Source organism: Tistlia consotensis USBA 355 (genome assembly GCF_900177295.1).
GTDB classification, from domain to species: Bacteria; Pseudomonadota; Alphaproteobacteria; order Kiloniellales; family DSM-21159; genus Tistlia; species Tistlia consotensis.
In genome coordinates this window covers 1-55,779 of sequence record NZ_FWZX01000030.1, presented here as the reverse complement: position 1 = coordinate 55,779, position 55,779 = coordinate 1, and the positions used below count along the sequence as shown (strand labels likewise).

48 protein-coding genes, 1 tRNA gene, 1 other RNA gene and 1 pseudogene (1 of these 51 only partly in view) are annotated in these 55,779 nt (G+C 72.0%); 8 read left to right on the top strand and 43 right to left on the bottom strand.

The window, feature by feature from the left end; translation table 11 throughout:
- The 10 genes from B9O00_RS25925 to B9O00_RS25880 all read right to left on the bottom strand — a co-directional run.
- Positions 1–281, bottom strand: partial view of a hypothetical protein gene (locus tag B9O00_RS25925; protein ID WP_089229806.1) — the 5' portion only. 169 nt of this gene lie to the left of the window's left edge; only the first 281 of its 450 coding nucleotides appear in the window; its start codon is at positions 279–281; the stop codon falls past the left edge of the window.
- Between the two features lie 25 nt (positions 282–306).
- Positions 307–1,296 (bottom strand): hypothetical protein, encoded by a 990-nt coding sequence (locus B9O00_RS25920; protein WP_085125624.1) that lies wholly within the window; start codon positions 1,294–1,296, stop codon positions 307–309.
- Positions 1,293–3,074: a glycosyltransferase family protein gene (locus B9O00_RS25915; protein WP_085125623.1), complete on the bottom strand. Its 1,782-nt coding sequence runs from the start codon at positions 3,072–3,074 to the stop codon at positions 1,293–1,295. Before B9O00_RS25915 ends, B9O00_RS25920 begins: the two co-directional genes overlap by 4 nt.
- The gene (locus B9O00_RS25910; RefSeq protein WP_085125622.1) at positions 3,071–4,075 is read right to left on the bottom strand and encodes a GHMP family kinase ATP-binding protein; all 1,005 of its coding nucleotides are present in this window, start codon (positions 4,073–4,075) and stop codon (positions 3,071–3,073) included. Before B9O00_RS25910 ends, B9O00_RS25915 begins: the two co-directional genes overlap by 4 nt.
- Positions 4,076–4,100: 25 nt before the next feature.
- Positions 4,101–5,621, bottom strand: a complete 1,521-nt coding sequence (locus B9O00_RS25905) for a B12-binding domain-containing radical SAM protein (protein ID WP_085125621.1) — start codon at positions 5,619–5,621, stop codon at positions 4,101–4,103.
- Positions 5,614–6,558 (bottom strand): GDP-L-fucose synthase family protein, encoded by a 945-nt coding sequence (locus B9O00_RS25900; RefSeq protein ID WP_085125620.1) that lies wholly within the window; start codon positions 6,556–6,558, stop codon positions 5,614–5,616. The genes B9O00_RS25905 and B9O00_RS25900 overlap by 8 nt, the downstream gene beginning before the upstream one ends.
- A gap of 4 nt (positions 6,559–6,562) precedes the next feature.
- The gene (locus B9O00_RS25895) at positions 6,563–7,501 is read right to left on the bottom strand and encodes an NAD-dependent epimerase/dehydratase family protein (protein ID WP_085125619.1); all 939 of its coding nucleotides are present in this window, start codon (positions 7,499–7,501) and stop codon (positions 6,563–6,565) included.
- Between the two features lie 9 nt (positions 7,502–7,510).
- Complete coding sequence (locus B9O00_RS25890) at positions 7,511–8,683, bottom strand: DegT/DnrJ/EryC1/StrS family aminotransferase (RefSeq protein ID WP_085125618.1); 1,173 nt, start codon at positions 8,681–8,683, stop codon at positions 7,511–7,513.
- Positions 8,684–8,862: 179 nt separating this feature from the next.
- On the bottom strand, positions 8,863–9,918 hold the full coding sequence (locus B9O00_RS25885; protein WP_085125617.1) for an alpha-ketoacid dehydrogenase subunit beta: 1,056 nt from the start codon (positions 9,916–9,918) through the stop codon (positions 8,863–8,865).
- Positions 9,905–10,852, bottom strand: a complete 948-nt coding sequence (locus tag B9O00_RS25880) for a thiamine pyrophosphate-dependent dehydrogenase E1 component subunit alpha (protein WP_085125616.1) — start codon at positions 10,850–10,852, stop codon at positions 9,905–9,907. Before B9O00_RS25880 ends, B9O00_RS25885 begins: the two co-directional genes overlap by 14 nt.
- Before the next feature lie 328 nt (positions 10,853–11,180).
- Between B9O00_RS25880 and B9O00_RS25875 the strand changes: the two genes are divergently transcribed.
- Positions 11,181–11,843 carry an acyltransferase gene (locus B9O00_RS25875; protein WP_200808665.1) on the top strand — a complete coding sequence of 221 codons (663 nt, stop codon included), beginning with the start codon at positions 11,181–11,183 and terminating at the stop codon, positions 11,841–11,843.
- Between the two features lie 4 nt (positions 11,844–11,847).
- The gene (locus B9O00_RS25870; protein ID WP_159460334.1) at positions 11,848–13,368 is read left to right on the top strand and encodes a B12-binding domain-containing radical SAM protein; all 1,521 of its coding nucleotides are present in this window, start codon (positions 11,848–11,850) and stop codon (positions 13,366–13,368) included.
- On the opposite strand, the gene B9O00_RS25865 is transcribed toward B9O00_RS25870, so the two are convergent.
- The 4 genes from B9O00_RS25865 to B9O00_RS25850 are packed head-to-tail and all read right to left on the bottom strand — an operon-like array spanning position 13,322 to position 17,681.
- Positions 13,322–14,401 carry an SGNH/GDSL hydrolase family protein gene (locus B9O00_RS25865; RefSeq protein ID WP_085125613.1) on the bottom strand — a complete coding sequence of 360 codons (1,080 nt, stop codon included), beginning with the start codon at positions 14,399–14,401 and terminating at the stop codon, positions 13,322–13,324. The genes B9O00_RS25870 and B9O00_RS25865 overlap by 47 nt on opposite strands.
- Positions 14,398–15,522: an SGNH/GDSL hydrolase family protein gene (locus B9O00_RS25860; RefSeq protein WP_085125612.1), complete on the bottom strand. Its 1,125-nt coding sequence runs from the start codon at positions 15,520–15,522 to the stop codon at positions 14,398–14,400. Before B9O00_RS25860 ends, B9O00_RS25865 begins: the two co-directional genes overlap by 4 nt.
- Positions 15,523–15,529: 7 nt before the next feature.
- A complete protein-coding gene (gene rffA, locus B9O00_RS25855) occupies positions 15,530–16,717 on the bottom strand; it encodes a dTDP-4-amino-4,6-dideoxygalactose transaminase (RefSeq protein WP_085125611.1) in 1,188 nt (395 codons plus the stop codon).
- Positions 16,718–16,721: 4 nt separating this feature from the next.
- The gene (locus tag B9O00_RS25850; protein ID WP_159460333.1) at positions 16,722–17,681 is read right to left on the bottom strand and encodes a glycosyltransferase family 2 protein; all 960 of its coding nucleotides are present in this window, start codon (positions 17,679–17,681) and stop codon (positions 16,722–16,724) included.
- Positions 17,682–17,961: 280 nt separating this feature from the next.
- Between B9O00_RS25850 and B9O00_RS25845 the strand changes: the two genes are divergently transcribed.
- Positions 17,962–20,343 (top strand): putative glycosyltransferase family protein, encoded by a 2,382-nt coding sequence (locus tag B9O00_RS25845; RefSeq protein ID WP_085125609.1) that lies wholly within the window; start codon positions 17,962–17,964, stop codon positions 20,341–20,343.
- Between the two features lie 231 nt (positions 20,344–20,574).
- Here the strand turns inward: B9O00_RS25845 and B9O00_RS25840 are convergent.
- A tRNA-Leu gene (locus B9O00_RS25840) sits at positions 20,575–20,659 on the bottom strand.
- Positions 20,660–20,790: 131 nt separating this feature from the next.
- On the opposite strand from B9O00_RS25840, the gene B9O00_RS25835 reads away from it, so the two are divergent.
- Positions 20,791–21,234 (top strand): VOC family protein, encoded by a 444-nt coding sequence (locus B9O00_RS25835; protein ID WP_085125608.1) that lies wholly within the window; start codon positions 20,791–20,793, stop codon positions 21,232–21,234.
- A gap of 7 nt (positions 21,235–21,241) precedes the next feature.
- On the opposite strand, the gene B9O00_RS25830 is transcribed toward B9O00_RS25835, so the two are convergent.
- Genes B9O00_RS25830 through B9O00_RS25810 form a run of 5 tightly spaced genes read right to left on the bottom strand, consistent with a single transcriptional unit; the run spans position 21,242 to position 26,684 of the window.
- Entirely contained in the window at positions 21,242–21,655 is a 414-nt protein-coding gene (locus B9O00_RS25830) for a nuclear transport factor 2 family protein (RefSeq protein ID WP_085125607.1), read from the bottom strand.
- A gap of 34 nt (positions 21,656–21,689) precedes the next feature.
- Positions 21,690–22,028 (bottom strand): hypothetical protein, encoded by a 339-nt coding sequence (locus B9O00_RS25825; RefSeq protein ID WP_085125606.1) that lies wholly within the window; start codon positions 22,026–22,028, stop codon positions 21,690–21,692.
- Positions 22,025–24,172: an NAD-dependent DNA ligase LigA gene (ligA, locus tag B9O00_RS25820; protein ID WP_085125605.1), complete on the bottom strand. Its 2,148-nt coding sequence runs from the start codon at positions 24,170–24,172 to the stop codon at positions 22,025–22,027. Before ligA ends, B9O00_RS25825 begins: the two co-directional genes overlap by 4 nt.
- Positions 24,169–25,845, bottom strand: coding sequence for a DNA repair protein RecN (gene recN, locus B9O00_RS25815; RefSeq protein ID WP_085125604.1), 1,677 nt, complete (start codon positions 25,843–25,845; stop codon positions 24,169–24,171). The genes ligA and recN overlap by 4 nt, the downstream gene beginning before the upstream one ends.
- 14 nt (positions 25,846–25,859) lie before the next feature.
- Entirely contained in the window at positions 25,860–26,684 is an 825-nt protein-coding gene (locus B9O00_RS25810) for an outer membrane protein assembly factor BamD (RefSeq protein ID WP_085125603.1), read from the bottom strand.
- Positions 26,685–26,994: 310 nt separating this feature from the next.
- Here B9O00_RS25810 and B9O00_RS25805 point away from each other — a divergent pair, with 310 nt between their 5' ends.
- The 4 genes from B9O00_RS25805 to B9O00_RS25790 are packed head-to-tail and all read left to right on the top strand — an operon-like array spanning position 26,995 to position 29,974.
- On the top strand, positions 26,995–27,768 hold the full coding sequence (locus tag B9O00_RS25805) for a transporter substrate-binding domain-containing protein (protein ID WP_200808664.1): 774 nt from the start codon (positions 26,995–26,997) through the stop codon (positions 27,766–27,768).
- A 34-nt stretch (positions 27,769–27,802) separates the two neighbouring features.
- Positions 27,803–28,498 (top strand): ABC transporter permease, encoded by a 696-nt coding sequence (locus tag B9O00_RS25800; RefSeq protein ID WP_085125601.1) that lies wholly within the window; start codon positions 27,803–27,805, stop codon positions 28,496–28,498.
- Positions 28,498–29,214: an ABC transporter permease gene (locus B9O00_RS25795; RefSeq protein WP_085125600.1), complete on the top strand. Its 717-nt coding sequence runs from the start codon at positions 28,498–28,500 to the stop codon at positions 29,212–29,214. The genes B9O00_RS25800 and B9O00_RS25795 overlap by 1 nt, the downstream gene beginning before the upstream one ends.
- 1 nt (position 29,215) lies before the next feature.
- Entirely contained in the window at positions 29,216–29,974 is a 759-nt protein-coding gene (locus tag B9O00_RS25790; protein ID WP_085125599.1) for a GntR family transcriptional regulator, read from the top strand.
- A 154-nt stretch (positions 29,975–30,128) separates the two neighbouring features.
- Here B9O00_RS25790 and lpxC read toward each other — a convergent pair whose 3' ends face one another.
- From lpxC to B9O00_RS25675, 23 genes and pseudogenes are all read right to left on the bottom strand, one after another.
- Entirely contained in the window at positions 30,129–31,106 is a 978-nt protein-coding gene (gene lpxC / locus B9O00_RS25785; RefSeq protein WP_085125652.1) for a UDP-3-O-acyl-N-acetylglucosamine deacetylase, read from the bottom strand.
- 330 nt (positions 31,107–31,436) lie between these two features.
- The gene (gene ftsZ / locus B9O00_RS25780; protein ID WP_085125598.1) at positions 31,437–33,146 is read right to left on the bottom strand and encodes a cell division protein FtsZ; all 1,710 of its coding nucleotides are present in this window, start codon (positions 33,144–33,146) and stop codon (positions 31,437–31,439) included.
- Between the two features lie 127 nt (positions 33,147–33,273).
- Positions 33,274–34,557, bottom strand: a complete 1,284-nt coding sequence (gene ftsA / locus B9O00_RS25775; RefSeq protein WP_085125597.1) for a cell division protein FtsA — start codon at positions 34,555–34,557, stop codon at positions 33,274–33,276.
- An 8-nt stretch (positions 34,558–34,565) separates the two neighbouring features.
- Positions 34,566–35,459 carry a cell division protein FtsQ/DivIB gene (locus B9O00_RS25770; RefSeq protein WP_085125596.1) on the bottom strand — a complete coding sequence of 298 codons (894 nt, stop codon included), beginning with the start codon at positions 35,457–35,459 and terminating at the stop codon, positions 34,566–34,568.
- Entirely contained in the window at positions 35,450–36,385 is a 936-nt protein-coding gene (locus tag B9O00_RS25765) for a D-alanine--D-alanine ligase (RefSeq protein WP_085125595.1), read from the bottom strand. Before B9O00_RS25765 ends, B9O00_RS25770 begins: the two co-directional genes overlap by 10 nt.
- Complete coding sequence (gene murB / locus B9O00_RS25760) at positions 36,382–37,344, bottom strand: UDP-N-acetylmuramate dehydrogenase (protein ID WP_085125594.1); 963 nt, start codon at positions 37,342–37,344, stop codon at positions 36,382–36,384. Before murB ends, B9O00_RS25765 begins: the two co-directional genes overlap by 4 nt.
- Positions 37,341–38,765 (bottom strand): UDP-N-acetylmuramate--L-alanine ligase, encoded by a 1,425-nt coding sequence (murC, locus tag B9O00_RS25755; RefSeq protein ID WP_085125593.1) that lies wholly within the window; start codon positions 38,763–38,765, stop codon positions 37,341–37,343. The genes murB and murC overlap by 4 nt, the downstream gene beginning before the upstream one ends.
- A complete protein-coding gene (gene murG, locus B9O00_RS25750; protein WP_085125592.1) occupies positions 38,762–39,922 on the bottom strand; it encodes an undecaprenyldiphospho-muramoylpentapeptide beta-N-acetylglucosaminyltransferase in 1,161 nt (386 codons plus the stop codon). The genes murC and murG overlap by 4 nt, the downstream gene beginning before the upstream one ends.
- Complete coding sequence (locus B9O00_RS25745) at positions 39,919–41,046, bottom strand: FtsW/RodA/SpoVE family cell cycle protein (protein WP_085125591.1); 1,128 nt, start codon at positions 41,044–41,046, stop codon at positions 39,919–39,921. The genes murG and B9O00_RS25745 overlap by 4 nt, the downstream gene beginning before the upstream one ends.
- Positions 41,043–42,470: a UDP-N-acetylmuramoyl-L-alanine--D-glutamate ligase gene (gene murD / locus B9O00_RS25740; RefSeq protein WP_085125590.1), complete on the bottom strand. Its 1,428-nt coding sequence runs from the start codon at positions 42,468–42,470 to the stop codon at positions 41,043–41,045. Before murD ends, B9O00_RS25745 begins: the two co-directional genes overlap by 4 nt.
- Before the next feature lie 4 nt (positions 42,471–42,474).
- Complete coding sequence (gene mraY, locus B9O00_RS25735) at positions 42,475–43,560, bottom strand: phospho-N-acetylmuramoyl-pentapeptide-transferase (protein ID WP_085125589.1); 1,086 nt, start codon at positions 43,558–43,560, stop codon at positions 42,475–42,477.
- Between the two features lie 10 nt (positions 43,561–43,570).
- Entirely contained in the window at positions 43,571–45,025 is a 1,455-nt protein-coding gene (locus B9O00_RS25730) for a UDP-N-acetylmuramoylalanyl-D-glutamyl-2,6-diaminopimelate--D-alanyl-D-alanine ligase (RefSeq protein WP_085125588.1), read from the bottom strand.
- Complete coding sequence (locus B9O00_RS25725) at positions 45,022–46,473, bottom strand: UDP-N-acetylmuramoyl-L-alanyl-D-glutamate--2,6-diaminopimelate ligase (RefSeq protein ID WP_218822952.1); 1,452 nt, start codon at positions 46,471–46,473, stop codon at positions 45,022–45,024. Before B9O00_RS25725 ends, B9O00_RS25730 begins: the two co-directional genes overlap by 4 nt.
- A 28-nt stretch (positions 46,474–46,501) precedes the next feature.
- Positions 46,502–48,268 carry a peptidoglycan D,D-transpeptidase FtsI family protein gene (locus B9O00_RS25720; RefSeq protein WP_085125586.1) on the bottom strand — a complete coding sequence of 589 codons (1,767 nt, stop codon included), beginning with the start codon at positions 48,266–48,268 and terminating at the stop codon, positions 46,502–46,504.
- Positions 48,265–48,705, bottom strand: a complete 441-nt coding sequence (gene ftsL, locus B9O00_RS25715; RefSeq protein WP_085125585.1) for a cell division protein FtsL — start codon at positions 48,703–48,705, stop codon at positions 48,265–48,267. The genes B9O00_RS25720 and ftsL overlap by 4 nt, the downstream gene beginning before the upstream one ends.
- A gap of 5 nt (positions 48,706–48,710) precedes the next feature.
- Positions 48,711–49,727 carry a 16S rRNA (cytosine(1402)-N(4))-methyltransferase RsmH gene (rsmH, locus tag B9O00_RS25710; protein WP_085125584.1) on the bottom strand — a complete coding sequence of 339 codons (1,017 nt, stop codon included), beginning with the start codon at positions 49,725–49,727 and terminating at the stop codon, positions 48,711–48,713.
- A complete protein-coding gene (locus B9O00_RS25705; RefSeq protein WP_218822953.1) occupies positions 49,724–50,197 on the bottom strand; it encodes a division/cell wall cluster transcriptional repressor MraZ in 474 nt (157 codons plus the stop codon). Before B9O00_RS25705 ends, rsmH begins: the two co-directional genes overlap by 4 nt.
- 341 nt (positions 50,198–50,538) lie before the next feature.
- An RNA gene (gene rnpB / locus B9O00_RS25700) (RNase P RNA component class A) lies at positions 50,539–50,953 on the bottom strand.
- A 39-nt stretch (positions 50,954–50,992) separates the two neighbouring features.
- On the bottom strand, positions 50,993–51,667 hold the full coding sequence (locus B9O00_RS25695) for an N-acetylmuramoyl-L-alanine amidase (protein WP_085125583.1): 675 nt from the start codon (positions 51,665–51,667) through the stop codon (positions 50,993–50,995).
- Positions 51,668–51,683: 16 nt separating this feature from the next.
- Positions 51,684–52,574 (bottom strand): DMT family transporter, encoded by an 891-nt coding sequence (locus B9O00_RS25690; RefSeq protein WP_218822954.1) that lies wholly within the window; start codon positions 52,572–52,574, stop codon positions 51,684–51,686.
- Positions 52,571–54,427: an ABC-F family ATP-binding cassette domain-containing protein gene (locus B9O00_RS25685; protein ID WP_085125582.1), complete on the bottom strand. Its 1,857-nt coding sequence runs from the start codon at positions 54,425–54,427 to the stop codon at positions 52,571–52,573. The genes B9O00_RS25690 and B9O00_RS25685 overlap by 4 nt, the downstream gene beginning before the upstream one ends.
- Positions 54,428–54,431: 4 nt before the next feature.
- Positions 54,432–55,226, bottom strand: a complete 795-nt coding sequence (locus tag B9O00_RS25680) for a TerB family tellurite resistance protein (RefSeq protein WP_085125581.1) — start codon at positions 55,224–55,226, stop codon at positions 54,432–54,434.
- Positions 55,227–55,389: 163 nt separating this feature from the next.
- Positions 55,390–55,779, bottom strand: a pseudogene (locus B9O00_RS25675) (methyl-accepting chemotaxis protein); the annotation flags it as partial.

Sequence of the window (55,779 nt, the reverse complement as noted above, 5' to 3'; positions counted from 1 at the left end):
ACGGAAAGCGCCGCGCGCAGGTTTCGACCGGCCAGCTGCGCCGAGCGGTTGAGGGGCGCCAGCAGCGCCGGCGCCGCCAGCGCCGCCGCGGCGAGGATCCCCGCCAGGACGGCGGCCGGCCACCAGGGCGTCGCACCGGACAGCAGCGGCCGCCCGATGCCGAGCACCAGCGCCATTGCCGCCAGGAGCAGCCCGAAGCGGCGGTCCGAGAGCGCCTGCTGAGGAGTCGGCCTTCCGGGCGGCTCGTGGGGGCTCGCGGGCAGGACGGGGCGGTCCGGCACGGACGTGCTCTCCCCTCGTCGCGGGTCAGCGCGGCGCGGCGGCCGGCGAGGCTGCCCCGGTCCGATGGCCGGCGGGATCGAGCCCCTCGACTTGCGCCCAGAGCCGGAACGCCTGCTCCGGGAAGCGCCTCTCGCCCTCCCGCGCCAGCCGCAGGTAGCCTTCCTTCTGCCGGGCGTAGAGGCCGGCAGGATCGGCGAGCGCGGCCTCGGCCTCCAGGTCCATCGGGATCGCACGGTCGAACTCGCCGCGCTGCAGGGAGCCGCCGACGTTGATCGTCGGCCGGCCCATGCGCAGCCCGAACATCACGCGCATCGGCGAGATCCAGGACCAGGAGGGGTCCTGCGGAATGTTGAGGGCGACGTCCGCCTGGCCGTAGAGCTCGGCGCGCTTCGGTTCCGCGACCTGGGACGAGACCAGCACGCGGAAGCGGCGGTTCAGCCCGGCCAGCAGGTCCGCGCGATAGGGGGTCATGGCTCCGGTGAAGACGAAGTCGTACGCCGAGCGGCGGCGCAGCGGACGGGCGGGGGGCTCCTCGCGCCGGGGCGGCGGCAGGTCCAGTGCCGGGAAGGGCAGCCGATAGAGGTCGTGCTGGAGGAAGATGTCGCCGAAGGTCTCCAGCTCGGGCAGCGGGCCGAGGGTGAAGAAGCCGAAGGCGTGCTGCGACTGGCTCAGAAGGCCGAAGAAGCGGCTGAGCTTGTTGCCGATGTAGCCGGGATCCTCGAGCGGCGTGCCGTCGAACAGGATCTCACGGCCCCTGCGCTCGATGTGCTCGGTCATGACCACGCCGACCCGCTTGTCGAAGCGGCGGCAGAAGGCGCCGACCGCCTCGTGGAAGTTGCAGCCCTCGGCGGCCGGCCGGTAGTTCTCGATGACCAGGTTGAGCGCATCGGCGCGCAGGCGGTCGGAGAGCGAGACCGCGAAGCCGCGGTTGCGCAGCGCCGCCTCGAGGAAGAAGACCTGGTCGGTCACCCCGGCCAAGGGATTGTTGAACAGGCAGAGGTGGACCGCGGTCATTGCATGATCCCCAGCCGACGCAGCGTCCGGTAGGCCGTGCGGGTCACGCGCAGCGCGGTCGGGCGCGTCTTGAGGCCGTGGTAGACCAGCTCCTTGATCGAGCCGGGCAGCGCGGGCGGCGGCGCCGCCGGGACGCCGGCCGGCGCTTGGCGCAGCGCCACCTGCCGCAGCGCCTCGATGCGGGCGGCCTCGACGACCACCTCGAAGTCGGCGGAGATCGCCTTCCGGATGGCCTGCTCCGTCTCGAAGCGCTCGGTCGCGAAATGCAGCTCAGACCAGTGGCGCAGGGCCGTCTCCGGCATGCGCGCGTCCGGGACGAAGACATGGCGGTCGCGCAGGCGGAAGATCCTGCCGCTCCCGGTGTCGAGCAGCGGCACCGGGTGCGGGGGGCCGTCGAAGTGGCCCGGCGACAGGTCGCTCGTCCACTCCTCGCCCCAGGAGACGTCGTAGATGTCCGGAGGCGGGTGACCGACCGGCGAGCCGCCGCCCGGCAGGCGGGCACGCACCAGCTCGACCAGCCCCTCCGCGAAGGCCCGGCCGTCGAAGACCGTCTCTGCACGGCGTCGCGCCGCCTCCGACAGCGCGGCGATCCGCTCGGGCTGCCCGATCAGGGCCCGGATCCGCTCGGACAGCGTCCGGCTCAGCGGCGCGCGCAGGGCGTGATAGGCGGCGTGGTCGTCGGCGACGAGGCGCTGCGCGTCGAGCTGGCGCCAGGCGGCGTCCCGCACGCCCGTCAGGACGACGCCGTCCACCTCGTCGGTCACATAGGCCTCGGTGCCGTAGGTGTCGGTCACCACCGGCACGGTGCCGTTCAGCATGGCCGAAAGGATCGAAACCGAATGGAGGTTGGCGCTCGGCAGCAGCAGGAAATGGCTCTGCGCCATCAGCCGGCCGAGGCTCCGTTCGCTCAGATAGCTCTCGATCCAGACGATGCCCTCGTTCTCCTGGTGTCGGACGAACAGCGGGTCGATGCCCCACGCCGTGAGGTCCGCGTCGCTCGGCCGCCTCGTGCGGAAATGGAAGCGGACCGGCAGGCCCTCGCGGATCAGGTCGAGCGCCAGCGCCAGACAGGCCGGGCCGCCGCGCAGCGCGAAGGAGGCCGGGTTCTGGTGTGCCGAGTTGATGAACAGGAAGTCGAAGCGATCCGGCGCGCGTTCCACGGCGTCGGCCCGGAAGGAGGCGTCTATGCCGTTGCGCAGATGGACCAGCTTGGCGTCGATCTTCGTGCTGCGGAAGAAGTCCGAGAACTGGTCGAGGCTCGACTGAATGTGCGAGGTCACCGCCAGGCAGTTCTCGGTCTCGAAGAGCGCCCCGAAGAAGCGCCGGATCGCGTCGACCCGCTGCGGATCCGGTCCGCCGCCCTGCTGGAAGTGCGGGAAGAACACCGGCAGGAAGGACTCGAACTGCAGCACGAAGGGCCGGGTGCCGCTGGTGACCGGCGCGGTGTGGTGCAGTTCGACGTCGGCGCTGATCCGTCCGGCGTAGAGCAGGTCCGACGGCACGTGCCCAAGGGCGTAGTCGCGGAAGTCGAAATGGCGGTCTCCGCTCCGCGCCCACTCCGGCGTCGGCGGGACGGCGTTGGGCGCATAGAGCCCGGCCACGATCGCCTGTCGGTACTGCTCGCCCGACAGGGGACCGGGCACCAGCAGGCGCGCGTCGCGCGGCTCGATGCTGGCGAGGCTGCGGTAGAGCGGGTGGAACCCGTTGAGTGGAATGTAGGAGGCGAGCGTCCAGGGCAGCAGGATGTTCAGGGCGCCCGCCCGCGACTGGTCGGTCATTGCGCGCCCAGCCCGTCGGGGGAGTAGAGCACGATCCGGCTGCCGACCCGGTCGAGCCCGAGCTGGACTTCGACGAGACTCTCCAGCGCCTCGAGCAGGACCGCCTTCCTCTCGGGCTCGACCATGAAAAGCATGAAGCCTCCGCCACCGGCGCCCAGCAGCTTGCCGCCGACCGCACCGGCCCTCATGCCGGCGTCGTAGATCGAGTCGATCCCCGCGTTGGTGACCGAATCGGCGAGCGCGCGCTTGCGCAGCCAACTTTCGTGCAGCATCGGCCCGAGGTCCAGGAGGGAGCGGTTGGGGTTGCCCAGGATCTCCTGGGCCTCGTCGACCATCGCCATCAGGGCGCGAATGTGGCCGCCGTTCTGGTCGAGCTTGGCGATCTTGGCCGAGGCGATGCGCGAGGCGATGCGCGAGACGCCGGTGAAGACCAGCACCAGATGGTCGAGCAGGGCCTCGGCCCGGCCCGGCGGCAGGGTCAGCGGATTGACGACGATGGCGCCGTCGCGGTGGAAGTCGACGCGGTTGAGGCCGCCGTGGGCCGCCAGCACCTGGTCCTGGGAGCCGACGCTCTCGCCGATCACCTCCTGCTCGATGCGGATCGCCTCGGCGGCCAGCCACTCCGCCGAGACCATGCGCCCCTGGAGCGCGCAGGCGGCGTTCAGCAGGCCGACGGCGAAGGAAGACGAGGAGCCGAGCCCGGAGCGCGCCGGCAGGTCGCCGTCGTGGTGCAGCTCGATACCGCTCCGGACTCCCATCTCGGAGAGCACCGCGCGAACGCAGGGGTGGGCGATCTCGCCGAGCTCGGAAACCGTCTCGACCTGCGAGTAGACGATCCGGTGCTTGTGCTCGAAGAAGGGCGGCAGGTGGCGCAGCGTGATGTAGCAGTACTTGTCGATCGCGAAGCCGATGACCGCGCCGCCGTGGTTGCGGTACCACTGCGGATAGTCGGACCCGCCGCCGAACAGCGAGACCCGGAACGGCGTGCGGCTGATGATCAAGGCCGGGACTCCTGTCCGCCCATGGTCAGGCCGTGGCCTCCAGGACAGGCTCGATGCACGGCTCGAGCAGCCACCGACGCAGCTTGTGCGCTGCCATCGCCTCGACGTGGGCGCGCGCCTCCGCGCCGAAGCGCTGCGCGAGCATGTCCAGGTAGCGTGGGTTGGCGAAGTACTCGTGGAACGCCCCGTCCCGGAACCGCAGGACTTCGGCGGCCGTCATGGTCCCGGTCGGCAGCGGCCGGCAGTCGTAGGAATGCTGGGAGTAGCCGGACCAGCCCTCCGGCAGCGGCCAGCCGTTCCGCTCGGCGAGGGCGTGAAGCCGCGAGCCCGGATAGGCCATGGCCGAGTAGAAGTTGGCGAACTCGCAGTTGAGCTCCTTCGCCAGATCCAGGGTCGCCCGCATCGTCTGCGGCGTGTCGTCGGGCAGGCCGAAGATGTAGTTGCCGATGACCGCGATGCCGGCGTCCTGAATCCGGCGGACGACGGCGACGATGTCGTCCTGCCTCAGGCGCTTGTCCGCGCCGTCGCGGACATGGGCCGAGCCCGATTCGATGCCGAGCGCGAGCCAGCGGAAGCCGGCTCGACGCAGCAGCCCGAGCAGCGCCGGCCTGACGGTGTCGACCCGCGCGTAGGCCCAGAGGTTGAGCCGTTCCGCATAGCCGAGGCCGATCAGCCCTTCGCAGATCGCGCGGACGTGGCGCTCGTTGAGCACGAACATCTCGTCGACGATCTTGAAGGTCGCGACGCCGTAGCGGCGATGGAGGTGGTCGACCTCCGCGACGACCCGCTCCGGCGCCCGCATGCGGTAGCGGTTGCTTTCGAAGGGGGCATTGATGCAGCAGAAGCTGCAGCTATAGGGGCAGCCGAGCGAGGTGTAGATCGAGGCGTAGGGCTGCCGCGCGGCCAGGTCGCCGAAGCACTGCCAGTTGTGGGCCCGGTAGCGCGCCATCGGCAGCAGGTCCCAGACCTCGCCGTGGAGGTCGGCGTCGAGGTCGGCGATCAGCGGCGCGGCGCGGTTGATCACCGCCGGGCCGCCGGGCGCGCGGCGCCAGACGAGCCCCTCGATCGCGGCGAGGTCGGGGCCCGGACCTTTGAGGGCCTGCACCAGCTGCACGACCGTCACCGGCCCCTCGCCCTTGCAGACGAAGTCCACCGCCTCCTCCGCCAGGGTCCGCTCCGGCAGGGCCGAGGGATGGCCGCCGGCGATCAGCAGCGGCTGACCGGGACAGGCCGCCTTGATCGCCCGGCAAGCCTCGCCGGCCGCGACCATGGTCTGGGTCGAGGCCGAGGGCTGGTGGCCGAAGGCGACCATCACCGCCAGCACCGGCCGGCGCTCGGCGACCGCGCGGCCGACCTGGGCGGGACCCAGCGCGAGGGCCTCGGAATCGAGGATCTCGACGGTGAGGCCGCGGTCGCGGGCATAGCCCGCGATCAGGCGGCACCAGAGCGGCGGCTCGATCGCGGTCAGCTCGCGCCCGAGTTGCTGGTAGACGCGCTCGCGCCCGCCCGGATTGATCAGCAGCAGGTCCAGGCCGCCCTCAGCCATGGCCGGCCTCGCGGTACCAGCGCCAGGTCGCGGCCAGGCCGTCGCGCAGCGTCGTCCGCGGCCGCCAGCCGAGGGCCTGCAGGCGCGCGGAGTCCAGCCGCTTGCGCGGCATGCCGTCGGGCATCGAGTCGTCGAAGGCGAGAGGTGCGTCGTAGCCGACCGCCTCGCAGACCAGGGCGGTCAGCTCGGCGATGCTGACCTCCTCCCCGCCGCCGACGTTGATGATGGCTTCCTCGCTATAGCGCTCCATCAGGAAGACCAGGGCGTCGGCGGCGTCCTCGACGTAGAGGAACTCGCGCAGCGGCCGGCCGCTGCCCCACACGACGACCGCCGATCCCGCCGCCTTGGCGGCCGCGACCTTGCGGATCGTCGCCGGCACGACATGGCCGGCCTCCGGGTCGAAGTTGTCGCCCGGCCCGTAGAGGTTCGCCGGCACGGCCGAGACGAAGTCGCGGCCGTACTGCCGGCGGTAGGCGGCGCACATCGAGATTCCGGCCAGCTTGGCCATGGCGTAGGCCCCGCTGGTCGGCTCCAGGGGCCCGGTCAGCAGCGCGGACTCGGCCATCGGCTGCGCACAGAGCCGCGGATAGATGCAGGACGAGCCGAGGAACATCAGGCGCTCGACGCCGGCCAGGTGGGCCGCATGGACGACGTTGGTGGCGATCGCGGCGTTGTCCCGGAAGAACTCGCCCGGCCGCTCCGCGTTGGCGCGGATGCCGCCGACCCGGCCGGCCGCCAGGAACACGGCCTGGGGGCGCCGCTCCGCCATCCAGTCCTCGACCGCCACGGCGTCCCTCAGGTCCAGCGCCTGCCGGTCCACGGTCAGCAGCTCGCAGCCCGTCGCCGCCAGGCGGCGGACGAGCGCCGAGCCGACCAGGCCCCGGTGCCCGGCGACCCAGACGCGCTTGCCCGCCAGAGGGTAGTGGAGCGTCGCCATCGGCCTAGACGTTGCCATAGACCGAGTTGCGGATCATCCGGTAGCCCTTGAGCAGCTCGACGATGCCGCGGTCCAGGTCGTGGCGCGGACGCCAGCCGGTGCGCTCGAGCTTCTCGTTGGACACGATGTAGTCCCGCTTGTCGGGGTCTTCGCCGATCGGCGCCTCGAAGACGACGAGCTCGGGAACGTGTCTGGCAATGACCGTGCAGAGTTCGCGCTTGGACAGGTTCGCGTCGGACAGGCCGACGTTATAGGGCTGGTCCTTCATCCTGTCGAAGTTTTCGAGGCCGAAAAGGAAAGTCATCGCGACGTCGCGGATGTGGATGTAGTTGCGCTTGAAACCGCTCTCGAACAGCACGATGGAGCGGTCGGTGCAGGCGCGGTAGACGAAGTCGTTGACCAGCAGGTCGAGGCGCATGCGCGGTGACATGCCGAACACGGTGGCGAGGCGGAAGCTGATCGCGTTGCCGCGATCGAGCAGCGCCTTCTCGACCTCGACCTTGTGGATGCCGTAGAGCGAGACCGGCCGCAGCGGCGTCTCCTCGGTGCAGAACCTGTCCTTCTCGCCGATGCCGTAGCCCGAGTTGGTGATCGGCATCAGCACGCGCTGGTCCGGCGAGAGCCGGCGCAGCAGCATGAGCTGCGCGTCGAGGTTGGTGCTCGTCGCGCCGACCGGGTCGAGCTTGCAGAGCGGTGCGCCGACCAGGGCGGCCAGCGGGATGACGACGTCGGCGTCCTCGAGCAGCCTGCCGATCAGGCTCTCGTCGCGGCAGTCGCCGCGCACCAGCTCGAAGTTCGGGTCGGCGCAGCAGTGGGCGAGGCTGTTCTGCCTGAACAGGAAGTTGTCCAGCACCGTCACCCGGTGGCCGGCCGCGAGCAGCTCGGGCACCAGGATCGAGCCGAGGTAGCCCGCGCCGCCGGTGACCAGGATGGAGTGGTTCATGGGTGCTCTCTAACCGCAGGCCCGGTCCAGGACCTCGCGCAGGCGCCGGATCTGCGGCTCGAGGTCCCGGGGATGGTTGCCGACGAAGAAGCCGAAATCGTGGGCGAGGTCGGCGTTCGGCGTGGCGCCGCCGACGACCTCGTGGTCGTAGAGGCGGATGACGTCGTGGCGCAGGAAGTTGCCGCCGGTGATGATCCGGAAGCCGATGTCCGCCTGCTTGAGGGCCGCGAAGACCCTGCTTCTGTCCGGGCCGCGCGCCGGGTTCAGGATGATGGTGAAGGAGAAGGCCGAGCTGCGGCCGTGCTCGCGCTGGATGATGAAGCGCTCGTCGCCGGCGAAGAGCTGCTGGAACAGCGCCAGGTTGCGCCGGCGCAGCTCGGTCATCGCCGGCAGCTTCCGGAGCTGGACCCGGCCGACCGCCGCCTCGATCTCGAGCGGCCGGACGTTGTAGCCGGGCAGGATGAAGCGGTAGGCCTCGAAGTGGTCGTCGCTGCCGCGGCGGTAGACCGGCGAGTCGGGCGGCAGGTCCCGGGTCCAGCCGTGGGCGCGCAGCGAGCGGCAGAGGTGGGCGAGCTCCAGATCGTCGGTCAGGATCATCCCGCCCTCCATCGTCGAGATGTGGTGCGAGAAGAAGAAGCTGAAGGTGTTGAGGTCGCCGAAGGTGCCGCACTTGCGGCCGTTCAGCTCGGCGTCCATCGACTCGCAGTTGTCCTCGAGCAGGGCCAGGCCGTGTGCGTCGGCGAAGGCGCGGATCCGGTCGAGCCCGGCCGGGTTGCCGAGGATCGAGACCGCGACGATGGCCCGGGTGCGCGGCGTCAGCGCCTCCTCGAGCCGTTCGACGTCGAGATTGAGCGTGTCCAGGGCGACGTCGAGGAAGCGCAGGCGGAGGCCGTGCTGCTGCAGCGGATGGTAGGTCGTGGCCCAGGAGATCGCCGGGACGATGACCTCGTCGCCGCGCTGCAGCGGCCGCTCGCGGCGGTGGCAGAGCGCGCCGACCGAGACCAGGTTGGCCGAGGAGCCGGAGTTGACCATGATCGCATGCTCGACCCCGAAGTAGGCGGCGAATTCGGCCTCGAAGGCCTTGACCTCCGCCCCCATCGTGTAGGCGCCCGACTCGATGACGCGCTTGGCGACCGCGATCTCTTCCGCGCCCCAGGTCTGGGCCGCGAGCTCGTAGTACATCCCCCCAGTCCTTCGTCTGCTCGACAAAGGTCGCGATTCGACGCCACCCTCCGGCCGGCTTGCCGTCGAGACCTTGCTCTCGCCTGAGCTAACCGATCCCGATCGCTTCCGCCAAGTCGATTGCGCCGACGGTTGCGACGACGCCCTGCCGCGCTCACCGCCGCCCCTGCTGCTGTGCATCAGAACGGCCCCCTGAACTGGATCGAGGCTGACCGCGTCGCCTCGGGCAGCCGCGGTGGCCGTTCCGGGTGCACGAGGGTCGCCGCCGCCTCCGCGATGCGCCGGGGCGTCGGGTAGAAGTCGGCTTCCAGCCAGGGGCTGGTCGGGCAGGTCGTGTCGGCGAAGCCGAGCCGGCGGATCCGGATACCCGCCGTCTCGGAGGTGCGCTCGACGACGGCGGCGACGATCTCGGCCGAGGCGCCGCACGTCGTCCAGCCGTTGTCGACGACCAGCAGCCGCCCGGTCCGGCTCGCCGATTCGACGATCGTGTCAACATCCAGCGGGCGCAGCCAGACCGGGTCGACGACCTCGGCCGCGATTCCGGCCTCGGCGAGCAGCGCCGCCGCCCGAACCGCCTCCTGCACCATGTTCGACACGCCGACGATCGTGACGTCGTCGCCGCGCGTGCAGAGCCGGGCCCGCCCGGGCGGGACGGCATAGGCCCCCTCCGGCACAGGCGTCTCCGTCGGATAGAGCAGCCGGTGCTCCATGAAGATCACCGGGTTGTCGTCGGCGATCGCGGCGAGCAGGCAGCCCTTGGCGTCGTGGGCGTTCGCCGGCGCGACGACCTTGAGTCCCGGCACGTGCATGAACAGCGCGTGCAGGCCCTGGCTGTGCTGGGCGCCCTGTCCCCAGGACTTGCCGATCATCGAGCGCACGACCAGCGGCACCGAGACCTGGCCGCCCCACATGTAGCGGGCCTTGGCCGCGATGTTGACCAGCTGGTTCATGCAGAGCAGCAGGAAATCCATGCGGATGTGCACGTGGATCGGCCGCAGGCCCGCCATGGCGGCGCCGATCGCGAGGCCGGTCATGGCGTCCTCGGAGAGCGGCGTGGTGAACACCCTGTCCGGCCCGTACTTCTGCTGCAGGCCCTTGGTCGAGCCCTGGATGCCGAGGTGATCGTCGACGTCGAGGCCGAACAGGAAGACCGACGGATCCGCGGCCATCGCCAGGTCGGTGGCCTCCCGCAGGGCCTCGACGTAGCGCAGCACGCGCGGCTCAGGCGTAGACATCGGCGAACAACCCCTCCGGTGCCGGTGGCGGGCTGTCCTCGGCGAAGCGGACCGCCGCCGCGATCTCGGCCTCGATCTCGGCGTCGATCCGCCGCCGCGGCTCCGCCGCCAGCCGTGCCGCGAGACGCGGCAGCGGATCGGACTCGATCCAGGGCTCGGCCTCGGCGCGTGAGCGGTAGCCCTGGTCGTAGTCCTCGTCCGGCCCGACGTGCTGGCGCCGGCGGTGGACCAGGGCCTCGATCAGCTGCGGCCCGGTCCCGGCGCGCAAGGCCGAGACGGCGGCCTCGGCGGCGTCGCGGATCGCGTGGAGCCCGCCGTCCGCGATCCGCGTCGACGGCACGCCCAATGCCTCGGCGACCCGGCAGATGCCGTCGGGGACGGCGCGTCGCTTGGCCAGCGGCTCGTGGATCGCGAGGCCGTTGTTCTCGACCACGAACAGCAGCGGCAGCCGGCGCAGGGCGGCGAAGTTGAGCGTCTCGTAGAAGCAGCCTTCCTCGGTCGCGCCGTCGCCGAGGAACACCGCCACCACGCGTCCGCGCCCCGCCTGCCTGGCCGCCAGCGCATAGCCCGCTGCCACGGGGATCTGCGAGGCCACGACGGCGCTCGAGCCGATCACCCCGGCCGCCGTGGAGATGACATGCATCGAGCCGCCCTTGCCGCCGCAGCAGCCGGTCGCCTTGCCGTACATCTCCGCCATGATCTCCGCCATCGAGCCGCCCTTGGCGAGGTACATGGCATGGCTGCGATAGGACCCGCCGACCCAGTCGCCTTCCTCGAGCAGGTCGCAGACGGCGACCGCCGCCTGCTCCTGGCCGATGGCCAGGTGGATCGGGCTCTTGATCCTGTCGGAGGGGTAGATCTCCGCCGTCACTTCCTCGAAGCGGCGGATCCGCTTCATCGAGCGATAGAGTCTTTCCTCCAGGGTGGAGGCCATGCCGTGCCGTCCTTGCCGATGGGATGCGGTGTCGCGGATCGCGTCGCCTTCTTAGCGCCCTATGCTGCGGCTTGATAGGAGGGAGTGCGGCGGACCTGCCGGCAGAGGCCATGGACCGGGGGAACAGCTCGTCGCGCCGGGGATGGTGCGGCGGAGCGACCGCTGGCTTCCGCACACCGGGCAAGCAGCCTCTACCGGTCTCGTTGGAATGCCGGCGAATCGCGCGGTGCGGCCGACTGTCGCCGATTCGCCGTCCGGCGTGAGCAGGAGCGTCGGAAGACGGGCGGTCGTTGTTATTTTCCGATTCCGCGTGTCAGAATGTTCGGCCTTGGAAAGTGGGGCGACCGTTTGGATCGACATCGGGACAATGGCCTATCTGGAACCGGAGGCGCTGGCCGCCCTGGGGCTCGCGAAGCTCGGACACAACGTCCGGATCAGCAGCCGCGCCGTGCTCTACGATCCGCACCTCATCGAGATCGGCGACAACACGCGGATCGACGACTTCTGCGTCGTCTCGGGGCGGGTGACCCTCGGCCGCAACGTCCTGCTGACCGTGTACTGCAACGTCGCCGGCGGCCGGACCGGCGTCGTCATCGACGATTTCTCGACGCTCGCCTACGGCTGCCAGGTCTTCGCGCAGTCGGAGGACTACAGCGGCCGGTTCCTGAGCAATTCGACCGTGCCGCTGGCGTTCCGGCGGGAAACCTGCAAGCCGGTGCACCTCGCCCGACACTGCATCGTCGGCGCGAACAGCGTCGTGGTTCCCGGCGTGACGCTCTCCGAAGGCACGGCGGTCTACGCGATGTCTCTGGTCACCAAGACGACCCTGCCCTGGTCGATCTACTTCGGCGTGCCGGCACGGCGGCTGAAGGCCAGGCACCGGGACCTGCTCGACCTGGAGCAGTCCTATCTGGCCGGGCACGGCGGGGACTGCCGGGATATGGATGTGCTGGAAGATGCGCGGGCACGATCGCGCAATGACGGAGGATGACCCCTTGAAGATCTGCTTGATTCGTCCCGGTCTCGTCACGACCGCCGGTGCCATCGGCATCGAGATCATCCTGCCGCTCGGCATCGCCTATCTGGCGGCGCATCTGCGCCAGGAGGGCTTCGAGGTCTCCTTCGTCGACGCGGTCGGCGAGGACATCGACGCCTTCAGCCCGCTGCCCGACCTGCCCGATGGCGTGCAGCGCGGCATCCCGGACGAGGAGACCGTGGCGCGGATTCCCGCCGACGTGGACGTCATCGGCGTCTCCTGCATGTTCTCGGTCGGCTGGGTCATCTCCCGGCGCCTGATCCAGGCGGTGCGCCGGCGCTTCCCCGATGCGGTCCTGATCATCGGCGGAGAGCATGCGACCGCGATGCCCGAATACTGCCTGCGCGACACGCCGGAACTCGACTTCGTGGTGCTCGGCGAGGGCGAGCACACGACGGCGGAGCTGCTGCACACGCTGGAGCGGGGCGGCGATCCGGAGACCGTCACCGGCGTCGCCTTCCTGCGCGACGGCGAGTACCGGGTCGCCCCGCCCCGGGCGCGCGAGCGCGAGCTCGTGAGCCTGCCCTGGCCGGCCTGGGACATGCTGCCGGTCGAGAACTACCTGAACAACGTCACCGCCGGCCTCGAATACGGCCGGACCATGCCGATCATCGCCAGCCGGGGCTGTCCCTACGAGTGCACCTTCTGCTCGAACCCGGTGATGTGGGGCAAGCTCTGGCGGGCCCGGCCGGCCGAGGACGTGGTCGCCGAGATCGAGCACAACGCCCGCACCTACAACATCACCAATGTCGACTTCTTCGACCTGACGACGATCGTCAAGCGCTCCTGGATCATCGAGTTCTGCAACATGATGATCGAGCGCAGGCTCGGGGTCACCTGGCAGCTCATCACGACCCGCTCCGAGATGATCGACGAGGAGGTCACGCGCCTGATGAAGCAGGCCGGATGCACCTACGTCACCTACGCGGCCGAGAGCGGCTCGACCCAGGTCCTGACCGACATCAAGAAGAAGGTCGACCGCGAGGCGATGCTGCGCTCGATCGGCTTCTCCGTCGACTCCGGGCTCGGCGTGAAGATGAACTTCGTGTGCGGCTTCCCGGACGACAGCCTGAGCGACATCCTGGCCAGCTACAAGATGGCGGCGCGTGCCGCCTGGCGGGGCGCCCACGACGTCGGCTTCTTCCCCTTCACGCCCTATCCCGGCTCCGCGCTGTTCCAGCGTCTGCTCGACGAGGGGAAGATCACCATCAACGACCAGTTCTTCTTCGGGCTCGCCTCCTACAACTTCAGCCAGATCAGGTCGGTCGCGCGGAACTTCAGCGACCGGCAGCTGCAGTTCCTGTGCCTGACCGGCATCGCGCTGTTCTACCTGGTCAGCTTCGGACGCCGTCCGGTGCGCGCCTGGGACCTGCTGCTGGAGATCCTCCGCTCGGAGGGCAAGACCAAGCTGTCCGCTGCCCTGGTGCGCATGATCAAGAAGCGCCGCGGTCTGAAGCAGGCGGCGACCGCCGGAGCCTGACCGGAGCCTGTCGCGGGCAGGCCACGACCCGATCCGGCCGGCCGGTCACGAAGGCGACGATCTGTTGTGCGACCAGCGCGTGCAGGGCCGCCGAGGGGTGCGGGTCGACGGCGTTGGCGGTCCAGCGGCTCATCTCGGCGGCATCCGGCTGGGCGCCGATCAGCGCCGCCACGTCGAGCAGCCCGTCGCCCGGCCGGCAGGTCGCGAGAAAGTGGTCGGCCAGCGGCGCGATGTAGGCCTGCCTCGACAGCTCGAACAGCGGGACCCCTTCCAGGACGTGGCTGTTGAGGAAGGGAAAGACCACGAAGAGCACGGCCGAGCCGGCGCCGCGCGCGGTGGTCCAGAGCTGGTCGAGGTCTCGCAGATGGGTCGCGAGCCGCCGGTCGTCGCGATAAGCGCGGAACAGGCCTTTCACGTAGGCGGGGCCGAACGACCTGAGGAAGATCGGCTGATAGAGATAGTCGGCGAGGTAGGAGACCTCGGACAGCGCGAGCAGCTGCCGGCCGAGCCATCCCGGACGCGGGACCTGGGGCCCGCTGCTCAGGTAGGCGATGTCGTTGCCGAAATACTGATGGACGACCAGCGCCGTCGGCGAACGGGAGCGCAGGAGGACCGATGCCAGGAGGGCGCGCTCGTCCCGGGTATCCGCCCCCGACCTGGCGGAGGTCTCGACCGCGTAGCCATCGCCCAGGGCGGCGGCCACGCGCGCCGGGAAGGTCTGCGCCGGATCGACGCCCTGGCCTTCGGTGAAGCTGTCGCCGAGGAAGAGGATGCGCGGCCGGTCGCCCGGGCCCCCCGCCGAGACCGGCTCTGCGCCGCGAACGGGATGCCGCGCATGGAAGCGCGCGTCGAGGATGCCGAGGCCGATGCCCGAACTGCGCGGCGCTATCGCCAGGCGGGCGATGCCTTCGCAGGCCAGGCAGGTGATGGCGATCGACAGGACCACCAGGAGCAGATTGACGATCCAGCCGCGCAGCCGGGCCCGACGGGACCGTCGCCCGCCGTCGGCGCGATCGCGCCCCGCCGCGTTCATCGCGGGGTACCGCCGTCAGGCGGGGGCGGCGGCTCCGCTTCGCTGAACCAGGTCCGCCGGATCGCGTCGGCGATCAGGCGATGGCCGGCCGGCGAGGGATGCCAGTTGCCCGGTATGAACAGCGGCGGGCGCCCCGCGACCTGCTGGTAGCGCTCGATCTCCGGCGTCAGGTCGAGGAACGAGAGCGGCTTGCCGGCGAGGGCAGCCCGCAGGGCGTCGCTCGGCGGCGTCAGGACCCCGCGCCGGTTGGTCTCGGGAATGTAGACGACCAGCAGCCGGGCGCCGGACCCCGACACCTCGGCCGCCAGGGCGCCGAGCAGGAAGTCGGCGGCCGCCTGGCGCCGCGCCGGCGTGTCCTCGTAGCGGAAGGTGCCGAGCGTGGCGATGCGCTGCAGGTCCATGCGCGCCTTCCACAGGACGTCCGCCGGGCCGACGTGGTCGGTGAACACGACTTCCCTGAGGAAGCGCCCGCGCAGCCCGGCGGGTATGCTGCCCCGCAGCGACGGCGGTGCGATCGACGGCTTGCCGGTCGCCGCGTCGAAGGTGACCGACGCGACCGGCAGGCAGTAGGCGGAGATGCTCGGGGCGCAGGGCGAGAGATTGCGCCGCAGGTGGTCCGCGATGATCGCGTAGATCACCGTCCGGGGATGCAGGTCCCGGTCGCGCCGCCAGACCTGCAGGGCCTGCACCGTGCCGTAGCTCGGGTAGGCGAGGTTGGCGACCGGGCCGAGCGCGGCCTCGCGCGCCAGGATCGAGGTGAAGGTCTGCTCGTTCTCGACGCCGTAGCCGAAGGCGAAGGAGCCGCCGATCGTCATGACCTCGACCTCGGGGGCGGTCCGCTGGCCCGGGCGGTCGACCCGGGCCCGGCGGCCGTCGAGGTAGAGATGGAAGTCCAGCCCGGAGCGGGGGTCGAGCCAGTGGGTCCGGCCGTTGGCGCGACCTGTGAAGCCGAGCTCCGGGTCCTGGGACAGGGGAAAGTCGCCGGCGACCCGGATCGGCAGGTGCGGGAAGGGATCGTCGAAGGCCCGCCAGGTGTAGTAGGCGAGCGCAATCGCCAGGGTTGCCGCCAGCACGCCCAGGACCAGGATGCCGTGGAACAGCAGGCGCCTGCCGGGGGTCATGGCCGGGCTAGTCGGCACCGCAGCGGCCGCTTCCTGCCGGGCGGGGGACGTAGTCCGTGACGGCGTCGATCACCTCGTCCTGCTCGGCGTCGGAGAGGGTGGTGAAGAACGGCAGGCGCAGCAGGCGGGCGCCGGCGCGCTCGGCCTGCGGGCAGTCGCCGGGCCGGCCACCGTAGCGCCGCCCCATCTCCGAGAGGTGCAGCGGCACGTAGTGGAAGACGGCGAGGATACCGCGGCGGCCCAGGTGCTCGATCAGGCCGTCGCGGTCGGCGGCGCTCGGCATCACCAGGAAGTAGAGGTGGTCCGGCGGGCCGCTGTGCGCCGGCACGGCCGGCCGGGCGACGCCGTGCGCCTCGGCCCAGGCCGCCAGGCCGGCGTCGTAGCGCCGCCAGAGGCGGGCGCGCCGGTCGCGCACGGTCTCGCGCTGCTCGAGCTGGCCGAGCAGGAAGGCCGCCTGCAGGTCGCTGAGGCCGTAGCTGCCGCCGAGGTCGCGCCAGCTGTACTTGTCGACGGCGCCGGCCAGGAAGCGCGTCCGGTCGGTGCCCTTCTCGTGGACGATCTCGGCGCGCCGGGCCAGCGCCGGGTCGTTGACCAGCAGCGCACCGCCCTCGCCGCAGCTGAAGTTCTTGGTCTCGTGGAAGGAGAGGCAGGCGAGCGCGCCGAAGCTGCCGAGCGGCCGGCCCCGGTAGCTGGCGAAGGGGCCGTGCGCCAGGTCCTCGACCACGGCGAGGCCGTGGCGTGCCGCGAGCCCCAGGACGGCGTCCATCTCGCAGGCGACGCCGCCGTAGTGCAGCGCGACGACGGCCCTGGTGCGCGGACCGATGCGCTCGGCGAGCCGCTCCTCGTCGAGGCAGAGGGTGTCGGGACGGACGTCGGCGAAGACGATGCGCGCGCCCCGCAGGGCGAAGGCGCCGGCGACCGTGACGAAGGCGAAGGAGGGCACGACGACCTCGTCGCCAGGGCCGATGCCGAGCAGGACCGACGCCATCTCCAGGGCGTCGCTGCAGGAGGTCGTCGGCAGTGCCAGCGGCACGCCGAGCGCGCGTTCGAGAGTGGCACGCACGCGCGCCGAATAGGGGCCGCCGCCGCCGATCCTGCCGCTCGCGACGGCGTCGGCCAGATAGTCGCGCTCGCGGCCCAGGCAGGCGACCCGGTTGAAGGGAATGCGATGGGCTTGGGTCTGCGTGCCGTCCATGCCGTCAGTCCTGCCCGGCCAGCGCCTCGTCGGTCGTCCTGGCGACCACGTAGGGCGGCCGGCCGATCGCCACGGCGTAGAGCCGGCCGAGATAGTGGCCGAACCAGGCGAGCAGGCAGAGCTGCAACCCGGCGAAGAGGGCGGCGACGGCCGACAGCTCGAGCAGCCCGACCCCGCGACCGCCCGCGACGAGGATCCCCGCCCAGGCAGCGCCGAGGCCGGCGGCGCCCGCCGCCGCGCAGGCCAGGCCGAGGCCGGCCATGAGCCAGGGCGATGGCGAGCCGAAGCCGAGCAGCGTGTCCAGTGCCAGGTCGACCAGCTTGCGCAGGTTGTAGCTCGAGCGGCCGGCGGCGCGCGGACGATGCTCGATCGCGACGGTGGCGATGCGCGACGTGCTCCAGCTCAGCAGGACGTCGATCGACACGAAGGGGGTGCGATGGCCCGAGAAGGCCTCGCGCAGCCGCGTCCGGAACGCCCGGAAGGCCGAGAAGCGCGTCGGGCCGCTGGGTCTGTCGACCCGCGCCAGCCGGCCGAGCAGCCAGGAGGCCGCGATCCGCCAGAAGGGGTGCCGGTGCCGGGCCGGCTGGCCGTAGACCAGGTCGATGTCGTCGCCCAGCGCGGCCAGCAGGGTCGGGATCTCCTCGGGCGGATGCTGCAGGTCGTCGTCGATCGTCACGATCACCGGATGGCGCGCCTGCCGGATGCCGCAGAGCAGCGCGTTGTGCTGGCCGACGTTGCGTGCCAGGTCCACGCCGCGCACCCAGTCGAATCGTCGCGCCAGGTCGCCGACCGCCTGCCAGCTTGCGTCCTCGCTGCCGTCGTTGACCAGGACGAGCTCGAGCGGAAAGCGGCGCGGCGCGAACGTGCGGTCGAGTCGCTCTGCGAGGTCCCGCAGCGTCGACGCGCTGTTGTAGACGGGAACGACGACCGAAAGGCCGCCAATACGGGACGAAGCGTCTTCCACCTTGCCGCCTGTCGCGAGAGCGGTCCCCGACCGGGCGGGGTTCCCGCAAGGACTGCCCGTTTTTCCGCGGGCGGTAAAGCGCGACCCGCGACAGGTCCGGTTGAAGCGCCGTGCGGCGGCGGCTAAGCATGTCGCGCGATGGGCGCTGCGCCGGGCGACCGGTGCCACCGCCACCGACCGAACCGAACGAGTTCCTCATGCGCTCCGCCGACAGGCATCCGAACCCTGCCGCAGTCGTCGTCGACCCCGCTGTCGAGCGCCGCGGCGTGCGGGCGCGCCGGTGAACGGGGGCGCGGCGCCGGAGCCGCTGTCGCCCAGGCGGCGCGACATCGTCCTGGTCGCCGCCGTGGCGCTGCTCCTCGACCTGCCGATCCTGCTGCCCCACTACTACGCCAGCCACGACCTGCTCGAGGCGCTGAGCTACTTCGACTACCTCTATTCCGGGCTGCTCCACGACCATGCGGTGCCGCAGTGGGACCCGCTGGTCTTCTACGGCATCCGCACCGGCATCCTGCAGTTCCCGCTGCCGTCCTTCGCCTATGCCCTCGGCCTGCTCGGCTGGGCCACGGGCTGGCACGACTCGCCGCACCTGCTCTATCTCTCGCTCGCCGCAGAGCGGGTCTTCTTCGCGGTCTCGCTCTACTACCTCGCCCTGACGCTCTACCGGACGCGGATCGCCGCGGTGCTGGTACCCTGCCTGTCGGCGGCGGCGGTATTCTGGTTCTTCGTGCCGACCTTCAACCTCTACGCGATCGCGTTCCTGCCGCTCGCCCTGCTGTGTCTGCTCCGCTTCTGGCGGAGCGCCTCCTGGTCCTGGCTCTGGCTGAGCGGCGCGGCACTCTCCGTCAGCGTGACCATTCCCTACCTCGGCGCGGCGACGGCGCTCTGCTTCGGCGCGATCACCGTCGCGCTGTTGCTCCAGCATCCCTCGCCCGGGGTCTTCCTGAGCCGTCCCTCGCTTGGCGCAACCGCCGCCTTCCTGCTCTGCGTCCTGCTGCTGGCGGCCGTCGGCCTGCTGCTGGCCCACGCCCTGGAAGGGTTCGACCTCGTCGCCCCCTCGCGCGGCGACGCCGCCTCCGTCGCCCTGCGCGCCTTCCTCCACTACAGCGTGTCGCCGACGCTCGACGCCGTCGCGCAGGCCTTCGTGCTGGGCTGGACGCCGACCGCCCAGTGGCCGTCCTACTTCGGGCTGCTGCCGCTCGTCGGCGCGCTGGCCGCCGTGTTCTTGCTCGACGGGAAGATCCTGCGGGCGCTCGCCCTCGGTGCCTTCGTCGTGCTGCTGCTGACCAATGCCAGCGAGGCGGCGGTGGCAATGTTCCACGTCCCGGCGATGCAGTACTTCCGGCACCTTCAGCATCTCTTTCCGATCCTCAAGGTGTTCCTGGCGCTGCTCGCCGGCTTCGCCTTCGACCGCATGGTCGCCGGCCTCGCGGCGCCGCGAGGCCCGCGATGGCTCCGGCCCTGGCCGTTGCTCCTGGCCTGGCTCGGGCTGGCGGCCCTGGTCGATGCCGTCGCGGGGCCGGTGCTGCGTGCCGCGGATCCGTCGATCCTTTCGGACTTCGGTCTCGGGGCGCCGCCGCTGCAGGGCGGAGCGGTGCTGGCCGCCTACCTGTCCTACCTGCGGGTCGCCGCCTACGGCCTGGCCGGTCTCGCCGCCTGCCTGCTGATCCGGCGCGGGCCCGCCCGCCCGCGCGTTCTCGCGGCGCTGCTGGTCGCCGCCGTCGTCTTCGACCTTGCCTCCTACCAGTGGCAGGCCTTCCAGCAGTGGCAATGGGACCGCACCGACGATCCCGCGATCCTCGCGGCCTTCCGGCCGCGGCCTCCGTCGCTGCCGCTTGAGCGGGAACGGGCGCCGAGCGACGCGACGGCGGCGCGGGTCATCGCCGGCTTCGCCGAGCATGCCCGCGCGCTCAGGAGCACCAACTATGCGCTCTACGAGACGCTGCTCGGCTTCGACCGCTGCTTCCCCGTCGCACGCGTGCACTACCTGGCCGGCGGCCCGGCGCGTCTGATCACGCTGCGCGGCGGCCATATCGTGCCCGGAGCCGTCGGGTCCGAGGTGCCATGGCACGACGAGGCGCTGATGACGGTGCTCGGCTGCGGCAGCCCGAAGTTCCGGCTCGTTCCCAATGCCGTCGTCGCCGGTTCCGTCGAGCAGCGCGAGCAGCTGATCCGCGGGACGCCGGCGCTGGACCGCACGGTGATCCTGGGCCCGCTCGAGGGCAGGCCGGCGCCGCCGGTCGTACAGGGACTGCCGCCGACCGCCGGCAGCGTGCGACTGACGGGCTATTCGGCCGACCGCATCGAGCTCGCGGTCGACAATCCCTCGCCCGATCCGGTCTGGCTGGTCTATGCCGACGCCTACGATCCGGGCTGGAGCGCGACGGTCGAGGGCGCGGCCGCACCGACCTACCGGGCCTATGGCGCCTTCAAGGCCGTGTCGGTGCCGCCGGGCAAGAGCCGCGTCGAATGGCGCTTCGACGCCGGCTGGTGGGCCCCGCCGCTGCTTGCCCTGCGCCTGCTGCCCGGGCTGGCGGGGCTGGCGGCGCTGCTGACCGCGATCTGCTGGCCCGGCGCGGTCTGGCGGCTCGTCGGTGGCCGCCGGTCCGCAACGTCGGAGCCCTGCGCAGCCGGTGCCTTGCCGCTCGATGGCGGCACTTGAGCCGAGCGCGGTTCCGTCGAGGAAATGGAGACGGCGCCTGCGGTCGGCCGGGTCATTGAGATCGGTCTCGAAACCGGACTTCCCGGGATCCGGATCGGCACCGGCAGGCGGCGGGCCGCTCCCCCACACGCTGTCCGGTTGCATCTTGTCGGCGCGAGCGGGCCCATTGCCGAGAGGGTGGGGCGCAACTCTACAGGAAAACTGTTATAAATCAATATCTTGAAGATCGACTGGTGCCCCTGGAGGGACTCGAACCCCCACTCCTTTCGGAACGCGATTTTGAGTCGCGCGCGTCTACCGGTTCCGCCACAGGGGCGCCTGTCGCGTCGGCCGGCAGCATAGCGGAGGCGAGGGCCCGTGCAAGCGGGGAGGGCGGCAGCTCCTCGCTTCCGTCGGGCCCGGCGCTCGGCTAGGGTCGAGGCGAAAGCGAGCGGAGGAGAACGCGCCATGACCGGACCGGGCTTCGAGATCCTGGGCCTCGACCACGTCGTGCTGCGGGTCGCCGACCGCGAGGCGGTGCTGGCCTTCTATTGCGGCGTGCTGGGCCTGGCGGTCGAGAAGGAGCAGACGGAGCTCGGCCTGACCCAGATCCGCGCCGGCCGCTCGCTGATCGATCTCGTGACGGTCGAGGGCAAGCTCGGCCGGGCCGGCGGAGCGGCGCCCGGTGCCGAGGGCCGCAACCTCGACCACCTCTGCCTGCGCATCGAGCCCTTCGACGAGCCGGCCCTGCGCGCCCACCTGGCCGCCGCCGGCATCGAGGTCGTCGAGGCCGGCGAGCGCTACGGCGCCGAGGGCGACGGGCCGTCGGTCTACGTCCGCGACCCGGCCGGCAACACGGTCGAGCTCAAGGGGCCGGCGCACAGGCCGCCGGCCCGGGGACCGCGGGCCTGAGGCCCGCCTACTGCAGCGGGGCCTCGGCCTCCGGGTCCTCGACCTGGTCGGGGCGCAGCGGGGTCGGGCCGGCCTGGTGGTGGATCAGCCGCCATGCCCCGTCCTCGCGCAGGAACAGGTTGGTCGCGACCAGCAGGCTGTCCGAGCCCTCGATCTCCTCGTAGCAGAGCACGATGCCGACCTCGCCGGTCAGGGTCGCACGGGCGCCGCGCAGCCGGACCACCGGGGCGTGCTGGCCGCCGAGGATCGCCCGCCAGCTTTCCAGCACGGCCTCGCGGCCGACCACGGCCTGCCAGCCCGGATGGATGCAGGCGACCGTCGCGCCCTCGGCCCAGAGCGCCTCCATGGCCTCGGAATCGCGGTTGCGGAAGGCCAGGTAGAAGGCCTCGTTGGCGAAGAGGACGGCGGCGTGCTGGCTCATCGGGGATTCCTCGAAGTTGTCGGCGCCGGAACCGTCAGGGATAGTCCAGGAGCACGTAGCTTTCCTGGCCGCGGCCTCGAACCGCTTCGCGCAGGTCCTGGCAGAGCGTCACCAGGCCTTCCTCCAGGTCGAAGGAGCGCGCGACGGCCTCGGTCGCGAGCGCCCGGATCTCGCGTTCCTCGAGGGTCAGCCGCGGCGGCTCGTCCTCGTCCCAGCGGCCGTAGCCGAGCAGCTCCGGCAGGTCCTCCAGGGAATAGTCGAGCGCCTCGTCGCTGTAGGCATGGACCAGGGCGAGGCCGCCCTCGGGCTCCAGCAGGTAGACGCCCGGGCGGCTCGGCCGGCGCGGCGTGCCACCCGCTCGCCGGCCGCTCACCGGGCCTGCTCCAGCAGCGTCGCCCAGTCCGCCTCGCTGAGGGTCTGGACCCCCAGCTCGGCGGCCTTCCTGGCCTTGGAGCCGGCGTCGGCGCCGATCACCACGAAGTCGGTGCTCTTGGAGACCGAGCCGGTGACCTTGGCGCCCAGCGCCTCGGCGCGTGCCTTGGCCTCGCCGCGGCTCATGGTCTCCAGCGAGCCGGTGAAGACGATGGTCTTGCCGGCCAGCGGCGAGTCGCCGCCGCTCGGCGCCTCGACCGCCTCGACGGTCAGCCGCTCTTCCAGGGCCTTCAGGACCTCGAGGTTGTGGGCCTCGGAGAAGAAGCCGACGATGTCGTCGGCCATCGACAGGCCGATGCCGGAGAGGTTGCAGAGCTCGGCATAGGCCTCGCCGACCAGCTCGGGCTTCTTCTCCTCCGGCTTCTCGCGGCGCTCCTCGGCGGCCGCCTGCATGCGCGCGTGCCACTGCTCCAGCGTGCCGTAGCTGCGCGCCAGCAGCCTGGCGGTCGCCTGGCCGATCTGGCGGATGCCCAGGGCGTAGACGAAGCGGTCGAGCGGGATCGTGCGGCGCGCCTCGATGGCGCGGAACAGGTTGCCGGCCGACCTCTCGCCCCAGCCCTCCCATTCGGCGAGCGGCAGCTCCTTCGTGCTGTCCTGCGCCTCCAGGTCGAAGATGTCCGGCGGCGTCCTGACCAGGCCCTTCTCGAAGAAGGCCTGGACCTGCTTCTCGCCCAGGCCGTCGACGTCGAAGGCGTCGCGGCTGACGAAGTGGATCAGGCGCCGGAGCTGCTGGTGCGGGCAGGCCAGCTCGCCGCTGCAGCGGCTGGCCGCCTCGCCCTCGGGCCGCACGACCTCGGTCGCGAGCGGGCAGGGGCAGCGGGCCGGGAAGGCGTACTCCGGCCGCTCGGCGTGGTGGCCGTCGTCGACGACCTCGACGATCTGCGGGATCACGTCGCCGGCGCGCTGCACGACGACCCGGTCGCCCTCGCGCACGTCCTTGCGCCGGATCTCGTCCTGATTGTGCAGCGTCGCGCGCTGCACGACGACGCCGCCGACCGTGACCGGCGTCAGGTGCGCGACGGGGGTGAGCACGCCGGTGCGGCCGACCTGGATGCCGATCCTCTCCAGCACCGTCTCGGCGCGCTCGGCGGCGAACTTGTGGGCGATCGCCCAGCGCGGCGCGCGGCTGACGAAGCCGAGCCGCTCCTGCAGGTCGTAGCGGTCGACCTTGTAGACGACGCCGTCGATGTCGTAGTCGAGCTCGGCGCGCTGCCGGCCGATCGCCCGGTAGACCTCGAGGATCGCCTCGGCGCCGTCGCAGCGCTCGGCCAGCGGGTTGGTGCTGAAGCCCTTGTCGCGCAGGTAGGCGAGATACTCCCAATGCGTCTTCGCGACCGGCTCGGAGAGCTCGCCGGCGGCGTAGAGGAAGCAGCGCAGCGGCCGCGAGCGGGTGATCTCCGGATCGAGCTGGCGCAGCGAGCCGGCGGCGGCGTTGCGCGGGTTGGCGAAGACCTTCCTGCCGGCCTGCTCCTGGCGCTCGTTCATCGCCAGGAAGTCCGACTTGGTCATGTAGACCTCGCCGCGCACCTCGAAGACTTCGGGGACCTCGCCGTCCAGACGATCCGGGATCTCGCCGATGGTCCGCAGGTTCTCGGTGACGTCCTCGCCCTCGCTGCCGTCGCCGCGCGTCGCGCCCTGGACGAAGAGGCCCTTCTCGTAGCGCAGCGAGATCGACAGGCCGTCGATCTTCGGCTCGGCGACGAAGGCCAGGGGCGCCTCCTCGCCGAGGCTGAGGAAGCGGCGCACGCGGGCCACGAAGTCGCGCACGTCCGCCTCGTCGAAGGCGTTGCCGAGCGACAGCATCGGCACGCGGTGCCGGACCTTGCGGAAGCCGGCGGCGGCCTCGGCGCCGACCCGCTCGCTCGGGCTGTCGGCTCGCTTGAGGTCGGGAAAGCGCGCCTCCAGCGCCTCGTTGCGCCGGCGCAGCGCGTCGTAGTCGGCGTCGGAGATCTCCGGCGCGTCGTTCTGGTAGTAGAGCCGGTCGTGGCGGGCGATCTCCTCGGCCAGCCACTTCAGCTCCTTCCTGGCCGCCGCGCGCGACAGCATCTCGACCGGATTGTCGAAGCTTTCCGGCTTCCAGCTCATGCCGCACCCGTCATCAGTTTCTCGGCCGCCCGTCGGGCCTCCTCGGTGATCTGGGCGCCCGACAGCATGCGCGCCACCTCCTCGGTGCGGCCGGCGGCGTCGAGCGGCGCGACCCGCGTGCGCGCGCCGGCCCGGTCTGCGTCCTTCTGCACGACCCAGTGGCTGAGGCCGCGCGCGGCGACCTGCGGGCTGTGGGTCACGACCAGGATCTGGCGCTCGGCGGCGAGCCGCGCCAGGCGCTCGCCGACCGCCGCCGCCGTGGCGCCGCCGATGCCGCTGTCGACCTCGTCGAAGACCAGGGTCGCGACCGGCGAGACGCCGGCCAGCACGACCTTGAGCGCCAGCAGGAAGCGCGACAGCTCGCCGCCCGAGGCGATCTTGGCCAGCGGCCCCGGCGGCGCGCCGGGATTGGTCGAGACGGTGAAGGCGACGCGCTCGGCGCCGGCCGGGCCCCAGTCCTCGCGCGCCAGCGGCTCCAGGCCGGTCGAGAAGCGCGCCTTGTCGAGCTTGAGCGGCGGCAGCTCGCGGTTGATCGCGGCGTCGAGCCGGCCGGCCGCGCCACGCCGCCTGGCGCTTAGCGCCTCGGCTTCGGCCCGGTAGGCGCGCTCGGCCTCGGCGGTCGCCCGGGCCAGGCTCTCCAGGTGCTCCGTGCCGGTGTCGATCGCCGTCAGGCGCTCGCGCAGGGCCAGCTGCAGGGCCGGCAGCTCGGCGACCGAGCAGCCGTGCTTGCGGGCCAGGTCCTTGAGCGCGAAGAAGCGCTCGTCGATCGCCTCCAGGCGGCCCGGCTCGAACTCCAGGTCGGCGGCGGCGGCGGCCAGCAGGCTCTCAGCCTCGGCCAGCTCGGCGGCGGCGCGGTCGAGCGCGCCGAGCGCGGCCTCCAGGCGCCTGCCCGCCTTGTCGGCGAGGCGCTCCAGGGTGCGCTGGGCGGCGGCGACGGCAGAGGCCGCTCCCGCGCTGCCGTTGCCGGCCAGCTGGTCGGTCGCGCCCTGCAGCGCCTCGGCCAGCTTCTCGGCGTTCATCAGGAAGGCGCGCTCCTCGGCCAGCCGCTCCTCCTCGCCCGGCTCGGCGGCCAGGGCGTCGAGCTCCTCCAGGGCATGGCGCAGGTAGGCCTCGTCGCGGCGCGCGGCCTCCAGCTCGTCGCGCGCCTCGGTCTCGGCGGCGGCGGCGGCCCGCCAGGCCTCGTGGCGCCGGCGCAGCGCCTCGACCGTCGCCTCCAGCCCGGCGAAGGCGTCGAGCAGGCCGCGGTGGCTGGCGGCGTCGAGCAGGCCGCGCTGCTCGAACTGGCCCTGCACCTCGACCAGCAGGTCGCCGAGGCTGCGCAGCAGGCCGACCGAGGCCGGCTGGTCGTTGACGAAGGCGCGGCTGCGGCCATCGGGGCCGAGCACCCGGCGCAGCACCAGGGCGCCTTCCTCGGGCTCCAGGTCCTGCTCGCGCAGCAGCCTCTGGCTCGGGTGGTCGGCGGGCAGGGAGAAGGCGGCGGTGACGCTGGCCTGCTCGGCGCCGTGGCGCAGCAGGCCGGATTCGGCGCGCGCGCCGAGCGCCAGCCCCAGGGCATCGAGCAGGATCGACTTGCCGGCGCCGGTCTCGCCGGTCAGCACGGTCAGGCCACGGCCGAACTCGAGATCGAGCCGCTCGATCAGGACGACGTTGCGGATCGACAGGCTGACCAGCATGGCCGCGCCCGCCGTCAGAAGACCGTGTGCCAGACCTGCGAGATCCAGGAGCCCTCGTGATCGGCCGGCCTCAGGTCCTTGCCGGTCAGCAGCGCGTAGGAATCCTGGTACCACTCGCTGCCGGGGAAGTTGTAGCCGAGCACGGCGGCGGTCGCCTCGGCTTCCTTGTAGACGCCGAGCGCCAGGTAGCACTCGACCAGGCGGTGCAGCGCCTCCGGCACGTGGGTCGTGGTCTGGTAGTCCTTGATGACCGTCTGGAAGCGGTTGATCGCCGCCAGGTACTCGCCGTGGCTCTCGTAGTAGCGGCCGATCTCCATGTCCTTGCCGGCCAGGTGGTCGCGCGCCAGGTCGATCTTCAGCTGGGCGTCGCGGGCGTAGCGCGACTCCGGGAAGCGGCGCACCACCTCCTTGAGCGAGTCCAGCGCGTCGATCGTGTTCTTCTGGTCGCGGCCGACGTCGGAGATCTGCTCATAGTAGCAGATCGCCTTCAGGTAATAGGCATAGGCGATGTCGCGGCTGCCGGGGTTCAGCTGGATGAAGCGGTCGAGGGCGTTGATCGCGTCGTCGTACTTGTCGCCCTGGTAGAAGGCGTAGGCCGACATGAGCTGGGCCCGCGAGGCCCAGACCGAATAGGGGTGCTGGCGCTCGACCTCGTCGAAGCTCTTGGCCGACTTCTCGTAGTCGCCGGCCAGCAGCTCGCTGAGCGCCTTGTTGTACAGCTGTTCCGGCGGCTCCTCGACATAGGTCGGCTTCTCCTTGCCCGAGCAGCCGGCGAGCGCGGCGGCGAGCAGGACGGCGAGCAGCGGAAGACGGAGGGCGGTAAGGAATCGGCGCCACATGGCGGCTTCGGACTGTCCCGTGCTGTGCTGAACCGGAATCGCGGGCTGGACTATAGGCGAGAGCGCCGAGCGGCCACAAGCGATCCGCCCTGTTGACCATTGCGACGCGGCGCCTTGCCGCCGATTCCCGGCGCCGTGGCGCGGCCGGTTCCCCCTTCGGTACCTCGCGGACCGCGCGGATTGCCGGCTGCCGGCGGCGCCCCCGGGCGCGGTCCGCGTCCGCCGGAACCGGAGGAGAGCCAGGGAAGCGTTGACGGCCCAGGAATTACATGCATCATTGCATACAATAATGAACACAGGGAGCCACCTCATGCGCGCCGCCGCCTACCTGCTCTTGGCTTCGCTTCTCCTCGTCGCTCCTGCTGCCGCGCAGCAACTGCCCGATCCTCTGAAGATCGCGACCGAGGGGGCCTATCCGCCGTTCAACTACCTCGACGACCAGGGCAAGGTGCAGGGCTTCGAAATCGATCTGGCGCGGGCCATGTGCGACGAGATGAAGGTGACCTGCGAGTTCGTCGTCCAGGATTGGGACGGACTGATTCCGGGCCTGCTTTCGCAGAAGTACGACGCGATCATCGCGTCGCTCTACATCACCGACGAGCGCCGCCAGCGGATCGCCTTTTCCGACAAGTACTACCAGGTGCCGGCGCGCTTCGTGGTGCCGAAGTCGAGCGATCTGAAGATCACGCCGGAAGGCATGAAGGGGGCCGTCGTCGGGACGCAGCGGGCGACCAGCTTCGAGCGCTTCCTGCGCGACCGGTTCCCGGGCATCGACCTCAGGGTCTACGCGACGATGGACGAGGCCTATCTCGACCTGAAGTCCGGCCGCATCGACGCTCTGATGGGCGATGTCGTCGCGGCATCGGAAGGCTTCCTGAAGAAGCCCGACGGAGCCGGCTTCGAGTTCCGCGGGCCCGAGTACACCGGCTCCACGTGGTTCGGCTACGGTGCCGGCGTCGGCGTGCGCAAGGAGGACGCGTACATCGCGAAGGCCTTCTCGGGCGCGATCGCCAAGCTCCGTGCCAACGGCGTCTACAAAAAGCTCTCCACCAAGTGGTTCGGCTTCGACGTCTACGGGGGCTAGCCGCCCCCCGCGACCGCTTCGCCGGCCGGCGCCGATGCTGGACCTGAAGGGCTACGGCTGGCTGCTGTGGGACGGCGTCCAGCTGACGGTCATGGTCTCCGTCGTCTCGATGGTCGGTGCCAGCGTCGTCGGAATGGTCGCGGCGCTGGCCAGGCTCGGCCGCTGCGGGGCCCTGTCGCTCCTCGTCGAAGCCTACACGACCGTCGTGCGCGGCATCCCGGAGCTGGTGCTGCTTCTGCTCGTCTACTACGGCGCGCCGACGCTGGTGCAGGACCTCGCCGCGACCTTCGGGCACAAGGTCGTCGTCAGCATCAATCCCTTCGCTGCCGGGATCGCCACGATAACCTTCATCTACGGCGCCTTCGCCAGCGAGGTCTTCCGGGCCGCCTACCTGAACGTGCCGGCGGGCCAGCACGAGGCGGCGGCCGTGCTCGGGCTGAGCCGGCTGGCGGCGCTCCGTCTCGTCATCCTGCCGCAGCTCTTCCGCTATGCGCTGCCGGGACTCGGCAACGTCTGGATGGTGCTGGTCAAGGCGACCGCGCTGATCTCGGTCATCCAGTTGCCCGAGCTGATGCGCAATGCCGACGTGGCGGCGCGGGCCACGCGCATGCCCTTCACCTTCTTCCTCGTCGCCTGCCTGATCTACCTCGCCATCACGCTGGCTTCCATGTGGGGGCAGGCGCGGGCCGAAGGCTGGGCCAGCCGCGGCGTCGTCGGCGGCAGGCTGTGATGCTGGCGTTCCTCGCCGATCACCTCGGCGCCTTCGCGAACGGCGCCCTCATCACGCTCCAGTACACGGCGGCGAGCTGCCTGTTCGGGGCGATCCTGGCCGTGCCCATCGCGCTGATGCGCCTCTCGCGCAGGGCCGAGGCCTTCTGGCCGGCAACGGCCTACGTGTTCTTCTTCCGCGGCACGCCGCTGCTCGCCCAGATCTTCCTGATCTACTACGGCAGCGGCCAGTTCCGGCAGGGCCTCGAGAGCCTCGGCCTGTGGTCGCTGTTCCGCGAGCCCTGGTTCTGCGCCGTTCTGACCCTGTCGCTCAATACCGGCGCCTACAGCTCCGAAATCGTCCGGGGCGCCCTGCTGGCCGTCCCGCACGGCGAGGTCGAGGCCGCCATGGCGCTGGGCCTCTCGCCGCTTCAGCGCCTGCGACTGGTCGTCTTGCCCCGGGCGCTGGCGGCGGCCTGGCCGGCCTACACCAACGAAATCGTCTATCAGATCCAGGCGACCTCCCTGGTCTCGATCATCACGGTGATGGACATCACCGGCGTGGCACGGGTCATCGCGTCGCGCAATTTCGCCTTCTACGAGGCCTTCGCCACGGCAGCTGCCTTCTATCTCGCCATCGTCTATCTCGTCATTCTGGTTGCCAAGCGAATCGAGAAGCGGCTGCATGCGCACCTCGACGAGGTCGAGAGCGTCGGCAAACGGATCGGTGGCCCTTGAGATGAGCGAGAACATTGTCGGGCCCGGGGCCAGGTCGCCGCATGCCGGGGGCGGGACGTTGCGGCACCATGCCTACGAATCCCTGAAGGGCATGATCCTGTCGTCGGCCTTCCATCCGGGCGAACGGCTCTCCGAGGTGCGGCTCTCGCAGATGATCGGCGTGAGCCGCACCCCGCTGCGCGAGGCCCTCATGCTGCTGGAAGCCGAGGGCCTGGTCATCGGCAGGCCGAACAGCGGGTATTGCGTGGTCCACTTCGATCCGGAGGCGATCCGGGCCCTGCTGGTCGCGCGCGAAGGCCTCGACGGCTACGTCGCGGAGGTCGCCTGCCGGACCGCGACCGACGAGGACCTGGCCCGCGTGACGGCGGTGATGGCCGAGATCGACGAGCTGGACCGGCGAAGGGACGGCCGGACCCTGGAAACCGCCCGCGAGCTGGAACTCGGGCTGAGGATTCACGAGGTGATCGCGGCGGCGACGCGGAACCCGGCGCTACAGGACATGACCCGGCGGCTCTACGAGCGGCTCCGGGTCGCCCTCTGGCTCGAGGTGCTCCTGCTCGACTCCTGGGACGACGCCGTCAGGCAGCATCGGGCGATCGTCGAGGCGGTCGTCGCGCGCGACGTGCCCCGGGCAGTCGAAGCGGCCCGCGCTCACGTGCGCGATTCCCTGTCCAACATGGCCGGCGTCGAGCGGCTCTACCGGGAGCGTCGCCAACGCTTCAAGCTGCCGCTCCGGCCGCCGGAGCGGGCGAAGCCGTAGGGGGCAGCCGGAAGGCCGGTGCGAACCCGGTCGTCTCCGGCGAGAGCGCCCTGGCCGAAGCGCAGGCGGCAGCCCTCGCGCGGCGCCGTGTCCGGCCCGGGTTCTCGGCAGGCTCGGGAAGAAGGTGTCGGGGGCTTGCCGCCGCGCGGCCGGCTCAGGCAGACTCGGCCTGCAGGGCGGCGACCGGGGCCAGCAGCGGCTCGCGGACCACGGCGCCCTCGCGGGCGAAGAGGCTCTTGAGCAGGCGCAGGGTCAGGGCGTGGCCGGCCTTGATGCCCTCGAAGCGGCCGATCATCGGACCGCCGGCGAGGTAGAGGTCGCCGATGCAGTCGAGCGCCTTGTGGCGCACGAACTCGTCCGTGTAGCGCAGGCCGCCCTCGTTCATGATCTGGTCGCCGTCGATGACCACGGCGTTCTCCAGCGAGCCGCCGCGGGCCAGCCCGTGCTGGCGCAGCGCCTCGACCTCCTGCAGGAAGCCGAAGGTGCGGGCGCGCGAGACGTCGCGCTTGTAGACCGCGGGGTCGATCTCGGAGTCGAAGACCTGGCGGCCGATGGCGCGGCTGTCGAACTCGATCTCGAAGCGCATCTCGAAGGTCTCGGCCGGCTTCACCAGGCAGCTGCGATGCGGCTCGCTCTCCTCGACCGCTTCGAGGATGCGGAAGCCGCGGCGCGGCGCGCGCTGCTCGACGATCCCGGCGCACTCGATCAGGAACACGAAGGGCGCCGAGGAACCGTCCATGGCCGGCACCTCCGGCCCGTCGATCTCGATCAGGCAGTTGTCGATCTCGAGGCCGGCGAAGGCCGAGAGCAGGTGCTCGATGGTCGCGATCTTGACGTCGCCAGTGACGATGGTGGTGCAGAGCGGCGTCTCGATGGCGTGGGTCCAGAGCGCCGGGATCTCGGGGCTGCCGGGCAGGTCGACGCGGCGGAAGACGATGCCGCTGTCGGACTCGGCGGGCTTCAGGGTCATGGCGACGTGCAGCCCGCTGTGCAGGCCGATGCCGGAGCAGTGGATCGCGTTCTTCAGCGTCCTCTGGGTCTGCACCGACGGGCCGCCGCCCGTGCCGGCGAAGGCGCGATGCACATCGCCGTCGAATCCGGTGATCGCCGTGAAGCTCGAACCGTCAGCCATCTTGATCTTGCCTTCCATTCCCTCGTCGCCGCTTGGTCGATCCGCCGGAACCTTCCTGGCCGTCGGTCCGGATCTCGGCGTGCCCCCCTGGAAATGCCCGAAGCACCACGCTTTTCCTGCCCTTGTTCTAGCGAACGGCCCGGAAGTCTCTCAAATCACTCTTTATTACACTCTGCAACGGCTGCCGGCCCGGGCCCGGGCCGCTCGCGCGCGCGAGGAGCGGGAGCGGGCCGTCGGACAGGACGACGGCGCCGCCCCGGAGGGGAACGGCGCCGTCGAAACCAGCGCTCGGGGACGAACCCCGCAGCGTCCTCCCGGACGGTCGCGCCGTCAGTTGGCCTGGCGACGCAGGAAGGCCGGGATGTCGAGCAGGTCCTCGTCCTCCCGGGACTGGGCCGGGCGCTCGGCCGGCTCCAGCCCGCTCAGACTGGCCTGGCGGGCGGCTGCGGCCTGGCCGCGTCCGGCGGCCGTGGCCGGACGCGGGGCCGCGTCGGCCAGGGGCTCCTGACGCGGCTCGAGGCGCGGCTCGGCGCGCGACGGCGTCCGGGCCGGCTCGGGCTGCTGGGCCGGACGGGCCGACTGGCCGGCACCGGTCACCCGCTCGAACAGGCTCGGCCGCTTGGTCTTGCCGAAGCCGAGGCGGAAGCCGCTCTTCTCCTGGCCGCCGGCCTGCTCCGCGGCGGCCTGGCCGTGGGCCTGGGCGGCGTTCGCGAACTCTGCCGCCTTGAACGGCTCGGGCTTGGCCGCCGGGCGCTGCTCGGCGAAGACCGGACGCTTGGGCGGGCGCACCGGCTCGGGCGCGACGAAGCTGTCGGCCTCGGCCCGGGCCCGCTCGACCTCGGCGGCGGCGGGCGCCGGCGTCTCCTCGGCCGGCGCGTCGAAGGACGGCCACTCACCGACCTCCGTGGCGGCCGCCTGCGCGGCAGCCGGCTGCTCGACCGGCGCCTCGGCCATGACGGCCCGCTCCGGACGCGCCGCCGCGGTCTCGGCGGCCGGCCGTTCCGGCCTGAGGGCGGTGCCGCCACGCGGCGAGACCAGGCTCAGGTTCACCGGCCGCGGCTCCTGCACCACCATCTGGTCGATGCCGGTGGCGACCACCGAGACCCGCATCCGGCCGTCCAGGCTCTCGTCGAAGGTCGAGCCGAAGATGATGTTGGCCTCGGGATCGACCTCGTCGCGGATCCGGTTGGCCGCCTCGTCGACCTCGAACAGCGTCATGTCCATGCCGCCGGTGATGTTGATCAGCACCCCGCGGGCGCCCTTCATCGTCACGTCGTCGAGCAGCGGGTTGGAGATCGCGGCCTCGGCGGCGGCGATGGCGCGGTTGTCGCCCTCGGCCTCGCCGGTGCCCATCATCGCCTTGCCCATCTCGGTCATCACCGTGCGGATGTCGGCGAAGTCGAGGTTGATCAGGCCCGGCATGACCATCAGGTCGGTGACGCCGCGCACGCCCGAGTAGAGCACGTCGTCGGCCATCTTGAAGGCGTCCGCGAAGGTCGTCTTCTCGTTGGCGATCCTGAACAGGTTCTGGTTCGGGATGATGATCAGGGTGTCGACGTACTGGGTCAGCTCCTCGATGCCCTGCTCGGCGATGCGCATCCGGTGGATGCCCTCGAACTGGAAGGGCTTGGTGACCACGCCGACGGTCAGCATGCCGGCCTCGCGGGCGGCCCGGGCGATGACCGGCGCGGCGCCCGTGCCGGTGCCGCCGCCCATGCCGGCGGTGATGAACACCATGTTGGCGTCGTCGAGGTGCTCCAGGATGTCGTCCAGGGCCTCCTCGGCGGCGGCCCGGCCGACGTCCGGCCGAGAGCCGGCGCCCAGGCCCGCCGTCATGTTGCGGCCGAGCTGGATCTTCGCCTCGCACATCGACTGCTTCATCGCCTGCGCGTCGGTGTTGGCGATCATGAACTCGACCCCCTCCAGATTGGAGCGGATCATGTTGTTGACGGCGTTGCCGCCGGCGCCACCGACGCCGACGACGGTGATCCGCGGCCGCAGTTGCGGCTCGGTATCCGGCACGTTCAGGGTCAAAGTCATCGTAGCCTCCGTTCTACCGCTCGGTGTTCCGGCCCGCGTGGCGCCGGTGATGCTGTTGTGCCGGCGTGGCGCCGGCGGCCTTGCCGCCTCGTCTCCCGAGGCCGTCCCCCAGGGGTGGCGGCCGAAGCTAGAAGTGCTGCTTCAGCCATCGCCCGATGCGGCCGATCCTGCCGGCCGCCTCCTCTCCTTCGGCGCCGGCCGTGGCCGGCGCCCTCTGGTCCTGCTGCAGCGCGTAGGCCAGCAGCCCCGCGCCGACGGTGTGGGCCGGGCCGCTGGTCGCCTCGGCCAGGCCGGTCAGGTGGATCGGCCGGCCGATGCGGACCTGCTTGTCCAGCACCAGGGCGGCGAGGTCGCGCATGCCGGGCAGCTGGCTGGCGCCGCCGGTCAGCACGACGCGCCGCCCGCCGGCCTTGTCGAAGCCGCTCGCCTCGAGGCGCGAGCGGACCAGCTCGAAGGTCTCCTCCAGGCGCGGCTGGACGATGCCGACCAGCAGCGAGCGCGGCACCTGCTGGACGTGGCCGTCGTCCTCCTCGCCGACCTGGGGCACGTCGATCGTCGCGTGCTCGTCGGCCGAGGTCGCGATGGCGTGGCCGTAGAGGGTCTTCAGGCGCTCGGCGTGGGCGAGGGTGGTCGAGAGGCCGCGCGCGACGTCGCTGGTCACGTGCTGGCCGCCGACCGGCACGATGTCGGTGTGTACGACGCTGCCCTCGACGAAGACCGCGATCGAGGTCGTGCCGCCGCCCATGTCGATCAGCGTGACGCCGAGCTCCATCTCGTCGGGCACCAGCGCGGCGAGGCCCGAGGCGTAGGGCGAGACGACGAAGGCGGCGATGTCCAGGTGGCAGCGCTGCACGCAGGTCGCGAGGTTGCGCACCGGGCCGCTGGCCGCGGTGACGATGTGCATGTTGACGCCCAGGCGCTCGCCGAACATGCCGCGCGGGTCGCGGATGCCGCGACTGCCGTCGATCGTGTAGCCGACGGGAATCGAGTGGATCAGCTGGCGGCCCTTCTCGGGCTGGCCGAGCAGGCCCTCCAGCTGGTGGCCCTGGTCGAGCGCCCGGTGCAGGTCCTCGTCGCCGACCTCGTGGCCGTCGATCGAGACCTCGACGCTGAGCAGGCGCGAGGCCGGATAGCCGCCGGACAGGCTGACCGCGACCTGCTCGATCTCCTCGCCGGCCATCTGCTCGGCGGCATGGACGGCGGCCAGGATCGCCGTCTCGGCGGCCTCCATGTCGATCACCGCGCCCGCCTTGACCCCGCGGCTGAGCTGCTGGCCGATGCCGACGACGCGCAGCTTCGGCGCCTGGCCCCGTTCCTCCTCGAGCCGCGCGATCAGGCAGCAGATCTTGCTGCTGCCCACGTCGAGGGCCGCGAAGACGCCGGTCGGGTTGCGGCGGGGGCGCTTCTTCATGGCGTTTCTCAGGTCTCCTGGCCCTTGGCGCGCAGCGGCGGGACGCCGCCCCGCGAGGTGCGGACGATCAGTCGGTCGGGCAGCCGCAGGTCGACGACCGCGACGTCGTGGTCGAGCAGGTGCTCCTGGCGGACCATCTGGGCGAAGCGCGACCAGGCGGCCGGTGCGCCGTCCTCGGGCAGGCGCACGTCGATGTTGCCGTCGAGGCGCAGGTTCCAGCGCCGGTCGCCGACCCGGATCGCGGCGGTGACCTTGCCGGCCAGGTCCGGCTCGCCGTTCAGCATCTCGATCAGCTCCGCGGCGTGCGGGGCGGCATCCTCGCCGACGACCAGCAGCAGCTTGGAGAAGCGTCCGGGCGAGACCCCCGGGATGACATCGCCGCGGGTGTCGATCACGGTGATCTTGCCGTCGTGCTGCCAGAGCGCGAGCGGGGTCTTCTCGATCAGGCGGATGAACAGCGTGTCGGGCAGGCGGCGCTCGACCTCGGCGTCGGCGACCCAGGGCAGCTGGTCGAGCCGCTCGCGCGCCTGGCCGGGATCGAACGCCAGGATCGGCATGCCGCGCCGGACGCCGAGCAGGCCGAGCAGCTGGTCCGATTCGGTGTGGCTGCGGCCCTCGACCAGCACGTCGCGGACCTTGAGGCCCAGGTCGCCGGTCAGCTGCAGCGTCGCCTCGCCGGCGGCGCTCGCCGCGCGGTCCAGGATGCCCGAGTGCCAGATCAGGCCGCCTGTGCCGAGCAGCAGCACGACCGGCAGGCCGTAGCCGAGCCAGCGGCCCCAGCGGCGCGGCCTGCGGGCCGCGGGACGCCGGCCTGACCTGGCATTCGGGCGGCCGCGCACCGGCGGGCGCGGCCGGGCGGTCGGGTTCGCGCCGGAGGCGCCTTTTGCACGGCTCAGTCGCATGCGGCTTGCTCCAGCATCCAGCCGATCAGCTCGGGAAAGGAGATGCCGAGGTGGGCGGCCTGTTCGGGGACTAGGCTGAGCGGCGTCATGCCCGGCTGGGTGTTGACCTCGAGCAGGTAGAGGCCGCCGGCCTCGCCCTGTCCGGGACGGTCGTCGTAGCGGAAGTCGGCGCGGCTGACGCCGCGGCAGCCGAGCGCGCGATGGGCCGCGACCGCCTCGTCCATCGCCTGGTCGTAGATCGCCTGCGGCACCGGCGCCGGCACCAGGTGCTCGGTCTTGCCCTCGGTGTACTTGGCCTCGTAGCTGTAGAAGCCCTGCTTGGGCCTGAGCTCGGTGACCGCCAGCGCCCGGTCGCCCATGACCGCGACGGTCAGCTCGCGGCCCGGGATATAGGGCTCGACCAGGACCGCATCGCCGTAGGGCCACGCGCCGTCGTGGATCGCCGGCTTGTTGTCGCCCGGCTGCACGATCGTCACGCCGACCGAGGAGCCCTCGTCGATCGGCTTGACGACGTAGGGGCGCGGCATCGGATCGCCGGCCTCGACGAGCGAGCGGTGCAGCACCTCGCCGCCCGGGCAGCGCAGTCCGGCCGCCTCGAAGACCCGCTTGGCGGTCGGCTTGTCCATGGCCAGCGCCGAGGCCAGCACGCCGGAGTGGGTGTAGGGGATGTCGAGCAGGTTCAGCAGGCCCTGGACGCAGCCGTCCTCGCCCCAGCGGCCGTGCAGGGCGTTGAGCACCACGTCCGGCCGCGGCGTCAGTGCCGCTACCAGGCCGGCGACGTCGCGGGTGACGTCGATCGCGACGACCTCGTGGCCGAGCGAGCGGGCCGCCGCCGCGCACTCCCGGCCGCTGGACAGCGAGACCTCGCGCTCGGCCGAGAAACCGCCGTAGAGCATGGCGACGCGCAGTTTCCTGCCTTCGGTCATGACCTGCCTCCCTGGCCGATCGCCTCGACTTCGCCGATCCGCTTGATCTCCCACTGCAGCTCGATGCCGGTCGCCTCCTTGACGCGCCGGCGGACTTCCTCGCCCAGGCCCTCCAGGTCGGCGGCGGTCGCCGTGCCGGTGTTGATCAGGAAGTTGCAGTGCTTCTCCGAGACCTGGGCGCCGCCCTTGCGCAGGCCGCGGCAGCCGGCGCGGTCGACCAGCTGCCAGGCGCGCTCGCCGGGCGGGTTCTTGAAGGTGCTGCCGCCGGTGCGGCTGCGGATCGGCTGGCTCTCGGCGCGGGCCTGCTGGATCTCGCTCATCCGGCGCGCGATGGCGGCGGCATCGTCGGGATGGCCGCGCAGCCGGGCGGCGACGAAGATCCAGTCGGCCGGAACCTCGCAGTGGCGGTAGCTCAGGCCCATCTCGGCCGGCGTCAGGCGGTGCGGCGTGCCGTCCGGGCCGAGGGCCTCCGCCCAGACCAGGACGTCCTTGATCTCGCGGCCGTAGGCGCCGGCGTTCATGCGCAGGGCGCCACCGATCGTGCCGGGCACGCCGACCAGGAACTCCAGGCCGCCGATGCCGGCGCGCGCCGCGGCCTGGGCGACGTTGATGTCGAGCGCGCCGGCGCCGCAGGTGACCTCGCTGGCCCCGGTCTCGCCCCCGGCGATCTCGATCCCGGCGAAGTCGCGGCCGAGGCGCAGCACCACGCCGCGCACGCCGCCGTCGCGGATCAGCAGGTTCGAGGCGACGCCGACGACCGTGATCGGCACGTCGGCCGGCTTGGCCTTCAGGAAGGCGATCAGGTCGTCGCGATCGGCCGGGCGGAAGGCGACCTCGGCCGGGCCGCCGACCCGGAACCAGGTGACGCCGGCCAGCGGCGCCAGCTCGGTCAGGCGGCCGCGCACGGCCGGCAGCCGCTCGATCAGGCGCGGGGCCGCGGTCGCGGCGGCGGCGCTCATCGGCCGCCTCCCGGCGCGGGCAGCGCCTCGAGCTCGCCGGGCAGGGCGTTGGCCCAGGCGGTGATGTTGCCGGCGCCCAGGCAGACCACCAGATCGCCCGGCCGGGCGATGCCGGCGACGGTCTCGGCCAGCGCCTCCGGCGCGGACAGCGGCAGGACGCGGCGGTGGCCGTGGGCGCGCAGGCCGGCGACCAGGTGCTCCTTGTCGGCGCCCTCGATCGGCGCCTCGCCGGCCGCATAGACGTCGGCGACGATGACCGCGTCGGCGTCGTTGAAGCAGCGGCAGAACTCCTCGAACAGGCCGGCGAGCCGCGAGTAGCGGTGCGGCTGGACCACGGCGATGACCCGCTTGGCCGCGGTCTGGCGCGCGGCACGCAGCACCGCGGCGATCTCGACCGGGTGGTGGCCGTAGTCGTCGATGACCGTGATGCCGTGCGCCTCGCCGGTGCGGGTGAAGCGCCGCTTGACCCCGCCGAAGCGCGCCAGCGCCTCGCGGATCGAGGCCTCCGGCAGGCCCATCTCCTGGGCCACGGCGATCGCCGCCAGGGCGTTCTGCACGTTGTGCTGGCCGAACATCGGCAGGCGCAGGTCGGCGAGGCGCTGCTCCGTGCCGAAGCGGCGGTCGGTGATCACGGCGTCGAAGCGGGCGCCGGCGGCGTCGAGCACCAGCTTGTCGGCGCGCACCTCGGCCTGGGGCGAGAAGCCGTAGGTGACGATGCGCCGGTCCTCGATGCGGCCGATCAGGCCCTGGACTGCGGGATGGTCGAGGCAGAGCACGGCGAAGCCGTAGAAGGGGATGTTCTCGACGAAGGCCTCGAAGGCCTCGTGCAGCTTCTCGACCGAGCCGTAGTGGTCCAGGTGCTCGGGGTCGATGTTGGTGACCAGCGCGATCGTCGCCGGCAGCTTGGTGAAGGTGCCGTCGCTCTCGTCGGCCTCGACGACCATCCAGTCGCCCTCGCCCAGGCGGGCGTTGGTGCCGTAGGCGTTGATGATGCCGCCGTTGATCACCGTCGGGTCGAGCCCGGCGCCGTCGAGCAGGGCCGCGACCATCGAGGTCGTGGTCGTCTTGCCGTGGGTGCCGCCGACGGCGATCGACCACTTGAGGCGCATCAGCTCGCCGAGCATCTCGGCGCGGCGCACCACCGGGACGAAGCGGGCGCGCGCGGCCTGGACCTCGGGATTGTCGGGCTTCACGGCCGAGGAGATCACCACGACCGTCGCCTCGCCCAGGTTCTCGGCCCGGTGGCCGACCTCGACGGTGATGCCGAGGCCGCGCAGGCGCTTGACGTTGGCGTTGTCGGCCTGGTCGCTGCCCTGCACCTGGTAGCCGAGGTTGTGCAGGATCTCGGCGATGCCGGACATGCCGATGCCGCCGATGCCGACGAAGTGGATCATGCCGATGTCGAGGGGAAGCGCCCTCATGCGGCCGCCTCCTTTCCCGTCTTGTCGGCCGGCCGCTGCTGGCCGTCGCCGTCCAGCGCGTCGGCGACCAGGTCGGCCAGCCGCTCGGCGGCGTCGGGCTCGGCGAAGGCGCGGGCGGCGGTCGAGGCGCGGGCCAGGGTGCCCGGGTCGGACAGCAGGGCGGCGACGCGCTCGGCCAGGCGCTCGGGGGTCAGGTCGTGCTGCGGCATGACCCAGCCGCCGCCGGCCCGGGCGAAGGCATGGGCGTTGCCGGTCTGGTGGTCGTCGGCGGCGTAGGGGTAGGGCACCAGGATTGCCGGCCGTCCGGCCGCGGCCAGCTCGCTGACCGTCGAGGCGCCGGCGCGGCAGACCAGCAGGTGGGCGGCCGCCAGGCGCTCCGGCATGTCGTCGAAGAAGCTCCTGAGGTCGCAGTCGATGCCGCAGCCGCGATAGGTCTCGGCGACCGCCTCCAGGTCGTCGCCGCGGACCTGCTGGGCGACCAGCAGGCGGCGCTTCAGCTCGGCCGGCAGGCGGCACAGCGCCTTGGGCAGCAGCTCGTTGAAGACGCGCGCGCCCTGGCTGCCGCCGGTCACCAGCAGGCGCAGCCGGTCGTCCTTGCCCGGCAGGGCGAAGGGCTTGCGGCCGACCGCGGCGATGGCGGCGCGCACCGGGTTGCCGGTGACCCTGAGGCGCCCGGCGGCGCTCTCCAGGCCGCTGGTCTCGGGGAACGACAGGCCGATCGCCTTGGCGCGCCCGGCGAGCAGCCGGTTGGCGCGGCCGGCGATCTGGTTCTGCTCGTGCAGCACGATCGGGATGCGCCGGCGGTGGGCGGCCAGGATCGTCGGCACCGAGGGGTAGCCGCCGAAGCCGACCGCGACCGCGGGCTTCAGCCGGCCGAGCCGCGACCAGGCCTCGAAGGTGCCGTAGGCCAGCTTGGCGAAGCCGCGCAGCTTGCGCACGACGCTGCCGCCGGCGAGGCCCGCGGCCGAGATGCGGTAGACCTCGACCTGCGGCAGGTCGGGGCCGAAGCCGCCGCCGCGCTCGTCGGTGATCAGCGCGACCCGCCAGCCCCGCGCCAGCAGCGCCTGGGCCAGGGCCTTGGCCGGGAACAGGTGGCCGCCGGTGCCGCCCGCGGCCAGCACGGCGAGGCGGCGCGTGCTCTTCTTCGCCGCGGTCATGGCTGGCCTCCCTGGCCGGCGTTGCGGCGGGTCAGCGCCAGCGCCATGCCCATGCCGACCGAGAGCGCGATCAGCGACGAGCCGCCGTAGCTGACGAAGGGCAGGGTCATGCCCTTGGTCGGGATCAGGTGCAGCGACGAGCTCATGTTGATCAGGGCCTGCAGGCCGAACTGGGTGAACAGGCCGGCCGCCGACAGCAGGACGAAGAGGTTGTTCTCGCGCAGCGCCCGGCCGAAGCCGCGCAGCATCACGAAGGCGAAGAGCGCGACCAGCAGCAGGCAGGCCAGCAGGCCCAGCTCCTCGCCGCAGACCGCGAAGACGAAGTCGGCGTGGGCGTCGGGCAGCACCTCCTTGACCCGGCCCTCGCCCGGGCCCAGGCCGAACAGCCCGCCGTCGGCGAAGGCCTCCATCGAGCGGTCGATCTGGTAGCGGTCGCCGGCCGCCGGATCGAGGAAGGAGTCGATGCGCTGGGCGACGTGCGGGAACAGGAAGTAGGCGCCGCCGATGCCGGCGAGGCCGGCGATCGCGAAGGCGATCACCAGGAACCAGGGCAGGCCGGCCAGGAAGAACTCGACGCCGAAGATCGTGCTGATCACCACGGTCTGGCCGAGGTCCGGCTGCATCAGCAGCAGGGCGACCATCAGCGCCCAGAGCGCGCAGGCCGCGGCCCAGCCGGGGAACTGGCGGTGCTCCTGGCCGAGCGCGAACATCCAGCCGGTGGCGACGGCGAAGCAGGGCTTGGCGAACTCGGAGGCCTGGATCGAGAAGCCGCCGAGGTCGATCCAGCGCACCGCGCCCTTGATCTCGGTGCCGACGAAGGGCGTCAGGATCAGCAGCACCAGGCTGCCGATCAGGCCGAGCACGCCGAAGCGCCGGATCCAGCGCGGATTGAACAGCGAGACGCCGAGCATCAGCGCGATCGCCAGCGGCTGCAGCACCAGCTGGCGCTTGGCCAGGGAGAAGGTGGCGAGGCCGATGCGCTCGGAGACCGCCGGCGAGGCGGCGACGATCAGCACGGCGCCGAAGGCCATCAGCACGAAGAGGGCGGCCAGCGTCCAGCGGTCGATGGTCCACCACCAGCGCCCGATGATCGAGGTGTCGCCGCGTCCGTAGCTCGGGGTCATGCCGTGCCTCCCGCCGCCGGGGCGGCCAGGGCCGCCGGCTCGCCGCGCGTGCCGGGGATCGCCGCGACGGCCTCGCGGAACAGGTCGCCGCGCTGCTCGAAGGAGGCGAACTGGTCGAAGGAGGCGCAGGCCGGCGACAGCAGCACGACCGCGCCCGGACGGCCGTCGCGCCGCGCCGCCTCGGTCGCCGCGGCGAGCGCCGTCGCCAGGTCGCCGCAGCGCCGGTAGGGCAGCTTGCCCTCGAGGAAGGCCGCGAAGGCGGGCTCCGACTCGCCGATCAGGAAGGCCTCGACGACATGGCCGAACCAGGGCTCCAGGCCCGAGAGCCCGGTCTCCTTCGCGCGCCCGCCGACGATCCAGTAGATCGCGTCGTAGCAGGCCAGGGCCTTGGCCGCGGCATCGGCGTTGGTCGCCTTGGAATCGTTGACGTAGGCGATGCCCTCGATGGTCTCGACCAGCTCCTGGCGGTGCGGCAGGCCGGCGAAGCTGCGGATGCAGGCGGCGGCGGTCGCGCCGTCGAGCCCGATCGCGCGGCAGGCGGCGTAGGCGGCGGCGGCGTTCTGCCAGTTGTGCCGGCCGGGCAGGGTCGCGACCTCGCGCAGGTCGAGCGCCGGCACCGCCTGGCCCTCCGAGTCGTCGTAGAGCGCGCCGTCCAGCACGTAGACGCCGCCGGCGACGGCGCGCTCGGCCGAGATCGGCCGGACCACCTGGTGGCCGGCCTCGAGCAGCTCGCGGTGGATCGCGCGGCAGGTCTCGTCGTCGACGCCGATCACGGCGGTGCGCGGCCGGCTCTGGCGGCGGAAGATGTTGCGCTTGGCGGCGACGTAGCCGGCCATGCCGCCGTGGCGCTCCAGGTGGTCGGGCGTGATGTTGAGCAGGACGGCGACGTCGAAGGTGATCGAGAAGGTGATCTCCAGGGCGTAGCTCGACATCTCCAGCACGTGGATGCCGTCCATGCCGACCCGCTCGAGGGCGGTCGCCGGCGTGCCCAGGTTGCCGCCGACGTCGACCTGGCGGCCGGAGAGCTGCAGGATGTGGCCGATCAGCGCCGTCGTCGTCGACTTGCCGTTGGTGCCGGTGACGCCGACGTAGCGGGCGTCCGGATCGGCGCGGCCGAGCAGCTCGATCTCGCCGATGATCTCGACCTTGTGCTCGCGCGCCAGGGCGGCGACCGGGTGCGGCGCCGGGTGCTCGTGCGGGATGCCCGGGCTGATCACCAGGGTGACCGGCTCGTCCCAGCTGGCGCGGTAGAGGTCGACCAGGTTGATGCCGGCCGCGCGGGCACGGGCGCGCGTGTCCTCGTTGTCGTCCCAGGCCCAGACCTCGGCACCCGAGCGCTGCAGCGCCTCGGCGGCGGCCAGGCCGGACTTGCCGAGACCGAGGACGGCGACCACGAAGCCTTCGAAGAAGGACAGCTCGATCATGGCCTCACCTGAGCTTCAGGGTCGAGAGGCCGACGAGGGCCAGGATCACGGCGATGATCCAGAAGCGGATGACCACGGTCGGCTCGGCCCAGCCCTTCTTCTCGAAGTGATGGTGCAGCGGCGCCATGCGGAACACGCGCTTGCCGGTCAGCTTGAAGGAGGCGACCTGGACGATGACCGAGACGGTCTCCAGCACGAACAGGCCGCCGATCATGGCCAGCACCAGCTCGTGCTTGACGATCACCGCGATGGTGCCGAGCGCGCCGCCGCAGGACAGCGAGCCGGTGTCGCCCATGAAGACCATGGCCGGCGGCGCGTTGAACCAGAGGAAGCCGAGGCTGGCGCCGACCAGCGCGCCGCAGAAGACCGCGAGCTCGCCGGTGCCGGCGACGTAGTGGATCTGCAGGTAGTCGGCGAAGCGCACGTTGCCGACCAGGTAGGCGATCAGGGCGAAGCAGGCGGCCGCGATCATCACCGGCACGATGGCCAGGCCGTCCAGGCCGTCGGTCAGGTTGACCGCGTTCGAGGCGCCGACCATGACGAAGATGGCGAAGGCCCCGAAGAAGACGCCGAGGTGGATCAGCAGGTTCTTGAAGAAGGGCACGGTCAGCTGGTTGCGCAGCTCCTCCGGGCTCAGCCAGACGATGGCGATCACCGCGACCAGCGAGATCGCGACCTGGCCGGCCAGCTTCAGCTTGCCGGGCAGGCCGCGGTGGCTGCGCTTGGTCAGCTTCAGGTAGTCGTCGCCGGCGCCGAGCAGGCCGAAGCCGATGGTCACGAACAGCACGATCCAGACGTAGGCGTTCGACAGGTCGGCCCAGAGCAGGGTCGAGACGGTCAGCGCCGCGAGGATCAGCACGCCGCCCATGGTCGGCGTGCCCTGCTTGGTCAGCAGGTGGCTCTCCGGGCCGTCGGTGCGGATCGGCTGGCCCTCGCGCTGACGTGCGCGCAGGCCGCGGATGACGTGGGGGCCGAAGACGAAGGCGAAGAGCAGGGCGGTCAGCACCGCGCCTCCGGTCCTGAAGGTCAGGTAGCGGAACAGGTTGAAGACGACGAACTCGTCGGCGAGCGGGGCGAGGAGGTTGAGCATCGGTGCCGCCTCAGTTCCCGTTGGCCGCGCGCGGCGGCACCTGATCGTCGTCGTCGCGGCCCTCCAGCGCGTCGAGCGCCTCGATCACCGCGGCCATGCGGCTGCCCAGCGAGCCCTTGACCAGGACCGCGTCGCCGGGCCTGAGCTCGGCGACGACGCGGGCGGCGAGCGCGCGGGAGTCGGGCTCGTGCGCGCCCAGCCGGCCGGCCGGCAGGATCTTCGCCAGCTCGCCCATCATCGGGCCGCAGCAGTAGAGCCTGTCGATGCCGTAGACCTCGAGCGGGCGGGCCAGGGCGCGGTGGTAGTCGGCGGCGGCCGCGCCCAGCTCGAGCATGTCGCCGAGCACCGCGACGCGCCGGCCGCCGGGGCCGAGGGCCGCCTTGGCGAGCACCGAGAGCGCCGCCTCGACCGACTTCGGGTTGGCGTTGTAGCTCTCGTCGATCAGCAGGCAGGGGCCGCCGGGCAGCTCCAGCTTGCGCCGTGCGCCGCGGCCCTTCAGCGGCTTCAGGCGCGCCAGCTCGGCGGCGGCCTCGCCCAGGTCGGCGCCGGCCAGGCGCGCCGCGCCGAGCACGGCCAGGGCGTTGAAGACGTGGTGCTCGCCGGGCAGCGACAGGCAGAACTCGATCGGCTCGCCGAAGACCACGGCCGAGACCGCGCTGCAGGTCGCGTAGAGGTCGGCCGAGACCAGCCGGATCTCGGCCTGGGGATGGCGGCCGAAGCCGACGACCCGGCCGATGCCGGCCTTGCGGGCGTGGCTCTGCAGGCGCTCGTACTGGGCGTCGTCGCGCGGCAGCACCGCGGCACCCGAGGCCGGCATGCCGAGGAAGATCTCGGCCTTGGCGTCGGCGATCGCCTCCTGGCTGCCGAGGTACTCGATGTGCGCCAGGCCGATGTTGGTGATGACTGCGATCTCCGGGCGCACCAGGCGGGTCAGCGCGGCGATCTCGCCGGCGTGGTTCATGCCCAGCTCGAAGATGCCGAAGGCGGCCTCGCGCGGCAGGCGGGCGAGCGACAGCGGCACGCCCCAGTGGTTGTTGAAGCTGGCCGCGTTGGCGTAGGCCAGGCCGCGGGTCGACAGGCAGGCGCGCAGGGCGTCCTTGGTGCCGGTCTTGCCGGCCGAGCCGGTGACCGCGAGGATCCGGGCGCTGCTGCGGTCGCGCCCGGCGCGGCCGAGTGCGCGCAGCGCGTCCAGCGTGTCCTCGACCAGCAGCAGCGGCGCGCCGGCCGGCAGCCCCTCGGGCAGGCGGTGCACCAGGGCCGCGGCGGCGCCCTTCTCGAGGGCCTTGGCGACGAAGTCGTGGCCGTCGAAGCTCGGTCCCGCGAGCGCGACGAAGAGGTCGCCGGCGAGCAGGCTGCGGCTGTCGATCGAGACGCCGTGGGCCTGCCAGCCGTCGGGGCCCGTGCCGCCGGTGGCGGCCAGCGCCTCGCGGGCGGTCCAGAGCGGCTGGCGGAGGTCGTCGGTCATGCCCGGCCTCCCGTCGGTGCGCCCGAGCCGAGCCTGGCGATCGCGTCGGCGGCGACCAGGCGGTCGTCGAACGGCAGGACGCGATCGCCGACGATCTGGCCGGCCTCGTGGCCCTTGCCGGCGATCACCAGGGCGTCGCCGGGCTCCAGCAGCGCGACGGCCTGCTCGATCGCCTTGCGGCGGTCGCCGACCTCAAGCGCGCCGGGCGCGGCGACCAGGACCTGGGCGCGGATCGCCGCCGGCGGCTCGCTGCGCGGGTTGTCGTCGGTGACGATCGCCAAGTCGGCGTTGGCGACGGCCGCCTCGCCCATCAGCGGGCGCTTGCCGGGATCGCGGTCGCCGCCGGCGCCGAAGACCACCAGCAGGCGGCCCGCGGTGTGCGGCCGCACGGCCTTCAGCACGGTCTCGATGGCGTCGGGGGTGTGGGCGTAGTCGACGTAGACCAGGCCGCCGGCCGGCGTGCTGCCGACCAGCTCGACGCGGCCCGGCACGCCGCTCAGCTTCTCCAGGGCGGCGACCGCCTGGCAGGGCGCGACCGCCGGCTCGGCGAGCACCAGGCCGAGCGCCGCCAGGGCGTTCCAGGCCTGGAAGGTGCCGGCGACGGGCAGGGCGACCGTCACCTCCTTGCCGAGCACCTCCAGGGTCAGCACCAGGCGCCCGCTCTCCGGCGCCAGGGCCTTCAGCCTCAGGTCGGCGCCGTCGCGGCCGTAGGCGATGACCCGCTGGCCGCGCCCGCGGCAGAGCGCGCCCAGCTCCTCGAACTCGGGCACGTCGGCGTTCAGGACGGCGGTGCCGCCTTCCGGCAGCAGCTCGGCGAAGAGGCGCTTCTTGGCGGCCAAGTAGCCGGCCATCGTGCCGTGGTAGTCGAGATGGTCGCGCGACAGGTTGGTGAAGGCGGCGGCCGAGAGGCGCACGCCGTCGAGCCGGAACTGGTCGAGGCCGTGGCTCGAGGCCTCCATGCAGAGGTGCTCGAAGCCGGCGGTCTCGAGGTCGGCGAGGCAGCGCGCCAGCTCGACCGGATCGGGCGTGGTCAGCGCCTTCGGCGCGTCGGCGCGCGGCGGCACCAGGCCGAGCGTGCCCAGGCTGGCGGCCGGCCAGCCGAGCAGCTCCCAGAGCTGCCGGGTGAAGCTGGCCACCGAGGTCTTGCCGTTGGTCCCGGTGACCGCGGCGATGGTGCGCGGCTGGCGGCCGTGGAAGGTCGCGGCCATCTGCGCCAGCGCGCGGCGCGGCTGGCTGTCCTCGATCAGCGCGATCGCACGGCCGTAGTCCTTGAGCCGCGTGCCGGCCGGCGCCAGCACGGCGCTGGCGCCGCGCGAGACCGCCTCGTCGATGTAGTCGCGGCCGTCGTAGCGGGTGCCCGGGATCGCCGCGAACAGCCAGCCGGGCTCGACGCGGCGGCTGTCCGCCGTCAGGCCCAGGATCTCGGTGTTCGCGACCGTCGCGGTCATGCCTCTTGCTCTCTCCTCTCCGGTCAGCTCAGCGAGCCGCAAGTTCCGTCCCCCGGTAGACCACCGGGACGATCTTCCGCTCGGTGTCGAGCTCGTCGTCGCCGCGCCGCGGCGCGATGCCGAGCAGGGGCGCGATGCGCTCGACGACACGGCTGACGACCGGGGCGGTGACCCAGCCGCCGGTCGCGTAGCCGTAGGTCGCCTTGATGCCCTTCGGCTCGTCGACCATGGCGAAGATGACGTACTGGGGATCGTCCATCGGGAAGGCGCCGATGAAGCTCGCGATGCGCTTGTTCTTGGCGTAGCCGCCCTTGGGCGAGGGCTTGTCGGCGGTGCCGGTCTTGCCGCCGACCAGGTAGCCCGGCGCGTCGGCCTTGCGGCCGGTGCCCTTCTCGACCACCAGCCGCATCAGCCAGCGCATCTGTCGCGAGGTCTCTTCGGTCAGCACCCGGGTCACCCGGCCCCGCTGGTCGGGCGTGCGGTGCATCAGCGTCAGCGTCGGCAGCTCACCGCCGTTGGCGATCGCCGCCGTCGCGCGCACAACCTGCAGCGGAGTCACGGCGATGCCTTGGCCGTAGGACGCCGTCATGGTGTTGATCTCGCGCCAGGGATGGGGCAGCAGCGGCTCGCCGGTCTCGGGCAGCTCGTACTTCAGCCGCTTGGTCAGGCCGAGCGCGCCGTAGAAGGCCAGCAGCCGGTCGGTGCCGGCCTCCATGGCCATGTGCACCGTGCCGATGTTGCTGGAATGCATGATGATCTCGGGGATCGAGATGGTCCCCTTGATCGGGTGGTAGTCGTTGATCCGGAAGCGGCCGACGCGGATCGGATGGGTGACGTCGAAGCCGTCGGTCAGGTGCACCACGCCGGAATCGAGCGCCATCGCCGCGGTGGCCAGCTTGAACACCGAGCCCATCTCGTAGACGCCGAGGCTGGCCCGGTTGAAGCGCGCCGCCGGGCCGGCGGCGGCCGGATCGTTCGGATCGAAGGTCGGCAGCGAGACCATCGAGAGGATCTCGCCGGTGTGGGCGTCGACCACCAGGCCGGCGGCGCCGATGCCGTCGAAGGTCTTCATCGCGGCCGACAGCTCCTCGGCCATGATGTACTGGATGCGCAGGTCGATCGAGAGGCGCAGCGGCGTGCGGCCGTCGGACAGCAGGCCGTTCTCGGCGCTCTCCATGCCGGCGATGCCGTGGCCGTCGATGTCGGTCAGGCCGACCACCTGGCTGACCAGGGAGCCGTGCGGATAGACCCGCGTCTCCTCGCGCTGGAAGCGCACGCCCGGGATGCCCAGGCGGTTGACCGCCGCCATCTCGCGCGGGGTGATGTGGCGCTTGATCCAGATGAAGCTGCGGTCGCTGGCGAGGCGGTCGCGGATCTCGCCCGGGTCGATGTCGGGCAGCGCCGTGGCCAGGCGGCTCGCGGCCAGCACCGGATCGCGGATCTCGTGCGGATTGGCGTAGATCGAGGCGACCGGCAGGGTCGTCGCCAGGATCTCGCCGTTGCGGTCCAGGATCGCCGCGCGAGTCGGGCGCAGCTCGTCGGCGCTCGGCGCCTCGGCGCGCAGCGGCTCGCCGACGGCGCCGAACAGCGACAGGTCGATCAGCCGCCCGGCGACGCCCAGGAAGGCGAGCGCGAAGACGAAGCCGGCGACCAGCAGGCGGGTGCGGCCGACCTCGAGGGCGGTCTTGGTCTGGCCGTCGAGCTCGACGACCCAGCCGTTGTTGGGGCCGAGATCGCGCCCGCAGGGGGTGACGCGCGCGACCCGGGCGCTGCTCTTGCGGTGCGGCCCGATCATCGCTTGGACTCCGAGACGGGGGTGATGGCGAGCTTGCCGCCCGGGAGGCCGGCCGAGGCCACGCTGGTCGAGCCGGTGCCGACCGTGGTGACGCTCGGCAGCTGCTGCGGCTTGGCCGGCGGCAGCAGCTTGTCGAGGGCGACCGGCACGCGGTCGAAGTCCTCGGGCCGCGGCGGCAGGCGGTCGACGGAGACGATCTGCTGCGGCGTCATCGGCTTCAGGCCCAGGTACTTCTCGGCCAGGGCCTCGATGCGCGAGGGCTGGTTGAGGTAGCTCCACTCGGCGCGCAGCACCTCGATCGTCTCGCGCTCCTGGTGGATCTGCCGCTCGGTCGTCAGCAGCTGGTCCTCGAGGGTCTGGACCTTGTGCTTGGTCTCGAAGAGGGCCGCGACCGCGACGCCTGCGACGACCAGCCAGAAGAGATAGGACCAGCGCATGGCCGTCACGCCTCCCCGGCCGCGGCTGCATGGGCCGGCATGGCGGTGCGTTCGGCGGCGCGCAGCCGGGCCGAGCGGGCGCGCGGATTGGCGCGCGCCTCGGCCTTGCCGGGCTGCAGCGCCTGGCGGTGCAGCAGGGCGAAGCTGCCGCCGGTCTCCTCGATGCCCGGCGGCAGGTGCCGTGAGCCGCGCGCGGCGGTGCCGCTGCGCTGGCGCAGGAAGGTCTTGACTAGGCGGTCTTCCAGGGAGTGGAAGGCGACCACCGCGAGCCGGCCGCCCGGCGCCAGCATGCGCTCCGCCGCGGCGAGCCCGCGCTCGAGCTCGCCGAGCTCGTCGTTCACGTAGAGGCGCAGCGCCTGGAAGGTCCGGGTCGCCGGATCGAGTCCGTCCTTGGCCGGCTTGACCACCGAGCGGACGATCTCGGCCAGCTCCAGGGTGCGCTCGATCGGCTTGGCGGCGCGCGCGGCGACGATGGCCCGGGCGATCTGGCGCGAGCGGCGCTCTTCGCCGTAACGGTAGATGACGTCGGCCAGCTCGGCCTCGGGCAGCTCGTTGACGACCTCGGCGGCGGTCGGTCCGTCCCGGCCCATGCGCATGTCGAGCGGCCCGTCGAAGCGGAACGAGAAGCCGCGCTCGGCGACGTCGAGCTGGGGCGAGGAGACGCCGAGGTCGAGGGTCACGCCGTCGACCGGGCGGGCGGTCACCAGGCGGTCCATCTCGCCGAAGCGGCCCTCGATCAGCGCCAGGCGGCCGCGGTAGCCCTCGGCCAGGCGGCGGCCGTGGGCGATCGCCTCGGGATCGCGGTCGATGCCGATGACCCGGCAGTCGGCAGCCTCGAGGATGCCGATGGCATAGCCGCCGCGTCCGAAGGTGCCGTCGACGTAGAGGCCGCCGTCGCGCGGTGCCAGGGCGGCCAGCACCTCGGCGAGCATGACCGGCTTGTGGCTCTCGGCCACGGCGGGAGCCGGCTGGGTGCCCTGGTCGGACGAGCGGGGGGCGGGGGAGCGGCGACGGGCGGTCATGCGTCGCTCCTCGGGCGGGCGCCGGGCAGGCGCAGGGACAGGCCCTTGTCGCGGGCCTGGGCGCGGCGCTCGGCCTGGTTGCGGGCCAGGGCCTCGGGCTGCCAGATGCGGAAGGTCTTGCCCATGCCGACGAAGGCGGCGGTGTCGGCGATGCCGGCCATCTCGAGCAGGTCGGGCGGCAGCTGGATGCGGCCGTTGGCGTCCCAGGCGAGCTCGCTGCTGGTGCCGAAGATGACGTCGGAGAGGGCCTGCTGCTCGTCCGAGAACAGCTCGTAGTCGTCAACCGAGCTGACCAGCTCGGTCATGAAGGCCATGGCGCAGCCTTCGATCGCGTCGACCTTGTAGGACGGGAAGCAGACGACGCCCTTGAAGGCGTCCTCGGCCAGCACCTGCCGGAAGGCAGCCGGGACCGAGACGCGCCCTTTCGCGTCGATCTTGTTGATGTGGGTGCCGAGGAACGGCTGCCTCACCCTGGGTCTCCCGCCTGACGCCGCGGCCCGTCGTGAGCGTTTTCACTGGGGCCGCCCCCTCCCGGCGCGTCCCGCACCGTGCCCGCCCGCACAATGCCCCTGGGACGGCAATCGCCGTTATAGGATATCGTGGGATATCATGGGCAGACATGGGCGTCAATGGCGGTTCAAGTATTCTGCAGCCTCTCTGAAGTTGTCGAAACAGTGTATGAAAAGTTATCGAGCTGCTCCAGGTGGGCTGTTGCTGCCACTGGGACCTCTCGCGTCAATGGAGGCCATCCGATAACTTTTGTTCCTCTTATGTTCTCATGAGGTCGAGCGATCCTAGTCGGCAGAGTGAGAACGCCAGACGGCCTGTAAGCCGGGTTCTGTCCAGGGCCGGGCCTCGCGGCCGCGGCCCCTGGATGGCCATTCATCTGGGACGCCCGTCGCCGGGCGCCTCGCGCGACCTACCCGGACGACGGCGCGGAAACCGCCCGGCCTTGCGGCCTGTCGTCCCTACTCGGTCTTGCTCCCGGTGGGGTTTGCCGTGCCGGTCCCGTTACCGGGCCCGCGGTGCGCTCTTACCGCACCCTTTCACCCTTACCCGGCGGTGGGTCCCCGTGAGGGGCCGCCGGGCGGTTTGCTTTCTGTGGCACTTTCCCTGGGGTCGCCCCCGCCGGGCGTTACCCGGCACCGTCTTCCCGTGGAGCCCGGACTTTCCTCCCCCGCCCCGGGGCGAGCCCCGAAAGTGAAGGCGGCCATCCGGCCGTCTGGCGTGGGCTGGGATGTAGGCGCTGCGCGGCGCCGGGTCAATCAGAGCAGCGCGCTCAGCGCGCCGAGGCGGCCCGCCGTCTCGGCGTCGAGCGCGCCGGTCACCGCGGCCGGCCGGAAGTGGCGCTGGAAGGCACGCAGCACCGCCGCGGGGTCCTGGTCGAGATAGCTGTAGCCGAAGCCGGCGAGCTGCCGGCGCGCGCGCTCCGGGTCGGGCTCGAGCGGCGCGGCCTCAGCCGGCCAGAGGCCGATGCCGGCGGCGGCCAGGCGCGGCCAGTCGAACAGCTCGCCCGGATCCTCCTTGCGCAGCGGCGCCACGTCGCTGTGGCCGAGCACCTGGCGCGGCGGGACCGGGTGGCGCTCCAGGATGCCGAGGCACAGCTCGATCAGGCTGGTCATCTGGGCCTCCGGGAAGGCGCGGTAGCCCCATTCGTGGCCGGGGTTGACCAGCTCGATGCCGATCGAGCGGGCGTTGACCTCGGCCCGGCCGCGCCACTCCGCATGGCCGGCGTGCCAGGCCCGGCGATGCTCCTCGACCAGCTGCACGACCCGGCCGTCCTCGTCGACCAGGTAGTGGGCGCTGACCTTGGCGGCGGGATCGCAGAGCCGCTCCAGCGCGGCGGCCGCGCTCGGCATGCCGGTGTAGTGCAGCAGCAGGATCTCGACGGCCTGGCCCGGCGGCCGGGCGTCGTGGTTGGGCGAGGGCTGCCGGTCCATCGCGCCGCTCCGCCGCTCAGACCCGCTCGGCGACCGGATCGGCGGTGGTCGGCCGGCGCACCACGATGATGCCGACGCCCGCGACGACCAGCGCGCCGCCGATCAGCAGCAGCAGGTTCAGGCTCTCGCCGAGCGCCAGCACGCCGGAGGCGGCACCGAAGATCGGCAGCAGCAGGGTGAAGGGCATGGCGACGGTTACCGGATGGCGCTTGAGCAGCCAGTACCAGGCACCATAGCCGACGATCATCACGACCAGGCTGGTATAGGCGACGGCCGACCAGGCCAGCCAGCTGGCGTTCGCGAGCGCCGCCCTCTGGCCGTGCTCGAGCAGCAGCGAGCCGAGCGCGAGCTGGGGCGTCGCGAAGAGCGACATCCAGCCGGCGATGGTCCAGCCCGAGAGGTCGTGCAGCGTCTTGACCAGCACGTTGGAGATCGCCCAGATCAGCGCCGCGCCGACGACCAGGCCGAGCGACAGGTAGCTGCCGTCGAGCCGCGGCTGGCCGGCGACCACGGCGACGCCGGCGAAGGCGATGGCCATGCCGAGGCCGCGCCGCCAGCCGATCCGGTCCTTGAGGAAGACGGCGGCGAGCAGCGAGGCGAAGGGTACCTGCAGCTGGATCGCGATCGCCGCGGTCGAGGCATCGATGCCCTTGAGCCCGGTGAACATCATCGCGAAGTGCAGGAAGCCGAGCAGGAAGGACAGCAGCAGGATCTCGCGCCAGCGCCCGCTCGGCCGCGGCACGAGGGGCACCAGGATCAGCGCCACGACGCCGAAGCGCAGGGTCATCAGGACGAGCGGCGGCAGCTCCATCAGACCCCACTTCGCCATGGCGAAGTTGAAGCCCCAGATCATCATGATCCCGACGAAGACGAGCAGGTGCAGCGGCGGGACCGCGAGATGCCTCACCCCGTCGCCTCCCGGGCCAGGCTCTCGCGCTTTTCCTCCAGCTCCAGCCAGCGCATCTCGGCAGCCTCCAGCTCGCCCTGGGCGGCCTCGAGGCGGGCGCTGCGCTCGGCGAAGCGCGCCGGCTCGCGGCTGTAGAGCCCGGGATCGGCGAGCTGCGCCTCGATGGCGGCGATCTCGCCTTCCAGCGCGGCGATCCGGCCGGGCAGCTGGTCGAGCTCGCGCTGCTCCTTGTAGCTCAGCTTGGCGGTGCGCGCCGGGCGCGGGGCCTCGGCGCCGGGCGCCGCCGCGGCGGCCGGGCGCTCCACCGGGGCGACGGCATCGGGCAGGCCGCCGGCCTGGCGGATCGCGTCGCTGAAGCCGCCCGGGTATTCGACCGCGCCGCCGCGGCCGTCGAGCAGGATCACCGAGTTGCACAGGCGGTCCAGGAAGTCGCGGTCGTGGCTGACCAGCAGCAGGGTGCCCGCGTAGTCGGCCAGCACCTCCTCGAGCAGGTCGAGGGTGTCCATGTCGAGGTCGTTGGTCGGCTCGTCGAGCACCAGCAGGTTCGACGGCCGGGCGAAGAGGCGGGCCAGCAGCAGGCGGTTCTTCTCGCCGCCGGACAGCGCCTTGACCGGCTGACGCGCCTGCGCCTCCTCGAACAGGAAGTCGCGCAGGTAGGCGACCACGTGGCGCTGGCGGCCGCCGACCTGGACCATGTCGCCACCGGTCGGGCAGAGCGTCTGCCAGAGGCTGGCCTCGGGGTCGAGCGCCTGGCGGCGCTGGTCGAAGACCTCGGCCTGGACGTTGGCGCCGAGCTTCACCTTGCCGGCGTCCGGTGCCAGCCGGCCGAGCAGCAGGTTGATCAGCGTCGTCTTGCCGGCGCCGTTGCGGCCGACCAGGCCGACCCGGTCGCCCTGGCGGATCCGGGTCGAGAAGCCCTCGATGACCGGGCGGCCGTCGAAGCGCTTGGTCAGGTTCTCGGCCTCAAGGGCGACGGTGCCGCCGCGCTCGGCCTCGGCGATCTCGATCGTCGCCTCGCCCTGGCGGCGCGCCAGCAGCTTGGCCCGGGTCGCGCGCAGCTCCTTGAGGCGGGCCAGGCGGCCCTCGTTGCGCCGGCGCCGGGCGGTCACGCCGCGCTGCAGCCAGTGCTCCTCCTGGCGCAGCACGTTGCCGAGCCGGTCGAGCTCCTTGGCCTCGCTGGCCGCGACCTCGTCGGCCCAGGCGTCGAAGTGCGCGAAGGAGCGCTCCATGCGCCGGAGCTCGCCGCGGTCGAGCCACAGCACGACCGAGGAGACGTCCTCCAGGAAGCGGCGGTCGTGGCTGATCGTCAGCATGGCGCCGCGCCAGCGGTTGAGCTGCTCCTCGAGCCACAGGATGGTCGGCAGGTCGAGGTGGTTGGTCGGCTCGTCGAGCAGCAGCACGTCGGGCGTGCCGGCCAGCACGCGGGCGAGCGCGGCGCGCCGTCCGGCGCCGCCCGACAGGGTGCCGAGCCGGGCCTCGAGGTCGAGGCTCAGGCGCTCGATCGCCGCCTCGGCGACATGCAGCGCCTCGGGCTCCAGCTCCGCGGCGACGTAGTCGCGCACCGTGGTGCCGGACGGCAGGGCCGGGTCCTGGGGCAGGTAGCCGACGCGCGTGCCGGGCTGCAGGAAGCGCTGGCCGCTGTCGGGCTCCTGCAGGCCGCAGAGCAGGCGCAGGATCGTCGACTTGCCGCTGCCGTTGCGGCCGACCAGGCAGGCCCGCTCGCCGCGCGCCAGGGCCAGGTCGAGGCCGACGAAGAGCTTGCGGTTGCCGAGGTCGACGCCGGCGGACTGGAGCGCGATGAGGGGCGGCGACTTGGCTGCTGCCTTCGCCGGTGACTTGGGAGCGACGGCCATGGGCTCAGGAGAAGCCCCGGCGCTTCCGCACCTCGTCGTAGGCCTGGTTGATGGTGGCCAGCTTCTCGTTGGCCACGGCGACGAACTCCTCCGGCATGCCCTGGGCGATCAGCTTGTCCGGATGGTTCTCGCGGACCAGCTTGCGGTAGGCCGCCTTGATGGTCTCGGCGCTGGCGTCGTGGGGCACGCCGAGCACGGTGTAGGGGTCGCGCTTGTCGGGCCCCAGGTTGGCGGCGCGGATGCGCGCCCAGTCGGCCTCGCCGAAGCCGAAGGCCTGGGCGACCTTCTCCAGGTACTCCAGCTCCGAATCGGCGACCTCGCCGTCGGCGCGGGCGATGTGGAACAGGCCGTCGAGCAGCTCCTCCAGGACCCGCGGCCGGCCGCGGAACATCTGGCCGAGCTGCCGGGCGTAGGGCTCGTAGCCGTGGGCGTCGCGGCGCGCCTGGTTGAAGATGCGCCCGACGTTCTTCATCTCCTCGGGCGGCACCTGGAAGACCTCCTTGAAGGCCGAGACCTCGTCCTTGGTGACGTGGCCGTCGGCCTTGGCCATCTTGGCGCCGAGCACGATGACGCCGATCGTGAAGGCGATCGAGCGGGCGCTGTCGGAAGCCTCGTCGTGGCCGTGGTGCTCGGCCCAGCCGGTCTGGCCCGCGCCGCTCTGGTCCTTCAGCATCTCCTGGCGGGTCGAATCGCGCATGGCATCGACCGCGTGGCCGGCCAGTCCGCCGATCAACGCGCCCAAGGGGCCACCCAGCATGAAGCCGGCGGCGCCACCGACGATCTTTCCCCAGATGCTCATCTCAGCCTCGACGCGGCGCATCCTGCCGTCGCCGCGGGCGCGCGGCAAGGGCGCATATTGCAACGCGGCATTGCCGGCCCGCCACGGCACGAAGGCCGGCCGGTCCGCGGGCGGGCCTCCCGGTCCCGGCCGGTGGCCCTCGCGGCCGGCCTCGGCTGCCGGATCAGGCGGCGCGGACCTCGGACAGGAAGGCGGCGACCTGGCGGGTCAGCCGCTCGGCCTGCTCGCTGAGCTGGCCGGCCGCGGCGACGACCTGGGTCGCGGCGCCGCCGGCCTCCGAGATGCCCTGCTGGACCTCGGCGATGGCCTGGCTGACCTGCCGGGTGCCGGCCGAGGCCTCCTGGGTGTTGCGGGCGATCTCGCCGGTCGCCGCGGACTGCTCCTCGACCGCCGAGGCGATCGAGGCCGAGACCTCGTCGATCTCGCCGATCGCCTTGCCGATCTCCGAGATGGCCTTGGCGGCGTTGTCGGTGATGCCCTGCATGGCGTTGATCTGCTGGCCGATCTCCTCGGTCGCCTTGGCGGTCTGGGTCGCGAGGTTCTTGACCTCGGA

What these genes read in the sequence shown, in the direction of transcription:
- B9O00_RS25920 (WP_085125624.1), bottom strand. Translation starts at nt 1,296, where the DNA reads ATGACCGCGGTCCACCTCTGCCTGTTCAACAATCCCTTGGCCGGGGTG.
- B9O00_RS25915 (WP_085125623.1), bottom strand. Translation starts at nt 3,074, where the DNA reads ATGACCGACCAGTCGCGGGCGGGCGCCCTGAACATCCTGCTGCCCTGG.
- B9O00_RS25905 (WP_085125621.1), bottom strand. Translation starts at nt 5,621, where the DNA reads ATGGCTGAGGGCGGCCTGGACCTGCTGCTGATCAATCCGGGCGGGCGC.
- B9O00_RS25900 (WP_085125620.1), bottom strand. Translation starts at nt 6,558, where the DNA reads ATGGCGACGCTCCACTACCCTCTGGCGGGCAAGCGCGTCTGGGTCGCC.
- B9O00_RS25895 (WP_085125619.1), bottom strand. Translation starts at nt 7,501, where the DNA reads ATGAACCACTCCATCCTGGTCACCGGCGGCGCGGGCTACCTCGGCTCG.
- B9O00_RS25890 (WP_085125618.1), bottom strand. Translation starts at nt 8,683, where the DNA reads ATGTACTACGAGCTCGCGGCCCAGACCTGGGGCGCGGAAGAGATCGCG.
- B9O00_RS25885 (WP_085125617.1), bottom strand. Translation starts at nt 9,918, where the DNA reads ATGTCTACGCCTGAGCCGCGCGTGCTGCGCTACGTCGAGGCCCTGCGG.
- B9O00_RS25880 (WP_085125616.1), bottom strand. Translation starts at nt 10,852, where the DNA reads ATGGCCTCCACCCTGGAGGAAAGACTCTATCGCTCGATGAAGCGGATC.
- B9O00_RS25865 (WP_085125613.1), bottom strand. Translation starts at nt 14,401, where the DNA reads ATGAACGCGGCGGGGCGCGATCGCGCCGACGGCGGGCGACGGTCCCGT.
- B9O00_RS25860 (WP_085125612.1), bottom strand. Translation starts at nt 15,522, where the DNA reads ATGACCCCCGGCAGGCGCCTGCTGTTCCACGGCATCCTGGTCCTGGGC.
- rffA (WP_085125611.1), bottom strand. Translation starts at nt 16,717, where the DNA reads ATGGACGGCACGCAGACCCAAGCCCATCGCATTCCCTTCAACCGGGTC.
- B9O00_RS25835 (WP_085125608.1), top strand. Translation starts at nt 20,791, where the DNA reads ATGACCGGACCGGGCTTCGAGATCCTGGGCCTCGACCACGTCGTGCTG.
- B9O00_RS25830 (WP_085125607.1), bottom strand. Translation starts at nt 21,655, where the DNA reads ATGAGCCAGCACGCCGCCGTCCTCTTCGCCAACGAGGCCTTCTACCTG.
- ligA (WP_085125605.1), bottom strand. Translation starts at nt 24,172, where the DNA reads ATGAGCTGGAAGCCGGAAAGCTTCGACAATCCGGTCGAGATGCTGTCG.
- recN (WP_085125604.1), bottom strand. Translation starts at nt 25,845, where the DNA reads ATGCTGGTCAGCCTGTCGATCCGCAACGTCGTCCTGATCGAGCGGCTC.
- B9O00_RS25810 (WP_085125603.1), bottom strand. Translation starts at nt 26,684, where the DNA reads ATGTGGCGCCGATTCCTTACCGCCCTCCGTCTTCCGCTGCTCGCCGTC.
- B9O00_RS25805 (WP_200808664.1), top strand. Translation starts at nt 26,995, where the DNA reads ATGCGCGCCGCCGCCTACCTGCTCTTGGCTTCGCTTCTCCTCGTCGCT.
- B9O00_RS25800 (WP_085125601.1), top strand. Translation starts at nt 27,803, where the DNA reads ATGCTGGACCTGAAGGGCTACGGCTGGCTGCTGTGGGACGGCGTCCAG.
- B9O00_RS25795 (WP_085125600.1), top strand. Translation starts at nt 28,498, where the DNA reads ATGCTGGCGTTCCTCGCCGATCACCTCGGCGCCTTCGCGAACGGCGCC.
- B9O00_RS25790 (WP_085125599.1), top strand. Translation starts at nt 29,216, where the DNA reads ATGAGCGAGAACATTGTCGGGCCCGGGGCCAGGTCGCCGCATGCCGGG.
- lpxC (WP_085125652.1), bottom strand. Translation starts at nt 31,106, where the DNA reads ATGGCTGACGGTTCGAGCTTCACGGCGATCACCGGATTCGACGGCGAT.
- ftsZ (WP_085125598.1), bottom strand. Translation starts at nt 33,146, where the DNA reads ATGACTTTGACCCTGAACGTGCCGGATACCGAGCCGCAACTGCGGCCG.
- ftsA (WP_085125597.1), bottom strand. Translation starts at nt 34,557, where the DNA reads ATGAAGAAGCGCCCCCGCCGCAACCCGACCGGCGTCTTCGCGGCCCTC.
- B9O00_RS25770 (WP_085125596.1), bottom strand. Translation starts at nt 35,459, where the DNA reads ATGCGACTGAGCCGTGCAAAAGGCGCCTCCGGCGCGAACCCGACCGCC.
- B9O00_RS25765 (WP_085125595.1), bottom strand. Translation starts at nt 36,385, where the DNA reads ATGACCGAAGGCAGGAAACTGCGCGTCGCCATGCTCTACGGCGGTTTC.
- murB (WP_085125594.1), bottom strand. Translation starts at nt 37,344, where the DNA reads ATGAGCGCCGCCGCCGCGACCGCGGCCCCGCGCCTGATCGAGCGGCTG.
- murC (WP_085125593.1), bottom strand. Translation starts at nt 38,765, where the DNA reads ATGAGGGCGCTTCCCCTCGACATCGGCATGATCCACTTCGTCGGCATC.
- murG (WP_085125592.1), bottom strand. Translation starts at nt 39,922, where the DNA reads ATGACCGCGGCGAAGAAGAGCACGCGCCGCCTCGCCGTGCTGGCCGCG.
- B9O00_RS25745 (WP_085125591.1), bottom strand. Translation starts at nt 41,046, where the DNA reads ATGACCCCGAGCTACGGACGCGGCGACACCTCGATCATCGGGCGCTGG.
- murD (WP_085125590.1), bottom strand. Translation starts at nt 42,470, where the DNA reads ATGATCGAGCTGTCCTTCTTCGAAGGCTTCGTGGTCGCCGTCCTCGGT.
- mraY (WP_085125589.1), bottom strand. Translation starts at nt 43,560, where the DNA reads ATGCTCAACCTCCTCGCCCCGCTCGCCGACGAGTTCGTCGTCTTCAAC.
- B9O00_RS25730 (WP_085125588.1), bottom strand. Translation starts at nt 45,025, where the DNA reads ATGACCGACGACCTCCGCCAGCCGCTCTGGACCGCCCGCGAGGCGCTG.
- B9O00_RS25725 (WP_218822952.1), bottom strand. Translation starts at nt 46,473, where the DNA reads ATGACCGCGACGGTCGCGAACACCGAGATCCTGGGCCTGACGGCGGAC.
- B9O00_RS25720 (WP_085125586.1), bottom strand. Translation starts at nt 48,268, where the DNA reads ATGATCGGGCCGCACCGCAAGAGCAGCGCCCGGGTCGCGCGCGTCACC.
- ftsL (WP_085125585.1), bottom strand. Translation starts at nt 48,705, where the DNA reads ATGCGCTGGTCCTATCTCTTCTGGCTGGTCGTCGCAGGCGTCGCGGTC.
- rsmH (WP_085125584.1), bottom strand. Translation starts at nt 49,727, where the DNA reads ATGACCGCCCGTCGCCGCTCCCCCGCCCCCCGCTCGTCCGACCAGGGC.
- B9O00_RS25695 (WP_085125583.1), bottom strand. Translation starts at nt 51,667, where the DNA reads ATGGACCGGCAGCCCTCGCCCAACCACGACGCCCGGCCGCCGGGCCAG.
- B9O00_RS25685 (WP_085125582.1), bottom strand. Translation starts at nt 54,427, where the DNA reads ATGGCCGTCGCTCCCAAGTCACCGGCGAAGGCAGCAGCCAAGTCGCCG.
- B9O00_RS25680 (WP_085125581.1), bottom strand. Translation starts at nt 55,226, where the DNA reads ATGAGCATCTGGGGAAAGATCGTCGGTGGCGCCGCCGGCTTCATGCTG.